The sequence below is a fragment of the Nonomuraea sp. NPDC026600 genome (assembly GCF_040638335.1).
Classification (GTDB): domain Bacteria; phylum Actinomycetota; class Actinomycetes; order Streptosporangiales; family Streptosporangiaceae; genus Nonomuraea.
In genome coordinates, this window is record NZ_JBEZYD010000029.1 from 115,344 (window position 1) to 158,916 (window position 43,573).

Annotated in this window: 41 protein-coding genes and 1 pseudogene; 18 read left to right on the forward strand and 24 right to left on the reverse strand. The window is 68.9% G+C overall.

Annotated features, from left to right (window positions below):
* Nucleotides 1–84: 84 nt before the first annotated feature.
* Nucleotides 85–1,002, reverse strand: coding sequence for an RNA polymerase sigma-70 factor (locus AB0F17_RS45765; protein WP_358036648.1), 918 nt, complete (start codon nt 1,000–1,002; stop codon nt 85–87).
* Nucleotides 1,003–1,176: 174 nt separating this feature from the next.
* On the opposite strand from AB0F17_RS45765, the gene AB0F17_RS45770 reads away from it, so the two are divergent.
* The 3 genes from AB0F17_RS45770 to pafA all read left to right on the forward strand — a co-directional run bounded on the left by AB0F17_RS45770 (nt 1,177) and on the right by pafA (nt 4,726).
* A complete protein-coding gene (locus AB0F17_RS45770) occupies nt 1,177–1,653 on the forward strand; it encodes a carboxymuconolactone decarboxylase family protein (RefSeq protein ID WP_358036650.1) in 477 nt (158 codons plus the stop codon).
* A 14-nt stretch (nt 1,654–1,667) separates the two neighbouring features.
* A complete protein-coding gene (locus AB0F17_RS45775) occupies nt 1,668–3,011 on the forward strand; it encodes an FAD-binding oxidoreductase (RefSeq protein ID WP_358036651.1) in 1,344 nt (447 codons plus the stop codon).
* A 356-nt stretch (nt 3,012–3,367) separates the two neighbouring features.
* Nucleotides 3,368–4,726, forward strand: a complete 1,359-nt coding sequence (gene pafA / locus AB0F17_RS45780; RefSeq protein WP_358036653.1) for a Pup--protein ligase — start codon at nt 3,368–3,370, stop codon at nt 4,724–4,726.
* A gap of 116 nt (nt 4,727–4,842) precedes the next feature.
* Here the strand turns inward: pafA and AB0F17_RS45785 are convergent, their stop codons facing one another.
* From AB0F17_RS45785 to AB0F17_RS45815, 7 genes are all read right to left on the reverse strand, one after another.
* A complete protein-coding gene (locus AB0F17_RS45785; protein ID WP_358036655.1) occupies nt 4,843–5,328 on the reverse strand; it encodes an Ohr family peroxiredoxin in 486 nt (161 codons plus the stop codon).
* A gap of 38 nt (nt 5,329–5,366) precedes the next feature.
* Nucleotides 5,367–6,119: a nuclear transport factor 2 family protein gene (locus AB0F17_RS45790; RefSeq protein WP_358036657.1), complete on the reverse strand. Its 753-nt coding sequence runs from the start codon at nt 6,117–6,119 to the stop codon at nt 5,367–5,369.
* 277 nt (nt 6,120–6,396) lie between these two features.
* On the reverse strand, nt 6,397–7,311 hold the full coding sequence (locus AB0F17_RS45795; protein WP_358036659.1) for an RNA polymerase sigma-70 factor: 915 nt from the start codon (nt 7,309–7,311) through the stop codon (nt 6,397–6,399).
* A 141-nt stretch (nt 7,312–7,452) separates the two neighbouring features.
* Nucleotides 7,453–7,686, reverse strand: coding sequence for a hypothetical protein (locus AB0F17_RS45800; protein WP_358036661.1), 234 nt, complete (start codon nt 7,684–7,686; stop codon nt 7,453–7,455).
* A gap of 159 nt (nt 7,687–7,845) precedes the next feature.
* Nucleotides 7,846–8,037, reverse strand: a complete 192-nt coding sequence (locus tag AB0F17_RS45805) for a hypothetical protein (protein WP_358036663.1) — start codon at nt 8,035–8,037, stop codon at nt 7,846–7,848.
* Between the two features lie 24 nt (nt 8,038–8,061).
* Complete coding sequence (locus AB0F17_RS45810) at nt 8,062–8,817, reverse strand: SDR family oxidoreductase (RefSeq protein ID WP_358036665.1); 756 nt, start codon at nt 8,815–8,817, stop codon at nt 8,062–8,064.
* Nucleotides 8,818–8,943: 126 nt separating this feature from the next.
* Nucleotides 8,944–10,185: a low temperature requirement protein A gene (locus AB0F17_RS45815; RefSeq protein ID WP_358036667.1), complete on the reverse strand. Its 1,242-nt coding sequence runs from the start codon at nt 10,183–10,185 to the stop codon at nt 8,944–8,946.
* A gap of 154 nt (nt 10,186–10,339) precedes the next feature.
* Between AB0F17_RS45815 and AB0F17_RS45820 the strand changes: the two genes are divergently transcribed.
* Nucleotides 10,340–11,005, forward strand: a complete 666-nt coding sequence (locus tag AB0F17_RS45820) for a nitroreductase (protein ID WP_358036669.1) — start codon at nt 10,340–10,342, stop codon at nt 11,003–11,005.
* Between the two features lie 70 nt (nt 11,006–11,075).
* Here AB0F17_RS45820 and AB0F17_RS45825 read toward each other — a convergent pair whose 3' ends face one another.
* Nucleotides 11,076–11,690 (reverse strand): CatB-related O-acetyltransferase, encoded by a 615-nt coding sequence (locus AB0F17_RS45825; RefSeq protein WP_358036671.1) that lies wholly within the window; start codon nt 11,688–11,690, stop codon nt 11,076–11,078.
* 86 nt (nt 11,691–11,776) lie between these two features.
* Here AB0F17_RS45825 and AB0F17_RS45830 point away from each other — a divergent pair, with 86 nt between their 5' ends.
* The gene (locus AB0F17_RS45830) at nt 11,777–12,433 is read left to right on the forward strand and encodes a TetR/AcrR family transcriptional regulator (protein WP_358036673.1); all 657 of its coding nucleotides are present in this window, start codon (nt 11,777–11,779) and stop codon (nt 12,431–12,433) included.
* A 48-nt stretch (nt 12,434–12,481) separates the two neighbouring features.
* On the opposite strand, the gene rpoB is transcribed toward AB0F17_RS45830, so the two are convergent.
* Entirely contained in the window at nt 12,482–15,952 is a 3,471-nt protein-coding gene (gene rpoB, locus AB0F17_RS45835) for a DNA-directed RNA polymerase subunit beta (RefSeq protein WP_358036726.1), read from the reverse strand.
* A 271-nt stretch (nt 15,953–16,223) separates the two neighbouring features.
* Between rpoB and AB0F17_RS45840 the strand changes: the two genes are divergently transcribed.
* A complete protein-coding gene (locus tag AB0F17_RS45840) occupies nt 16,224–17,090 on the forward strand; it encodes a universal stress protein (RefSeq protein ID WP_358036675.1) in 867 nt (288 codons plus the stop codon).
* 40 nt (nt 17,091–17,130) lie between these two features.
* On the opposite strand, the gene AB0F17_RS45845 is transcribed toward AB0F17_RS45840, so the two are convergent.
* Nucleotides 17,131–17,280 carry a hypothetical protein gene (locus tag AB0F17_RS45845; protein ID WP_358036732.1) on the reverse strand — a complete coding sequence of 50 codons (150 nt, stop codon included), beginning with the start codon at nt 17,278–17,280 and terminating at the stop codon, nt 17,131–17,133.
* On the opposite strand from AB0F17_RS45845, the gene AB0F17_RS45850 reads away from it, so the two are divergent.
* Nucleotides 17,225–17,860: a DUF6544 family protein gene (locus AB0F17_RS45850; RefSeq protein ID WP_358036728.1), complete on the forward strand. Its 636-nt coding sequence runs from the start codon at nt 17,225–17,227 to the stop codon at nt 17,858–17,860. The two genes, AB0F17_RS45845 and AB0F17_RS45850, sit on opposite strands and share 56 nt — an antisense overlap.
* Before the next feature lie 124 nt (nt 17,861–17,984).
* On the opposite strand, the gene AB0F17_RS45855 is transcribed toward AB0F17_RS45850, so the two are convergent.
* The 7 genes and pseudogenes from AB0F17_RS45855 to AB0F17_RS45885 all read right to left on the reverse strand — a co-directional run bounded on the left by AB0F17_RS45855 (nt 17,985) and on the right by AB0F17_RS45885 (nt 25,741).
* Nucleotides 17,985–18,110 carry a hypothetical protein gene (locus AB0F17_RS45855; RefSeq protein WP_358036730.1) on the reverse strand — a complete coding sequence of 42 codons (126 nt, stop codon included), beginning with the start codon at nt 18,108–18,110 and terminating at the stop codon, nt 17,985–17,987.
* A 152-nt stretch (nt 18,111–18,262) separates the two neighbouring features.
* Nucleotides 18,263–20,257, reverse strand: a pseudogene (locus AB0F17_RS45860) (glycoside hydrolase family 65 protein); the annotation flags it as partial.
* A gap of 28 nt (nt 20,258–20,285) precedes the next feature.
* On the reverse strand, nt 20,286–20,882 hold the full coding sequence (locus AB0F17_RS45865) for a CBS domain-containing protein (RefSeq protein ID WP_358036677.1): 597 nt from the start codon (nt 20,880–20,882) through the stop codon (nt 20,286–20,288).
* Between the two features lie 2 nt (nt 20,883–20,884).
* The gene (locus tag AB0F17_RS45870; RefSeq protein WP_358036679.1) at nt 20,885–21,568 is read right to left on the reverse strand and encodes a CBS domain-containing protein; all 684 of its coding nucleotides are present in this window, start codon (nt 21,566–21,568) and stop codon (nt 20,885–20,887) included.
* Nucleotides 21,569–21,714: 146 nt separating this feature from the next.
* Nucleotides 21,715–22,356: a response regulator transcription factor gene (locus AB0F17_RS45875; protein WP_358036681.1), complete on the reverse strand. Its 642-nt coding sequence runs from the start codon at nt 22,354–22,356 to the stop codon at nt 21,715–21,717.
* A gap of 210 nt (nt 22,357–22,566) precedes the next feature.
* The gene (locus tag AB0F17_RS45880; protein WP_358036683.1) at nt 22,567–25,104 is read right to left on the reverse strand and encodes a cation-transporting P-type ATPase; all 2,538 of its coding nucleotides are present in this window, start codon (nt 25,102–25,104) and stop codon (nt 22,567–22,569) included.
* 181 nt (nt 25,105–25,285) lie between these two features.
* Nucleotides 25,286–25,741, reverse strand: coding sequence for a MarR family winged helix-turn-helix transcriptional regulator (locus AB0F17_RS45885; RefSeq protein ID WP_358036685.1), 456 nt, complete (start codon nt 25,739–25,741; stop codon nt 25,286–25,288).
* 97 nt (nt 25,742–25,838) lie between these two features.
* Between AB0F17_RS45885 and AB0F17_RS45890 the strand changes: the two genes are divergently transcribed.
* Complete coding sequence (locus tag AB0F17_RS45890) at nt 25,839–26,693, forward strand: NAD(P)H-binding protein (RefSeq protein WP_358036687.1); 855 nt, start codon at nt 25,839–25,841, stop codon at nt 26,691–26,693.
* 84 nt (nt 26,694–26,777) lie between these two features.
* On the opposite strand, the gene AB0F17_RS45895 is transcribed toward AB0F17_RS45890, so the two are convergent.
* On the reverse strand, nt 26,778–27,527 hold the full coding sequence (locus AB0F17_RS45895) for an HAD-IA family hydrolase (RefSeq protein WP_358036689.1): 750 nt from the start codon (nt 27,525–27,527) through the stop codon (nt 26,778–26,780).
* A 284-nt stretch (nt 27,528–27,811) separates the two neighbouring features.
* Here AB0F17_RS45895 and AB0F17_RS45900 point away from each other — a divergent pair, with 284 nt between their 5' ends.
* Nucleotides 27,812–28,339, forward strand: coding sequence for a DoxX family protein (locus AB0F17_RS45900; protein ID WP_358036691.1), 528 nt, complete (start codon nt 27,812–27,814; stop codon nt 28,337–28,339).
* 83 nt (nt 28,340–28,422) lie between these two features.
* A complete protein-coding gene (locus AB0F17_RS45905; protein ID WP_358036693.1) occupies nt 28,423–29,124 on the forward strand; it encodes a universal stress protein in 702 nt (233 codons plus the stop codon).
* A gap of 212 nt (nt 29,125–29,336) precedes the next feature.
* Here AB0F17_RS45905 and AB0F17_RS45910 read toward each other — a convergent pair whose 3' ends face one another.
* The 4 genes from AB0F17_RS45910 to AB0F17_RS45925 all read right to left on the reverse strand — a co-directional run bounded on the left by AB0F17_RS45910 (nt 29,337) and on the right by AB0F17_RS45925 (nt 32,835).
* Complete coding sequence (locus tag AB0F17_RS45910; protein WP_358036695.1) at nt 29,337–29,681, reverse strand: VOC family protein; 345 nt, start codon at nt 29,679–29,681, stop codon at nt 29,337–29,339.
* A 109-nt stretch (nt 29,682–29,790) separates the two neighbouring features.
* Entirely contained in the window at nt 29,791–30,777 is a 987-nt protein-coding gene (locus AB0F17_RS45915) for a BtrH N-terminal domain-containing protein (RefSeq protein ID WP_358036697.1), read from the reverse strand.
* Between the two features lie 199 nt (nt 30,778–30,976).
* Nucleotides 30,977–31,522 (reverse strand): hypothetical protein, encoded by a 546-nt coding sequence (locus AB0F17_RS45920; protein WP_358036699.1) that lies wholly within the window; start codon nt 31,520–31,522, stop codon nt 30,977–30,979.
* 8 nt (nt 31,523–31,530) lie between these two features.
* Nucleotides 31,531–32,835: a molybdopterin-dependent oxidoreductase gene (locus AB0F17_RS45925; RefSeq protein WP_358036701.1), complete on the reverse strand. Its 1,305-nt coding sequence runs from the start codon at nt 32,833–32,835 to the stop codon at nt 31,531–31,533.
* Nucleotides 32,836–33,029: 194 nt separating this feature from the next.
* On the opposite strand from AB0F17_RS45925, the gene AB0F17_RS45930 reads away from it, so the two are divergent.
* From AB0F17_RS45930 to AB0F17_RS45945, 4 genes are all read left to right on the forward strand, one after another.
* Nucleotides 33,030–34,058, forward strand: coding sequence for an NAD-dependent epimerase/dehydratase family protein (locus AB0F17_RS45930; protein ID WP_358036703.1), 1,029 nt, complete (start codon nt 33,030–33,032; stop codon nt 34,056–34,058).
* A 46-nt stretch (nt 34,059–34,104) separates the two neighbouring features.
* Entirely contained in the window at nt 34,105–34,770 is a 666-nt protein-coding gene (locus tag AB0F17_RS45935) for a glycosyltransferase family 2 protein (RefSeq protein ID WP_358036705.1), read from the forward strand.
* A gap of 71 nt (nt 34,771–34,841) precedes the next feature.
* A complete protein-coding gene (locus tag AB0F17_RS45940; protein WP_358036707.1) occupies nt 34,842–36,152 on the forward strand; it encodes a glycosyltransferase 87 family protein in 1,311 nt (436 codons plus the stop codon).
* Nucleotides 36,153–36,225: 73 nt separating this feature from the next.
* A complete protein-coding gene (locus AB0F17_RS45945; RefSeq protein WP_358036709.1) occupies nt 36,226–36,864 on the forward strand; it encodes a TIGR04282 family arsenosugar biosynthesis glycosyltransferase in 639 nt (212 codons plus the stop codon).
* Nucleotides 36,865–37,209: 345 nt separating this feature from the next.
* Here AB0F17_RS45945 and AB0F17_RS45950 read toward each other — a convergent pair whose 3' ends face one another.
* Entirely contained in the window at nt 37,210–37,485 is a 276-nt protein-coding gene (locus AB0F17_RS45950) for a hypothetical protein (RefSeq protein ID WP_358036711.1), read from the reverse strand.
* A gap of 142 nt (nt 37,486–37,627) precedes the next feature.
* On the opposite strand from AB0F17_RS45950, the gene AB0F17_RS45955 reads away from it, so the two are divergent.
* The 4 genes from AB0F17_RS45955 (at nt 37,628) to AB0F17_RS45970 (ending at nt 43,407) form a co-directional block, all read left to right on the forward strand.
* Entirely contained in the window at nt 37,628–38,212 is a 585-nt protein-coding gene (locus AB0F17_RS45955) for a sigma-70 family RNA polymerase sigma factor (RefSeq protein WP_358036713.1), read from the forward strand.
* A 134-nt stretch (nt 38,213–38,346) separates the two neighbouring features.
* Nucleotides 38,347–39,015 carry a hypothetical protein gene (locus AB0F17_RS45960; protein ID WP_358036715.1) on the forward strand — a complete coding sequence of 223 codons (669 nt, stop codon included), beginning with the start codon at nt 38,347–38,349 and terminating at the stop codon, nt 39,013–39,015.
* A 159-nt stretch (nt 39,016–39,174) separates the two neighbouring features.
* Complete coding sequence (locus AB0F17_RS45965) at nt 39,175–42,429, forward strand: S8 family serine peptidase (protein WP_358036717.1); 3,255 nt, start codon at nt 39,175–39,177, stop codon at nt 42,427–42,429.
* Nucleotides 42,430–42,951: 522 nt separating this feature from the next.
* Complete coding sequence (locus AB0F17_RS45970) at nt 42,952–43,407, forward strand: hypothetical protein (RefSeq protein ID WP_358036720.1); 456 nt, start codon at nt 42,952–42,954, stop codon at nt 43,405–43,407.
* The last annotated feature ends 166 nt before the right edge of the window (nt 43,408–43,573 follow it).

The following is a 43,573-nucleotide window of genomic DNA, read 5'->3' on the forward strand; positions in this document are numbered from 1 at the left end:
CCTGCGGGGGCATCGTCGCACCACCGCTCGTCGTCACTGACGGCTCGCAGGTGGTGCGACGTATGGTCGGGTACGTCTCCGGGCTCAGCGGCGCAGGGCGGTCTCCCTTTCGACCCGTGACAGCTTCTCGGGATTGCGCACGGCGTAGAGCCCGGTGATGAGGCCGTCGTCGATGCGCACCGCCATGACGCCCTCGACGGCGCCGTTGGCCCGGAAGACCAGCGCCGGGTGGCCGTTGACCTGCGCCGGGTGCAGCGACATCGCGGCCGAGATCCTGCCCAGCACGTCAGCCACCTGCTCGGCCCCCACGATGGGCTCCAGCGCGGCCCGCACGACGCCGCCACCGTCACCCAGCAGGACGACATCCGGCGCGAGCAGGTCGAACAGGCGTTGCAGATCGCCCGTTTCGACCGCCCGCTGGAACGCCTCCAGCGCGCCCCGGGTCTCGGCCGGGGACACGACCCCACGCGGACGGCGCGCCGCCACATGCGCCCGCGCCCGATGCGCGATCTGGCGGACCGCGGCCGGACTCTTGCCGACCGCCTCGGCGATCTCGTCGTAGGCCAGATCGAACACCTCACGCAGCACGAACACCGCCCGCTCCGTCGGCTGAAGCGTCTCCAGCACCAGCAGCATCGCCATCGAGACACTGTCGGCCAGCTCGACGTCCTCGGCCACATCAGGCGCCGTCAGCAGCGGCTCAGGCAACCACGGACCGACGTAGGACTCCTTCCGCCGGCCGAGCGTACGCAGCCGGCCGAGCGCCTGCCGCGTGGTGATCCGCACCAGATAGGCCCGCTGATCCCGCACCTCGCCAAGATCGACCCCCGCCCACCGCAACCAGGTCTCCTGCAGAACGTCCTCGGCGTCGGCAGCCGAGCCCAGCATCTCGTAGGCGACGGTGAACAACAGGTTGCGATGAGCGACGAACGCCTCCGTGGCGAGATCCGGGACATCGTCCCCACCGCGATCTTCGGGCGCGGTCTGCGACGTGCCGGCCATGGATGACTCCTTTTCCCTCTCGACTGTGTCACCACCAGACACCGGCCCCCGCCATTTTGTGACACCGATTTCCTGTTGTCCGCTGTGGCACACGTCACATGGTCGCGCTGTCACAAGGATCGGGTCGTCGGCATCTTGTGTTCGTTCAGCGCGACAACACGAGGGAGACGCGTCTTGGAACCCCGCTTGGACCTGTCCGGCAATCCGCTCGCCGCCAAGGTCATGAAGCACATCGCCTCGGCCGGCAGGGTGATCATCAAAGACTCGACGGTGCCGACCGTCACCCAGGACCTGGTGCTGCTCCGCGCGAGTCAGATCAACGGCTGCGGCTTCTGCACCGACGCCCACAGCAAAGACCTCGCGCACGCCGGGGAGACCTCGGTGCGCATCAACCTGGTCGCGGCCTGGCGGGAGTCCACGGTGTTCACCGACGCCGAGCGCGCCGCCCTGGAACTGACGGAGCAGGGCACCCGCATCGCTGATGCGGCCGGTGGCGTCACGGACGAGGCATGGGCGAACGCCGCCCAGCACTACGACGAGGAGCAACTGGCAGCCCTGGTGTTGCTCATCGCCCTGATCAACGCCAACAACCGCCTGGGCGTCATCACCCGGCTGCCGGGCGGCGACTACCAGCCCGGCCAGTTCGCATAACAGAAGGAAACATCTTGAGTTCAGCGCTTGACACCCTTCGCCGTGATTTCGGCGGCGACATCATCGAACCGGGCGGAGCGGAGTACGAATCGGCCAGCCGCTCGCTGTTGGCCGTGGGCAGTCCGGCCTGTGTTCTGCGGCCCAAGAGCGCCGGAGACGTGCGAGCAGGTGTCAGATTCGCGGTCGGCACCGGGCTTTCGCTGTCCGTGCGAGGCGGCGGGCACAGCTTTCCGGGCTTCGGCACCAACGACGGCGGCGTCGTGATCGACCTCGTCAAGCTCGCGAACGTGGAGATCATCGACAAGGAACGTCACCTCGTGCGGATCGGCGGCGGCGCCACCTGGGGCCAGGTCGCGGCCGTCCTGGCCCCGCATGGCCTGGCGATCTCCTCGGGTGACACCAAGAGCGTCGGTGTCGGTGGGCTGACGTTGACCGGTGGCATCGGCTGGAAGGTCAGGAAGTACGGCCTGGCCCTGGACAGCGTGGTCGCCGTGGAGGTGGTCACGGCCGACGGAGAGGTCGTGCGGGCGAGCGCGGAGGTGAACCCGGAGCTGTTCTGGGCGATTCGCGGTGGCGGCGGCAATTTCGGGATCGTGACCGCCTTCGAGTTCGCGGCACACCCGACGACGGACGTCTTCTACGGCAAGATCGTTTTTCCGGCAGCGGAGGCGGCCACCGTGCTCCAGGGGTGGGCGGACCACCTCCGTACCGCCCCCGAGGAGCTCACCTCCATCGCGAGCTTCGCCAATCCCTTCGCCGGCGGACCCGAGGCGCCGGTCGAGATCCAGGTCGCCTTCGACGGCGATGATCCGGAGCTCGCGGCCGAGGCGATCGACCCGATCCGCCGGCTCGGCACGGCGATCGACGACGATGTCGCGCTGAAGCCCTACGCGGACACGCTCGTGGATGGCGCGACCCCGCCGCCGGGCATTCAGCTTGTCACCCGAAGCGCATTCGCCGACAAGGAATCGGTGTCCGAGGTCCTTCAGATCCTTGTTGAGGTGGGGGCATCGGCGGGGTCGCCGTTCATCGCCGTCCGCAGTGTCGGCGGTGCGGTGTCCCGAGTCCCCGACGACGCCACCGCCTACGCGCATCGCCGTGCGGAGTTGATGTTCGTGACCACCGTCGCGGGTCCGAAGCCGGTCGTCGATGCCGCTCGCCCTGCTCTGGAAGCGATCTGGGGGAGACTCGCACCGCACGTCAACGGCGCTTACGCGAACTTCCTGGCTTCCGCCGCCGAGGAGGATGTCGCCGCGATCTATCCGGCGGAGACCTATGAGCGGCTCGCGGCGGTCAAGCGTCAGTACGACCCCGGCAACCTGTTCGCCGGCAACCACAACGTCCGCCCCAGTAGGTGATCTACGATGTAAAGGCGGTCGGCCAACGTCGCAGCGTCCACTACGGCCCAGATGTAGGTTCCTGGCTGCAGTGACATATTCCTGAGGACCTCGACGTCGCCCTGTCATCTGTGCCCGCGGAGACGGCATTTCGCTTCTGTGGATTCCGAGGATTTCCCGACGGCAACCCTGAGGGTCTGGCAGTGCGCGGTGGGACGGTGTGACGTTTCGCCAGGCGCGAGAGGTGGCAGGTCGGCCGGTGTATTTGGTCCGGTCGGCCGTGCTTCGCCTGATCTGGACGCGTAGCTCGACCGTTCATGCCAGTCCCGTAGGCAAGATCTTCCCCACTGTGAGCGTGGGGAGAATAGTCTGAGGCAATGGATCGTCGCATCCTCGGCCTGGAGAACGAGTACGGCACCACCTTCACGTTCCGGGGGCAGCGTCGGCTATCCCCCGACGAGGTGGCCAGATACCTGTTCCGGCAGGTCGTGTCCTGGGGCCGGTCAAGCAACGTCTTCCTCCGCAACGGCGCGCGTCTGTACCTGGACGTGGGCAGCCATCCTGAGTACGCCACGCCCGAGTGTGACAACGCGGTCGAGCTGGTCACCCACGACAAGGCGGGGGAACGCATCCTGGAAGGCCTGCTCGTGGACGCTGAGAAGCGGCTGCGCGAAGAGGGCATCGCCGGGGACATCTACCTGTTCAAGAACAACACCGACTCGGCCGGCAACTCCTATGGCTGCCATGAGAACTATTCGGTGGAACGGCACGGCGAGTTCGGGCGGCTGACCGACGTGCTGATCCCGTTCCTGGTCACCCGGCAGATCATCTGTGGCGCGGGCAAGGTGCTGCAGACGCCGCGCGGGGCGGTCTACTGCGTGTCGCAGCGGGCCGAGCACATCTGGGAGGGCGTCTCCTCGGCGACGACCCGGTCCAGGCCGATCATCAACACGCGCGACGAACCGCTCGCCGACGCCGAGCGGTTCCGCCGCCTGCACATCATCGTCGGCGACTCCAACATGAGCGAGACCACGATGCTGCTCAAGGTCGGCGCGACCGACCTGGTGCTGCGCATGGTCGAGGCCGGGATCGTGATGCGCGACCTTTCGCTGGAGAACCCGATCAGGGCCATCCGCGAAATCTCCCACGACATGACCGGGCGGCGCCGGGTGCGGCTGGCCAACGGCCGCGAGGCGTCCAGCCTGGAGATCCAGCAGGAATACCTGTCCAAGTCCAAGGACTTCGTCGACCGGCGCGGCGGCGACCCGATCGCCCGCCGGGTGCTGGACCTGTGGGAGCGGACGCTGCACGCGGTCGAGACCGGCAACCTCGACCTGGTGGCGCGCGAGATCGACTGGGTCACGAAATACCAGCTCATCGAGCGGTATCGCAAGAAGTACGACCTGCCGCTGTCCTCGCCGCGGGTGGCCCAGCTCGACCTGGCCTACCATGACGTGCACCGCAAACGCGGGCTGTTCTACCTGCTGCAGCGGCGCGGGGCGGTGGAGCGGGTGGCCTCCGAAATCAAGATCTTCGAGGCGAAGACGGTGCCGCCGCAGACGACCAGGGCGCGACTGCGGGGCGAGTTCATCCGGAAGGCGCAGGAGAAGCGGCGCGACTACACCGTCGACTGGATGCATCTCAAGCTGAACGACCAGGCGCAGCGCACGGTGCTGTGCAAGGACCCGTTCCGCAGCGTCGACGAGCGGGTGGACAAGCTCATCGCCGACATGTGACCGCCCGGACGGGGACGGCTGCTCGCTCGCCTGGACGGGGCTCGGGCCGGGTCAACGTGGCCGGTGTCGTGGCCTACCGTGACGGCGAGCGGCAGACCGGTGCGGAGGGTGCGAGCTCAGGGGGCGAGGCTGATGGTGGCGGGGATACCTTGGCGGGTCATCTTGGCGTAGGGGCACAGCGTGGTCGCCTGGGCGAGCAGCGAGGCGGCCGTGTCACGTTCGACTCCGGGCCAGGTCACGACGAGGTCGGCGCGTAGCTGGTAGCCGCCGTCGGCGGGGTCACGGCCGAAGGCGACGGTCGCCTCCACGGTGATCGGTTCGGGGTCGAGGAGGTGCCGGCGGGCCAGCAGGCTGAGGGCGCCGTGATAGCAGGCGGCGTATCCGGCGGCGAAGAGCTGTTCGGGGTTCGGGCCGGTGGTGTCGCCGCCCAGTTCCTCGGGCATCCGCAGCTCCAGGTCGAGGGCCCCGTCGGTGGAGCGGGCCCGGCCGGTGGCCCGGCCGTGGGCGGAGCTGCCGCCGGTCACGGCGACCCGCGTGATGTAGAGCGGCTTGAACGCGGAGCCGCTGTAGTCGTGCTCCGTGGACAATCTCGGATCGTTCACCGGTACGCCTTTCAGCGGCACGTCGGGGGGGACGCTGGTCATGAGCGGTGCCAGCGCCGCAACTTGTCGGGGTTCAGCACGATCCACACCGCGGTGACCTCCGCCCCGGCGACGCTCACGCCGACCACCGCCACGGCCTGGCCCGCCCGGCGCAGCACCAGACCCGTCCGGCCGTTCACGGACGCTACGGCGACATCGGTGCCGGGCTGGCCGGTCAGCAGGGCCGTGACGAACCGGGCGACCGCGTCCGCGCCGTGGGTCGGGTGGATGGCGGCGCGCAGTTTGCCGCCACCATCGCTCACGACCACCGCATCCGTGGCCAGGACCGCCCGCAGCGCCGCCGTGTCCCCCGTGTCGCAGGCCGCGGCGAACCGCCGCGCGACCCGATCGTGTCTGGACAGCATCGCTTGGTGCGACCCGGCCTGGTGATGGGGCCCGAGCCCGTTACCGGCCCGGCACATCGCCGGGCCGGTGACGGGCCCGGGCCGGCGTGCGGGCGTGCCGGTGACGGGCGCCGCAGCCGTGGGCGGCAGCGGTACGCCGACAGGTGCGTGAGCCGGGGTGGCGGCGAGCAACTCCAGGCAGATGCCTCCGGCGACCCGCGTCAGCCAGGCGCGCGGGACCGCGATCCCGGCGCGCTCCTCATCGCCGAGGGCGTACCAGCGGCGGTAGGTCTCTTGCACGATCTGGTCAGCCGTGATTTCCGAGCCGAACATCCACAACGCGATCTCGAGCAGGTGCTGCCGTTCATCGAGCATCTCCGCCAGCGTTCCGGCGCCCACCTCGGTCATGTTCTGCCGCCCTCGTAGCTGGGGGAGTACGCCGGTGAGCGACGTGGCTGCTCCAGCCGCCAAGCCGCGAGATCGGCCTGGCCGCCGGTCAACGGGGTCATCCACACGATGTCCTCTGTTCTGTCGGGTGTCAGCAGCTAAGACCAGATAGCCGGTCCTGTTGTGACGCCCCTCACGGAGATGCCTGGCCACGAAACGCGGGCAACGTCCGGAGCCAGGCGCGTCGGTCATCGCCTGGCTTGATGCGGTGGATTCCTTCCAGCCCAGCTGGACCCTGTCAGGTGTGGTGTCCCCGTGAGCGTGATCGTGCGAACGCGTCGAGTTTGGCCGGATTGACGATCCACATGAGGTGATGGATGCCCTGCGGCGAAGCCTCGATCGCGAGAAGCGCGACACCGGTGTGGCCGCGGGGGACGAGCACGCCGACCTGCCCGTTCGCTTCGACCCAGGTGAAGTCGGCGCCCGGCCAGAACCGCGGCGCGAACGCGGCGATGAACTTCCCTACGCGGGCGCTGCCCACCAGGGGAAACCGCGCTGCCCCTCTGATGCCGCCGCCGTCGGAGGAGCTGACGACGTCCGCGGCGAACAGGTTTTCGAGGGCGGCGACGTTTCCTGTCTGGGCGGCGGCGAGGAAGGCCGTCAGGAGACGTCGGTGTTCCATCCTGTCGATGGGCTCGCGTCGTGCGGCGGACACGTGTTTGCGGGCGCGGCTGACGAGCTGGCGGACGTTGACCGGGCTGAGCTGGAGGATGTCCGCGATCTGCTCGTACGGGTAGACGAAGGCCTCGCGCAGGACATACGCGGCCCGTTCGGTGGGGGTGAGTCTTTCCAGCAGCAGCAGGAAGGCGAGTTCGAGTGCTTCGCCGCGTTCGGCGCCGACTGTGGGGTCGGAGCTGGTGTCGACGGGTTCGGGGAGCCAGGGCCCGATGTAGGCTTCGCGGCGCACTCGGGCGGACTGCGCGACGTTGATGGCCAGGCGGGTGGTGATCTGCGCCAGGAAGGCCGAGGGGTTTTCGATGGCCGAGCGGTCGGTGTTCTGCCAGCGCAACCAGGCTTCTTGCACGATGTCCTCGGCTTCCGCCGCGCTGCCGAGCATCCGATAGGCGATGCCGAACAGGCGCGGGCGCAGCGCGACGAAGGCGGAGGCGGCCTCCTCAAGGGTGCCGGCCTGTTCCAGGGATTCTGAACTCATGTTTACCCCCGCCTCCGCTGTGTCGTTGTCAACCTTTCCACATCGCTTCAGCCGGGCGACGCGGGGGCCTGCCGGTCCGTACCCGCAGCACCGGTACCGCTACGGTGGGGGATCTCTGCTGTTCCAGGTGCTGCATTCGTGTCACGCCTCGGCTCTCGGTCCGGGCGGGGGGCCGTCCTCCAGTACCTCGACCGCGTCGAGCAGGCCCCGCTCGCCGATCTCCTCACGCTCGACGTCCGTCGGGTCGAACAGCCATTCGGTGATCGGCAGTGCCATCTCCTCCTCCGGATGGCTCGCCACGGCCTGGGTCAGTTCGATCTCGACCTCGACCTTGAGCTCGTACAGGACGTTGTTCTCGGGGTCCGGGGTGCTCATCTTTCCTCCATAGGGGGGCAGGCGGGCCGACCGCACGGTGCGGCCGGGTCGGTCTGGTGGCGGGTCGCGACGACGCCCGCCTCGGGCGGACTCGCGCTGCCGAGGCGGTGGCTGGTTCGGCTGCCTGGCGTCGTCAGGTGGTGAGAGATCCATCCGCGCTCAGGCCGGGCACGGGGCGCGGCGGTCCTGCCGCTGGGGGAGCTCATCCTCGTCGACCAGGGTGAGCATCGGCTTGCCGGGTTCGCACAGCGGGATGAACGGCGGTTCGACCTCCTGCAGCGTGGTCAGCGCGCTCTGCCACGCGGTCGATCTCGGCTGGGGTTCCGTGGCTGTCGGGTGGCTGCCGGGCATGGGGATCACCTCCGTGCGGACGGGCTACTTGCCGGTGGCGTTCCGGCCGGGCCAGTCGCGATAGTGGATCTGGCCGAGGGCCCCGCCGTCCTCCGGCACCAGCGACCGCTCGAGCAGCTCGGCTCCGAAGTACTGCGCGTGCGGGTCGGTGACCACCTCGCGCGGATCGCCCCAGGAGGCCAGCTCCTCACGGAAGAACTCGTCCATCCGGAACTGATCGGGCCCGCCGACCTCGACCCTGCCGTTCAGCGGCGTCCCCACCGCGACCCTGCCGACCGTCCGCGCGACATCGTCGCCCGCGATGGGCTGGAAGAGGACGGGCGGCATCCGTACCTTGTCGCCAACCGTGGCGTCGTCGGCGATGCGCCGGACGAACTCGAAGAACTGGGTGGCGTGTACGAGCGAGAACGGGATCGACGATTTCTCGATCAGCTGCTCCTGGGCGATCTTCGCCCGGAAGTAGGCGTTCCCTGGCGGACGCTCCGTTCCCACCACCGACAGGGCGACGTGGTGTCCGACGCCGGCCTTGGCCTCCGCGTCGAGCAGGTTGCGGGTGGAGGTCTCGAAGAACTCCAGTACGGCGGCCTCCTCGAACGACGGGGAGTTCGACACGTCGATCACCACTTGCGCGCCCGCCAGCACCTCGGCCAGACCTTCGCCGGTGAGCGTGTTGACGCCGGTGTTCGGCGACGCCGCCACCGCCTCGTGACCGTGCTCACCCAGCTTCTTCACGAGCTTCGACCCGATCAGGCCGGTTCCGCCGATTACCACGATCTTCATGGCAGATCCTTTCTGTCCGCCGGGGCAGTTGCTGCCAACCGGTCGCCAGCTAAGACCGGGCAGCCTCCAAGCTTGTGACAGCTGGCGCTAAATTCTTTTTCGGTCCATGGATGGATGTGCTCTGCTTCACGACTCGCCAGGGCTGAGGGGCCGCGGGCCATGACGCCGCGCTCCGGCGGCTGCGCTCGTGATCGTGACGGCGACCAGCAGCACGCAGCCGGCCGTGATGGCCGCGACCACGGCGGCCAAGCCGATCCGGGGCGTCGCGAGTGGCAGCAGCAAGATGACGCTGACGCAGCCCAGGACCGCGGCGGGATGGATGACGGGCTCTGTGGTGACAAGCGCGTGTATCGCCCACAGCAGGGCGAGATACACACCGACCGGAATGGCGACGGCGTAGCCGAGTGCCAGCGGTGATGCCGCGACGTCGTGCCCGCTCTGCTCCACCGCCACTTCGAGCGCGGCGCCGAGTGCCGCCAGCGCCGCGAAGACGCCGTAGTGGCCGTATCCCCACAGGTACGACCGATCACGGCGGTCGCTGAGACCTTCCCCCGCCTCTACGAGGAAGTACAACCACCAAAGAGCGCACAGCAGGACCAGACCGGAGCCGGCGATGACGACGAGGGGAGCGCTGATCCGGTCCGCTTCGAGCGCTCCTTCGACTCCCCTGCTCGCGGCCAGGACACTCTCACCGAGCAGAATGATGGTGAACAGGCCGTAGCGCTCGGCGATGTGGTGCGGGTGCCAGTTGGTGGCCCTGGCCCGTTCCGCCCACCGTGGCACCGCGAGTTCCAGGACGACCAGGCAGACGAAGGTCAGCAGCACGGAGGATGAGGGCAGGGCGCCCGCCTCGGCGAAGAGGAAGCGAACCAGCCACCCCATCGTGACGACGGTGATGCCGACGGCGTAGCGCAGCGCGGTGCGGCGCCTGGCCGGGTCTTCGAGACCGGCCCGCAGCCATTGGGCGACGAGCCCGATCCTCATGATGAGATAACCCAGCGTGACGATTCCATAATCGGAGTGACCGGCCGCGGCCGGTACACCGGCGGCGAGCACCAGCACACCGGCCATCTGCACCATGGTCAGCAGCCGGTAGGCGACATCATCGGTGTCGTAGGACGAGGCGAACCACGTGAAGTTCATCCACGCCCACCAGATCGAGAAGAACACCTGCAGGAACGGGACCACCCCGGCCGGCCCATGACCATCGGCGATGTCGTGCGCGAACTGGGCGGTGACGGCCGCGACCGCGACCACGAAGGTGAGATCGAACAGCAGCTCGAGCTGACTCGAAGCGCGGTGCGGCTCATCGATGGCACGACCGCTCATCCGGACCCGGATCCGGATGGTGGTGCTGGCTGGTGGCACGGTCTCGCTCCTGTCGCTGCGCAACGTCCGGTTCGTCAGCAAGACAGGACAGCGTTCCGATCTGTGACAACGCGGCACCGAGAGCGCTGTCACATTTTCCGGTCCTCGACTGTCCATTGCTGAGACACCTCGAGCAGGGGGGAAGGTGGCGATCTTGGACGTCTACGAGGCGGTAACGAGCCGACGGGCGGTGCGCGGATTCACCGACAGACATGTCCCGAAGGAGCTGCTGGAGCGCGTGCTGTCCGCCGCGGCCTGGTCGCCGTCCGGATCGAACCTCCAGTCATGGCGTGCCTATGTGGTGACCGGCAGGCCGCTGGCCGAGCTCAAGAAGCGCGCCGGCGAGCGCGTGGTCGCGGGCGACCCCTGGGACGAGCGGGAGTACGAGATGTACCCGTCCGCACTGAACTCCCCGTACCGCGAGCGCCGATCCGCCTTCGGCGAGGAGCGCTACGGCGCACTCGGCATTTCGCGCGAGGACTGGGAGGCGCGCCAGCGGGCCGCTTCGGCGAACTGGAACTGTTTCGGCGCGCCCGCCGCCCTGTTCTGCTACATCGACCGCGGCCTGGGACGGCCCCAATGGTCCGACCTCGGCATGTACCTGCAGACCGTCATGCTGCTGCTCCGCGCCGAAGGGCTGCACAGTTGCCCGCAGATGGCCTGGTCGGTGTATCGCAAAACCGTCGCGGAGGTCCTGTCACCCCCGGACGGGCTCATCCTCTTCTGCGGCATGTCGATCGGGTTCGAGGACGTCACGGTGGATTACATCCGTACGGGCCGGGCGCCCCTCGACGAGACGGTCACGTTCGTCGAGGGTTAGCCGGTGGCGGTCCGGGCCAGGAGTGCCGACCATGGCGATGTGGGCACGGCGACGGGACATGGAAGATCACTCATTTCGGGTCGGTGCCCGGGGCGGCGGCTTCCAGGTCGGTGATGCTGCCCGACATGATCGCCCGTACGTGGCCGGTGATGTGCTCCGTCGGCCAGTCCCACCAGGCCACCGCCAGCAGCCGGGCGACGTCCGCGGCGCTGTAGCGGCTGCGGATGAGACGGGCCGGGTTGCCGCCGACGATCCCGTAGTCGGGCACGTCCGAGGTGACCACGGCGCCGGCGCCGATGATCGCGCCGTGTCCGATCCGTACGCCCGGCATCACCGTGACGCCGTAGCCGAACCAGACGTCGTTGCCGACGACGGTGTCCCCACGGTTCGGCAGGCCGGTGAGCAGGTCGAAATGTTCGGACCACGAGCCGCCCATGGTGGGGAAGGGGAAGGTCGAGGGGCCGTCCATGCGGTGGTTGGCGCCGTTCATGATGAACCGCACCCCTGTGCCCAGCGCGCAGAACCTGCCGATGACCAGTTTCTCCGGCCCGTAGTGGTAGAGCACGTTGCGCGTCTCGAACGCGGTCGGATCGTCCGGGTCGTCGTAGTAGGAATACTCCCCGACCTCGATCAACGGAGACTTGACCAGCGGCTGGAGCAGTACCACCCGTGGCTGTCCGGGCATGGGGTGTACCACGGTCGGGTCGGGAGAACTTCGGAAGAGCATCGATGACCCCACTAATGCGACAATTGCTACATTAAGATGCTGTCATGACGCCGTCCGCTGAGCAACCGGATTCGGCTCCACGGCCAGAGGGCCCGCAGACCCGCCGCCGCCCAGGTGGCCGTACCAGCCGCATCCGTACGCAGGTTCTCGACGCCGTCCGCGCCGAGCTCGGGGAACGCGGCTACGACGAGCTCACCATGGACGCTGTCGCGGCCCGGGCGGGCGTGCATCGTGCGACGGTGTATCGGCGCTGGCAGGATGTCGGTGGCCTGCTCGCCGACGTCTTCGAAGCGGCGAGCGGCGACGACTGGCAGCCCCCGGACACCGGCTCCCTGCAGGGCGACCTGGCGGCACTGAACCACGAGAGCCAGGAGTCCCTGACCGCGCAGCCGCCCATCGTCGCGGCCCTGATCGCCGCCTCGTTCCGCTCCGAAGAAGCCGCCCGTGGCGTGCGGCGGCTCTGGGAGGACCGCTACGCCCGCTGCGAGGTCATCGTCAGCCGAGCCGTCCGGCGCGGCGAACTCCCGCCGCACACCGACGCGCGGCAACTGCTCATCGCCGCCACCGCGCCGGTGTACCACCGGCTGGTGCTTCTCCGCACGCCACCCGACCCGGACCTACCCGAGCATGCGGCGAGGACGGCCGTCCTCGCCGCATCCGCCGGCGCCTTCGTCAAGTCCCCGCCGGTCGGCGACACCTGAGCAGCCGACCCGGCGCGGGCCGACACCCGCGGCCCGCGCAGGGGAGCGTCAGATCTCTTCCACGCTGCTCGGCTCACGCCGGGACAGATCGATACCGAGCTCCTCCGCCGCGCGGAAGACGTCCTCGTCGGTGTCACGCATCTCGATGGACATGCCGTCGCTGGAGAGAACCTCGACGTTGAGGCACAGCGACTGCATTTCCTTGATGAGGACCTTGAAGGACTCCGGGATGCCCGGCTCGGGGATGTTCTCGCCCTTGACGATCGCCTCGTAGACCTTCACGCGGCCCAGGACGTCGTCGGACTTGATCGTCAGCAGCTCCTGGAGGGCGTAGGCGGCGCCGTACGCCTCCAGAGCCCACACCTCCATCTCACCGAAGCGCTGGCCACCGAACTGGGCCTTACCGCCGAGCGGCTGCTGGGTGATCATGGAGTACGGGCCGGTCGACCGGGCGTGGATCTTGTCATCGACCAGGTGGAGCAGCTTCAGGATGTACATGTAGCCGACCGCGATGGGATAGGGGAAGGGCTCTCCCGAGCGGCCGTCGAACAACCGGGCCTTGCCGCTGCGCTGCACCAGCCGATCCCCGTCGCGGTTGGGGATGGTGCTGTCGAGGAGACCGACGATCTCCTCCTCGTGGGCGCCGTCGAAGACCGGCGTGGCCATGTTGGTGCGCGGGGCGACCTTCTCGAAGCCCTTGTCACGCAGCCGCTCGGCCCAGGCCTCCTGGACGCCGGAGATGTCCCAGCCTCGGGCGGCGATCCACCCCAGGTGGTTCTCGAGTACCTGGCCGACGTTCATTCGGCCGGGCACGCCCAGGGGGTTGAGGATGATGTCGACCGGGGTGCCGTCCTCCAGGAACGGCATGTCCTCGACCGGCAGGATCTTGGAGATGACGCCCTTGTTGCCGTGCCGGCCGGCCAGCTTGTCGCCGTCGGTGATCTTACGCTTCTGGGCCACGTAGACGCGGACCAGCTCGTTGACACCCGGCGGCAGCTCGTCGCCCTCATCACGGGAGAACACGCGCACCCCGATGACCTTGCCCCGCTCGCCGTGCGGCACCTTCAGCGAGGTGTCACGCACCTCACGGGCCTTCTCCCCGAAGATCGCGCGCAGCAGCCGCTCCTCCGGGGTCAGCTCGGTCTCGCCCTTCGGGGTGACCTTGCCGACCAGGATGTCGCCGGGTACGACCTCGGCGCCGATGCGGATGATGCCGCGCTCGTCGAGGTCGGCCAGGACCTCCTCGGAGACGTTGGGGATGTCCCGGGTGATCTCCTCGGGGCCCAGCTTGGTGTCACGGGCGTCGACCTCGTGCTCCTCGATGTGAATCGAGGACAGGACGTCGTCCTGGACCAGCCGCTGGGACAGGATGATCGCGTCTTCGTAGTTGTGGCCCTCCCATGGCATGAACGCCACGAGCAGGTTCTTGCCCAGCGCCATCTCGCCACGGTCGGTGCACGGACCGTCCGCGATCACCTCCCCGGCCGCCACCCGGTCGCCCTCGGCGACGATGGGCTTCTGGTTGAAGGAGGTGCCCTGGTTGGCCCGCTTGAACTTCGCCACCCGGTACGTCGTCCGCGTGCCGTCGTCGTTCATGACCGTGACGTAGTCGGCGGAGACCTCCTCGACCACACCGGCCTTCTCGGCGCTGATCATGTCGCCCGTGTCGGTGGCGGCACGGTATTCCATGCCGGTGCCGACCAGCGGCGCCTCGCTCTTGAGCAGCGGCACCGACTGGCGCATCATGTTGGAGCCCATGAGCGCGCGGTTGGCGTCGTCGTGCTCGAGGAAGGGGATCATCGCGGTGGCGACCGACACCATCTGACGCGGCGACACGTCGATGTAGTCGACCTCGTCGGCGCGGGCCAACTCGGTCTCGCCGCCCTTGGTGCGGACCAGGACGCGAGCCTCGGCGAACGAGCCGTCGGGGTTGACCGCCGAGTTGGCCTGCGCCTTGACGAAGCGGTCTTCCTCGTCGGCAGTGAGGTAGTCGATCTGTTCGGTCACCTTGCCGTCGACGACCTTGCGGTAAGGCGTCTCGATGAAACCGAAGGCGTTGAGCCGGCCGTAGGAGGCCAGCGAACCGATCAGGCCGATGTTCGGGCCTTCCGGGGTCTCGATCGGGCACATCCGGCCGTAGTGGGACGGGTGCACGTCACGAACCTCGAAGCCGGCCCGCTCACGGGACAGACCACCGGGCCCCAGCGCGGACAGACGCCTCTTGTGCGTCAGGCCGTCCAGCGGGTTGGTCTGGTTCATGAACTGCGACAGCTGCGAGGTGCCGAAGAACTCCTTCATGGACGCCACGACCGGGCGGATGTTGATCAGGGTCTGCGGCGTGATCGCCTCGACGTCCTGAGTGGTCATCCGCTCGCGCACGACGCGCTCCATACGGGCCAGACCCAGGCGGACCTGGTTCTGGATGAGCTCGCCGACGCTGCGCAGGCGGCGGTTGCCGAAGTGGTCGATGTCGTCGACCTCGACGATGACCTCACGGTCGGTGGAGCCCGGCATCGAGTCCTCGCCCGCGTGGAGGCGGACGATGTACTCGATCGCGGCGACGACGTCTTCTTCGGTCAGCGTGCCCTGAGTGATCTCGCTGTCGACCCCGAGCTTCTTGTTGATCTTGTAACGACCCACCTTGGCGAGGTCGTAACGCTTGGGGTTGAAGTACAGGTTCTCCAGCAGGGTCTGCGCCGACTCCTTGGTCGGCGGCTCGCCCGGACGCAGCTTGCGGTAGATGTCGAGCAGCGCGTCGTTCTGGCCGGCCGTGTGGTCCTTCTCCAGGGTGGCGCGCATCGACTCGTACTGGCCGAAACGCTCGAGGATCGCCTCGTTGGTCCATCCCAGTGCCTTGAGAAGCACGGTGACGGCCTGCTTGCGCTTGCGGTCGATGCGGACACCGACGCTGTCACGCTTGTCGATCTCGAACTCGAGCCAGGCACCCCGAGACGGGATGACTCTGCAGCCGTAGAGGTCCTTGTCCGACGTCTTGTCGATATTGCGTTCGAAGTAGACGCCCGGCGACCGGACGAGCTGCGAGACCACGACACGTTCGGTGCCGTTGATGATGAAGGTGCCCTTCGGCGTCATGAGCGGGAAATCACCCATGAACACCGTCTGGCTCTTGATCTCGCCGGTGGTGTTATTGATGAACTCCGCCGTGACGAACATCGGGGCGGAGAAGGTCATGTCCTTGTCTTTGCACTCGTCCACTGAGTACTTGGGCGGCTCGAACCGGTGGTCGCGGAACGACAAGGACATGGTCCCCGAGAAGTCCTCGATGGGACTGATCTCTTCGAAGATCTCTTCGAGGCCCGACTGGGTCGGGACGTCCTTGCGCCCGGCCTGACGAGCCGCCTCTACCCGGGCCTTCCATTTCTCGTTCCCGAGCAGCCAGTCGAACGACTCGGTCTGCAGGGCGAGAAGGTCAGGAACTTCAAGGGTCTCCTCAATGCGCGAAAAAGAGACGCGACGGGGACCAGCGGGTATGGCGGAGGTGTTAGATGCTGCCAACAGATGTCCTTCCGGAGGGCACGGATGGAATCGAACTGCGCGCACGCCAAACGCCCCGGCAGAACCCGGGGCGTTGCAATGCGGCGCGAGGGGCAGCATAACGCAAATGAGAAACGTATGTCTACACTTAATATACGTGTCAACCTCGTTGCCGCCTTCAGCATCCCATAGCCGGGCGGACTCGTCAACTCGTCGTCGATCCTCGCCCGGCGAAGTTACCGCGGACGAGGGGCATGTGCCACATCCGGGCGGAGAGACCCGAAGGAGGATGACGATGAGCAGAGCGATCGTGGTCGGCGTGGACGGATCGCCATCGGCCGGATCGGCGCTCGGCTGGGCCGCCGACGACGCCTCATGGAGAGGGCTTCCCCTGCGGATCGTGCTCGTACGCGAGCCCTGGGCCGCGGAGCATCCGCCCACCGCGGCCAGTGACCGGCGGACTCTGACCGAGCGGTGCACGTACGTGCTCGACACGGCCGCCGACCAGGTACGGAGACTCACTCCCAAGCTCGAGGTCTCAACGGCCGTGGTCACGGGCGCGGTGATCGAGCGGCTGAAGAGCGAGTCGGAGACGGCCGACAGCGTGGTCGTGGGCAGCAGAGGGCTCGGCGGGTTCGCCGGACTGGTCTTGGGCTCGGTCGGGCTCGGCCTGGCCGGGCACGCGCACAGCCCGGTGGTCGTCGTCCGGATGCCCGTCCCCGGCAGCCACCCTGAGATCGTGGTCGGCTTCGACGGTTCCCCGTTCGCGGAGTCGGCACTGGAATACGCCCTGGAACAAGCCAAGGCCCGGCGGACGCCGGTTCGTGTCGTGTACGCCCAGAGGACACCGACGCTCACCCCCCATCCCGCGGGGTACGGCCCGCTCCTGACCGGGGCGCTGGGCGACGAGGCGGCGGAGATCCGGCTGCGCCTGGCGCTGTGGCATGAGAAGTACCCGGACGTCGAGGTGATCGAGTCGACCGTCCCGGGGCATCCGGTCCCGGTCCTGGTCAGGGCGTCCGAGACGGCGGCGCTCGTGGTGGTCGGATCGCGCGGCCTGGGCGGCTTCGCCTCGGCGGCACTCGGGTCCGTCAGCCACGGCGTCCTGCACCGGGCTCGTTGTCCGGTGGCCGTGGTACAGACTCCTTGGCGGCGGTCGTGAGCGTCATCGTCGCCCCGCCGTACATGACCGAGACGGCTCGTCACGACTGGGACTTCTTGCAGGCGCAGACCAAGGACGCCCAGGAGTTCGACCCCGCGCAGGCCGGCCACCTGCCGGAACCGGCGCGCCGCTGGGTGCTGCACGCCATCGCCCCGGGCACACCCCTGCTGCGTGCGGTGGTGCTGGCCATGCACGGCTCCATCCGGCTCGGCACCTGGCGCGACTTCCGCGCCCAGCAGGTACTCCTGCCGATGGAGGGCTTCGTGTGGTCGGCCACCGCCTGTCTGGGACCGCTACCCGTGCACGGGTTCGACCGGTATCGCGCTGGTCAGGGGGAGATGCGCTGGCGGCTGCTGGACGTCATCCCCGTGATGTCGGGTGCCGGTCCGGACGTCACCAGAAGTGCCGCCGGACGGCTGGCCGGTGAGTTCGTCATGGCGCCCGCCGCCGCGCTCGACCCGAGAGTACGGTGGAAGTCGATCGACGACCGCCAGGCGGTCGCCGGCCTTTCCGTGGGGGCCGAGGATCACGACGTGACCCTGACCGTCGCGCCCAGTGGCGCGCTGGAGCGCGTCACGATGTCCCGCTGGGGTGATCCCGGGGAGGGCCGCTACCGCGACCACGTGTTCGGGGTGGAGTGCGGGCGCGAGATCGAATTCGACGGCTTCACCATTCCGGCCTATCTGGCGGGCGGCTGGTGGCCCGGCGGTGATCGGTGGGCCGAGGGGGAGTTCATCCGCTTCACCATCGACGACGCCCTGTTCCGATAGCCACGCTGTCAGAGGTTGTGGATGCGGCGGCCGGTGACCTGCTGCGGGCTGACGCGGACATACAGGTGCCTTCGCCGGGCCGTGGGAGCCGTTGAAGGCCACCCGGCCGATGCCGCCGGGCTCATCAGCTCGAGGCATTCCTCGCGTCCAGGCTCTCCATCGTCGGAGCCGTCCAGACCACGCCGTTGACGCGTGCCTGCCGGTGGTCGGCGTCGATGAAGAGCTGGGAGCCGCGGAAGCGGATCGGCATCGACAGCACGCCGAGCCGGTCGGGAAGCAGCGGGTCGAGGCGCAGCCGTCGGGGCGGATCTCCAGGCCCAGGTAGCAGCGCTCCAGCAGATCGAGGGTGCCGGCCATGGCGCCGAGGTGGATGCCCTCGGCCGTCGTACCGTGCTGGACGTCCTTGAGGTCGCTGAACAGCGCCTCGGCGAAGAAGTGCCAGGACCGGGCCCGGTCGGAGCGGGAGAGCACCCAGGCGTGTACGACGGCGCTCAGCGTGGAGCCGTGGCTGGTGCGGTCGAGGTAGTAGCCGACCATGCGGGGGATCAGGCTGGGTTCGACCGGATAGCCCAGCCGGTTCAGGATCCCCACCAGCTCGTCGGAGGTGAGCAGGTAGCAGAGCATCAGGGTGTCGGCCTGTTTGGCCGCCTTGTAGCGGTTGACGTCGTCGCCGTCGGCCTCGAGCGCCCGGTCGAGCCGGCGCACGCCTCGGTAGCGTGCCCAGTCCAGCTCCAGCAGGTCGGCGTAGCCGGTGAACTGGCTGATCACGCCGTCGTGGAAGTCGACCCGCATGCGGCGGGTGATGTCGTCCCAGCGGGCCCGCTCCCGCGCGGAGACCACGAGTTCGGGCAGCAGGTCCAGGGTGTCTCGGGCGCGCAGCAGCAGCCACACGGTCATGACGTTGGTGTAGGCGTTGTTGGCCAGGCCGGGCGAGGAGGCGCCCGGGTAGCGCTCGTGGTACTCGTCGGGTCCCATGACGCCGCGTATCTCGTACCGTCCAGAAGCGGGGTCGAGCACGGCCAGCGAGGCGAAGAACCTGGCGATGCCGATGAGCAGCTCCGCGCACCACGGCGGCATCGAGCCGGTGGCCAGGTGGTGCTGCCACACGTTGTAGGCGATGGCCAGGCCGATGTGCCGCTGCAGGTGGGAGGCGTCGGGCAGCCAGCGGCCCGAGGCGGGGTTGAGGTGCAGCGTCTGGGTCTCCTCGCGCCCGTCGCCGGCGCTCTGCCAGGGGAACATCGCCCCGTCATACCCGGCGTCCCGGGCCGCCGCCCTGGCTTCGGGCAGCCGCCGCCACCGGTAGCGGAGCAGGCCGAGCGAGGTCTCGGGGAAGCGCAGGTTCAGCCAGGGCAGGACGAACAGCTCGTCCCAGAACACGTGCCCGCGGTAGGCCTCGCCGTGCAGGCCGCGGGCGGGCACACCGACGTCGAGGTCCGCGGTGTACGGGGAGAGCGTCTGCAGCAGGTGGAAGACATGCAGGTGAACGATCTGCGAGAGCTCCGGTCCGTCCACATCGACCTGGGCGCGATGCCACAGCCGCTCCCAGGCCGCCGCGTGCCGCGTCACCAGCGTGTCGAAGCACGGCGCCGGTCGTACGGCGCGGATCGCCGCGGAGCGGGCGTCGTGGACGGCGGCGTCGCGCGAGGTCGCCAAGGCCACGATCTTGGTCAGCGTGGCGGGTTCGCCCCGCGTGAGGTCGAGCACGTGTTCCGTGCCGATCCGGTCCCCTTCGCGGATCACCTCGCGGGCGGGGGTGGCGGTGTCGGTACGGGAGGCGAGCGCCACGGTGATCCGGGAGGAGCGGGTGGTGGCGGTCAGCCAGGTGAGGCCGTCCTGGTCGCCGGTGTCATGGCAGGTGAGGTGGTCGCCGCGCAGGTCGCGGTAGCGGGCCACGCCGCTGTTGGTCACCCTGCCGTCCAGGGTGGCGCGGACGCGGAGCGGGCCCGACCAGTTCTCGGCGGTGAAGGTGGTTTCCAGGGCGGCCAGGCGCGGGTCGGCCATGGAGACCAGGCGGCGTTGCCGTACCGCGGTGATGCGGCCCGCCTCGTCGCGCCGGCGCAGCGCCCGGTGCAGGATCCCGTGGCGCATGTCGAGCTCCTGACGGTACTCCAGCAGGTCGGCCCGCTCCGGCCGGAACCAGTCCGAGCCGGGGGCGGCGAAGGTGAGAGGCAGCCAGTCAGGCAGGTTGACCAGGTCCTCGTTGGTCACCGTCCGCCCCGCGACGGTGGAGTCCAGGCGGTCATAGCACCCCGCGGCGTAGGTGCCCGCGGTACGCAGCTCGCCGTCAGGGGTCGCGCCGCGCGTGGCGAACCGGCCGTTGCCCAGCGTGCACAGCGCTTCGCGCAACCCCTCGGAGGCCGGATCGTAACCCTCGTAGGACAGGACCCATGGGTTCATGAGCGGCTCGCGAGGACGCGGTTGGCGATCACCTCAGGTGTCTGACCCGGACGATGCCGGGCACCGTGCGGGCGAGCACGTCGGCGATGTGGTCGGCGTGTTCGTGGGGCGAGCCGCTCAGCTGGGCCACGCCGTCGCGGACGGTGACGTCCCAGCTGGGCCCGAAGGGGTAGTGCTCGCGCAGCGCGGCGATCACGTCCTGGCGCAGTTGCTCGTCCGGCCGGGCGAGCATGGCCAGCAGGTCGCGGCGGCTGACCATGCCCACGATCCGGTCCCCCTGTACGACGGGCAGGCTCTTGATCCGCTTGCCGACCATGAGGTCGATCGCCTTGGTGACGTCCGTCGTCTCGGTCACCGTGACGGCCTCGCGGGTCATGACCTCCATGACCCGGCGGGGCGGCGGTTCGGTAGCCGGACCGACGGGCCGTACCGAGGCACGGGGGTCGGGTTCGAACTCGCCCCGCAGCAGGTCGAGCTCGCTGACCACACCGACGAGCCGATCGGTGTCGTCCACGACCGGGGCCGCGGTGATGTCATGGCCGTGCAGCGTCCGGATGGCCTGCCGCACCGGGTCGGTGCGGCGTACGGTGACGGGCGGGCTGCTCATGACCTCACGCACGAGCATGACTATCGGGCCTCCCACTTGGAGTCGTCGTGCTTCCAGGTGAGCTCGTCGATGACGTCGACCACGCCGTCGATCCGGCCGGTCATGCGGACGGCGATCGAGGTCTCGGTCCTGCGGTCCATCTGGCCGCTCAGCGTCACGACGCCGTGGCGTACGTTGACGGTGACGCCGGAGGTGTCCACCCACAGCCCCCGGTCGAGGACGTCCTCGCGCACCTCGGCGGCGATGTCGTCGTCGCCGCGCAGGAACACCTTGATCAGGTCGCGGCGGCTCACGATGCCGGCCAGCCGGCCGGCCGCGTCGACGACGGCGAGCCGTTTGACGTCGTGGGCGTCCATCAGCCGGGCGGCCGAGACGGCCGAGGCCTGGGGCGAGACGGTGATCGGCGGGCTGGTCATCAGCTCGCCCGCGGTGTCACCGGTGGCCTTCTCCTTGCCCTTGGGATGGCGCAGCCGGGCGCGCAGCGGTGGCCGGTAGCCCTCCCGGTAGAACTGCTCGCGGAACTCCTCCTTACGGAGCAGGTCGGCCTCCGACACCATGCCGACGACGTGGCCGTCGTCGTCGACCACCGGGACGGCGCTGATGCCGCCGGCGATCAAGGTCTCGGCGATGTCCTTGAACGGGGTCTTCGCGGTAACCGTGACGACCTTGGCGGTCATCACGTCGGCGACGGTCCTGAGCTTCACGGGTCAGCCCTTCTCGTCTGCTGTTGTTGTACCTTCATCACAGCCCCGGGGGAGTGCACCTGGTAGGGCCGGAAGTCCCGAACGGGATGGTCGTTGGTCAGCGCGGGCGGCGCAGCAGCGGAGACTGTGGCGGACGCGCAGCCTGCTTACTCCCGGCGATCTGCCCGCAATCGTGCCGAGAGCGCCGCAGCCTGGGTACGGCGCTGCATGTCGAGCTTGGACAGCAGGTTGGACACGTAGTTCTTGACCGTCTTCTCGGCCAGGAACATCCGCTCGCCGATCTGCCGGTTGGTCAGCCCTTCACCGATCAGGTCCAGGATGTGCCGCTCCTGCTCCGACAGCGCCGCCAGCGGGTCCTTCCTGGCGGCGTGCTCCCGTAGCCGCTGCAGCATCGCCGCGGTGGTCTGCGGATCGAGCAGCGACTGCCCCGAGGCGACCGTGCGCACGGCGCCCACCAGGTCGGAGCCGTGGATCTGCTTGAGCACGTACCCGGACGCGCCCGCCATCACCGCGTCGAACAACGCGTCGTCGTCGGCGAAGGACGTCAGCATCAGGCATGCCAGCTCCGGCAGCCTCGAACGGGCCTCGCGGCACACGTCCACGCCATTGCCGTCGGGCAGCCGCACGTCCAGCACCGCCACGTCCGGCTTGAGCGCCGGAATGCGGGCGATCGCCGACTCCGCCGTCCCGGCCTCGCCGATCACCTCGATGTCCTCTTCGGAGTCCAGCAGGGCGGCCACGCCCCGCCGTACCACCTCATGGTCATCGACGAGAAACACACGAATCATATTCCGACGCTAACCGGCCGGGACCAGGGTAGAAAAGGGGCGAAAGTCCCTAAGGGGCATCGCCGGCCCACGTGGAGTCGTCGCGCTTCCAGCGGATCCGCCTCGGACACCACGCCGAGGACATGGTTGCGCTCGTGGACCACCGGCACGGCGCTGACGCCGTGCGCCAGGAGCGTCCGGTCCTTGGTCCGTACGGGACGGTGAAGGGACTTATACGCCCGGGGATGGCATGGGTCGTGGCGGGCGGGAGGGGTGCACGATTCGGTCGAGGCGGACGGCGGCGTAGCCGAGGGTGGACAGCGCGGTGACGATCAACAGGTCGCTCAAGGGCAGCGGTTCGGTGCCGAGCAACTCGCGCAGCGGTGGAAAGTACAAGCCGGCGAGCTGCAGGACGAACGCGCCGGCGACGGCGAGCAGCAGCATCGGGTTGGCCAGCGAGCCCGGCCTGGTGCGGGAGCCGAGCGCGACGCCGAGCTGGGTGGCGCCAAGGGCGAAGAAGGCCATGCTCTGCCAGGGACGTCCTGTTTGGCCGGCCCAGACGGCGACGCCGAGGGTGACGGCGGTCAGGACGACGGCGATCCGGATCAGGCGCTGCCACAGCCCCGCGCCCAGGATGCTCTGGGTGGGAGGCCGGGGTGGGGAAGCCATCGCTCCGGGGATGGCCGGCTCGCCACCGAGAGCCACACCCGGCAGTCCATGGGTGAGCAGGTTGATCCACAGGATCTGGGCGGGAAGCAGGGGGAGCGCGAGGCCGGCGAACGGCCCCAGCAGCATCACCGCGATCTCGGCGGCTCCGCCCGAGAGGCCGTAGACCAGGAACCGGCGGATGTTGGCGTAGACCCGGCGGCCCTCCTCGACGGCCGCGACGACGGTGTCCAGGTTGTCGTCGGCGAGTACGAGGTCGGCCGCCTGACGGGCGACTTCGGTGCCGCGTTTGCCCATGGCCACACCGATGTCGGCGCGTCGTAGCGCCGGTCCGTCGTTGACGCCGTCACCGGTCATGGCGAGGGTGTCGCCGCGATCCCGCAGGCCCTGAATGATCTCGAGCTTCTGCCCGGGGGTGGCGCGGGCGTACACTCCGGCCCCGGCCTGATCGGAGGATCCGAGATCCCGGCAGTCCACGACCGGGTCGCCGGCGGCGATGATGCCCAGCTCGGTGGCGACGGCGCGAGCGGTCCCAGGGTGATCGCCGGTGATGAGCAGCGGTCTGATTCCGGCCTGCTTGCAGGCGGCGATCGCGGCGGCCGCCGCGGGACGCGGCGGATCCAGGATGCCGACCAGCCCGAGCAGCGACAATCCGCTCTCCCGCGCTGTGTCCGGAACAGCGTTCAGATCGGTGCTCGCCACCGCCAAGACCCGGTATCCGGCCTGGGCGAGCCGCTCGGCGCGCTCGGCCGCGCGGGCCAGCAGCGCGGGACCGTCGACCAGGACAGGCGGGTGGAGCAGCGCTTCGGGTGCTCCCTTGCAGATCACCCGGCCACGCCCGTCGGGCAGACGGTGCACGGTGCTCATCCGCTTGCGTTCACTGTCGAAGGGACGCTCGGCGACGCGCGGGAAGCGCCCCTGCAGTTCCCCGCGGTCCAGGCCGAGCTTGGCGGCTGCGGCGAGCAAGGCCGCCTCGGTCGGGTCGCCCAGCGCCGTCCACTCCTCGCCGGGGTCCCGCGGCGGTGACAGTCTCGCGTCGTTGCACAGTACGGTCGCCGTCAGCAGGTCGGTGAGGCTCGCTCCGTCGAGGGAGTCGTCGCGTTCGACCTCGCCGTCGGGCGCGTATCCGGAGCCGGTAATCGTGGCCTCTCCCGTAGGAGTCCACACCTGCCGGGTGACCATCCGGCCCTCGGTGAGGGTCCCGGTCTTGTCGGTGGCGAGCACGGTCACGGAGCCCAGCGTTTCCACGGCGGGCAGCCTGCGTACGAGAGCATCGCGCGCGGCCATCCGGCGCGCTCCCAATGCCAGGCTCAAGGTCACGACGGCCGGCAGTGACTCGGGCACGGCCGCGACCACCAGGCTGATCGCGGTCACCACCATCAGCTCGACCGGTTGCCCGCGGACCAGTCCCAGGGCCAGCACCAGCGCGGACAGCAACACCGCGACGCCGGCCAGCAGCCGGCCCACCCCCATCAGGCGCTGTTGCAACGGCGTGAGACCGGCTCCCTTGACCATCATGGAGGCGATGCGGCCACTGGCGCTCGCCGCCCCGACGGCGGTGACCGCGGCCCGGCCACGCCCTCTGACCACGACGGTGCCCGAGGAGACCGGATCGTCGCCGGCCTTGTCCACCGGCACCGACTCGCCGGTCAAGGACGACTCGTCGACGAGCAAGGCCGCCGACTCCACCACCGTGGCGTCGGCCACGATGATGTCGCCTTCGGCCAGCACCAGCAGGTCTCCCACGACGATGTCGGCTGCCGGAACCCGCGTCTGGGAACCGTCGCGGATCACGCGGGCCGCAGGGGCCGTGAGCTGTGACAATGCCGTGATGGCTCGGTCGGCGCGGATCTCCTGCGCCACGCCGACGGAGGTGTTGACCACGATCACGAGCATGATGACGGCCGTGTCGGTCCAGTCGCCTGTGAAGACGGTCAACGCCGCCGCCACGAGCAGAACGATGATCAGCGGATCGCGAAGCTGGGCCATCACCCGCCGCCACAACGGAACGGGCGGCTTGCGCGGGAGGAGGTTGGCTCCATCCCGCTCAAGACGTACGGCCGCCTCCGCGGACGACAACCCAGAGGGTGCGGGGATCACCATGTCTTCCTCTCCGACCTGCCGGCTTCCGGGCGACATCGGGGGACCGCGTCGTCTCCCCTGCCTGTTTTCGCAGGTGATGGAGTGTCGAACCAGAAGCGAAGGTCCCATCGGGACAGGGCCGAACGGCAGGCATCGTGCGCGCGGTGGCGGCTGGTGGCTTTCGCCGCACGGCCCGGCAGCGTCAGGTGGTGGCCGAGTCGCGCTGATCGCTGGGGGTGTCCAGCAGGGCGTTCGCCGAGTGGTGGATCTTCGTCAGCGCACTGAGGAGAAGTTCGCGCTCGGTCTCGGTGAGGTCGGCGGTGACCTTCTCTTCGAGGAGGCGCCGTTCCTTCTCGATGGGTGCTTGCAGGGCGCGCCCGGCGTCGGTGAGCCACAGCCGGACCAGACGGTTGTCCCGGTCGTCGCGGCGCCGGGTGAGCAGGCCGGCGGCGGTCATCCGGTTGGCCGCCTTGACCACGTTGGGGGTGGTGACGTTCAGTGCGGCGGCGACCTCGCCCGGGGTGCGGCCGTCCTGCCGCCACAGCACCGCGAGTAGGTGATCTTGTCCCAGGTGCAGCCCATGGCGCCGCACGGCCGCCTCGGCCGCCGCCCGCAGCACCTTCGACGTCTTGCTGTGCATGTCCAGGAACTCAGGCACGTCGAGGCCTCCGATGATGCATGGTGCGATTGACAGCAGATCATGTACCGGTTAGCGTTCTCTCAATCATTAACCGGTACACGATTTAGGGGTTCTCATGATACTGGTCACCGGTGCTACCGGGAACGTCGGCCGCGAGCTCGTCCGCGAGCTGGACGAGACCGGTGTGCCGTTCCGCGTCCTGACCCGCGACCCGGCCCGCGCCGCCGCATTGCCCGAGCGGACCGAACGGGTCGTGGCGGACCTGAACGACCCGGCGACGCTGCCGCCCGCCTTCGCGGGAGTCGACCGGTTGTTCCTGCTCACCCCCGGCATCGGCCTCGACCACACCCGGCACGCCGTCGCCGCCGCCCAGTCCGCGGGGGTGCGTCACATCGTGCACCTGTCCTCGTTCAACGTGCTCGGCGACCCCATGCCCGCCATGGGCCGCTGGCACCACGAACGCGAGCAGGCCATCCGAGCTTCCGGCATCCCGGCCACCTTCCTGCGACCCGGCGGCTTCATGACCAACGCCTTCGACTGGCTGCCCACCATCCGCGAGGCGGGCTATGTCCTCGATCCGGTCGGCCCCGGCCGGTACGCGCCGATCGACCCCGCCGACATCGCCGCCGTCGCCGCCCTGGCTCTGACCGATGACGGCCACCAAGGCCAGGAGTACGTCGTCACCGGCGAGGAGATGTTCACCATCACCGAACAGGTCGAGATCCTTGCTGCGGCGACCGGCCGGGATATCGCGATCCGGCCAGTGACCACCGCGGAGGAGGCCGTTGCCTCCCGATTCCCCAACGGGGCACCGCCGGCGCTGGCCGAGGCCATCATCGAGGGGTTCCACCTCATGCGCGGCGACACCGCCGGATTCCGTACCGACACCGTGGAGCGCCTGCTTCAGCGCAAGCCCCGCACCTTCGCCACCTGGTGCGCACGCAACGCCGACGCCTTCCGTGTCACCTGATCCGCGTCGATATCCAGGCCGCATCCGCGTGGCGGGATCTGTTGCGCGGCCGGGTCGAACCCCCGTGGGCGAACGTTCAGTGATTCATCGCCAGAACACAGGGACGCGGCCGCTGACGGCCAGCTCGGCCAGATCCGTCACCACGATGCCCGCTCCGGCGCGGCGCATCGCGGCCCCCTGGGAGCGCGACCGGTCCACCCCGACGACCAGGGCGAAGCCGCCTCTGCGCCCCGCCTCGACACCGGGCAGCGCGTCCTCCACGATCGCCACCTCGCCCGCCGGAAGCTCCAACCGCTGGGCGGCCTCCAGGAACAATGCCGGGTCAGGCTTGCCGGGCAGCCCCAGCCGGGCGACCTCGGTGCCGTCGACCAGCACGTCGAACAGGTGCATCAGCCCCGCCGACGAGATCACCGCGCGGCAGTTCCTGCTCGCCGACACCACGGCGGTACGGCAACCGCGCCGCCGCAACTCGTGCAGCAAGGCGACGGTCGAGGGGAAGGCCGCCACCCCATGCTCGGCGATCTCCTGGACGAACAGCGCGTCCTTGGCCAGTCCGAGCCCGTGCACGGTCAACGCGCCCGGCTCGTCCTGCGGCCCGCCTTCGGGCAGGCAGACGCTGCGGGAGGCCAGGAACGTACGGACCCCGTCCAGACGCGACCGCCCGTCGACGTAACGCAGGTAGTCGGCACGGACATCGAAAGGAGCGGAACGGCCGCGCAGGAAGCCGTCGAACACGTGCTTCCACGCGGCCGCGTGGACCCTGGCGGTGTCGGTGACCACACCGTCAGTGTCGAAGACGACGCCACGGAGCCTGTTCAGGTCGATGGCTGCCATGCCCATGACGCTACGCACAGGTCACCGGGGCAAACAGGGTCCTTCGGCTCTTACCTGACGGACTTCTGGCCCTGCACCGGCGGTGGGTGGGCGAGGCAGCCGGCCCGCGACATACCGCCTGACCTGGCCAGGGCAGACGGTGACATGTCACCTGCAGCGCTGACAGTCGCGAAAGGTCGAATGGCCCGATACGGCGGGCACAAGGGCTCTGTCGGCGGCTGGGCCGGCTGAGGTGTCCTGGAGGCAGGTGAGAGCAGTCGCACATCCTGTGAAGGGGGGGCATCATGGCTACTTCTCATGCCAGGCCCGTCATGGACGCTGATCCGAGCGAGCGTGAGACCCGGCCGGTCGATTATGTCTGGGCGGTCGCCCGGATCTCGATCGGCTGGATCTTCCTGTGGGCGTTCTTGGACAAGACCGTCGGCTGGGGTTTCGCCACTCCGGCCAACCGAGCCTGGATCTCGGGTGGCAGCCCGACGACCGGGTTCCTCAAGGGCGCCGGTGAGAACGCGCTCGGCGGCTTCTTCTCCGGCCTGGCCGGGCAGCCCTGGGTGGACTGGTTGTTCATGCTCGGCCTGCTGGGTATCGGCGCCGCGCTCATCCTGGGCGTCGGCCTCCGGATCGCCGCCGTCACCGGCACCCTCATGCTGGTCCTTATGTGGGCGGCCGAGCTGCCTCTGGCCAACAACCCGTTCATGGACGAGCACATCATCTACGCCATCGTCCTGGTCGGCCTCGCCCTGGCAGGCGCCGGAACCACCCTCGGCCTCGGCAACCTCCCCAGCATCCAGCGCAACCCGTACCTGAAGTAGTGCGCTCCGCGCTTGCGGGTCACCGTGCGCGACGGGACCACCATCCGTGTGGCGGCAGCGCCGCCTGGAAGGAGGCAACTGCGATGAACCACATCGTGCTCGGCTACGACGGCTCGGACTTCTCCGTACAGGCCCTGGACTGGGCGCTTGACGAGGCCGAGCTCAGAAAGCTCCCGCTGACCGTCGCCCACGCCTGGCAGTGGCCCTACGGCGAAGCCGACGAGGAGGCCAAGAACCACCTGCGCAAGGCAGCCGACCACGTGCTGTGGCACGGCGCCGACTGCGCCCGCTCGACCAGCTCGGTCGTCGGGATCGAGACCGACCTGTACGAGGGCCCGGCGGCACCGCGGCTCGTCGAACTGTCCAGCGACGCCGCCCTCGTCGTGGTCGGCTCGCGAGGGCTGCACGGGTTGCCCGGGGCCCTTGTGGGGTCGGTGGCCCGATATGTCGCCGCGCGTGCCGAGTGCCCAGTGATCGTGGTACGCGGACCAGGGCCGCTGCCCGCCCCCGCGCATCCAGGGCCGATCGTGGTCGCCGACAAGGAACCGACCGCCTCGGTCCTGGAGTTCGCCGCCGGTGAGGCGGACCTGCGCCGGCTCGCGCTGGTCACCACCGCCGAGCCCAAGGCCTGGCAGGAGAGCCATCCGAACGTCGTCTCCATGGTTCAGGAGACGCACAAGACGCCGACGCTCGTCGTGGCGGGTCGCAAGCGGGCCGACCACCTCGGAACGATCACCTCGCTCCTCCAGCACGCCCCGTGCCCAGTCGCCGTAGTGCGAACCTAGTTCTTCCGCCTCTTTCGGGGTTGCTTGGCGTCGACTTCGCCGCCTCTGCCGTGCGCCGCCCAGAAGCCGACGGCGTTAATTCTTGATCTACAATGTAAAGGCGGTCCAGCTTCATCGCGTATGTCGCAGACGGCGGCGAGGTCGGCGTTTCATCCTGTAGCGGGCTGGGGCGGTGAGGTTGTCTGCTTTTCGGGTGCTTGTCGAGCTCGGTATCACTGGGCGGGCGCCTCCGCGAGAGACAGGCTGTTGCCGTCCGGGTCGAGGACTTCCACGTGGCGCACGCCGTTGCCGTAGGTTTCCACGGGCTCGTGCTGGATGCCGTGCGCGGCCAGCCGGGCCACGATGTCGTCGAGGTCGGTCACGCCGAGCGTGATCATGGTGCCGCCCACCCGTGCGGCCCGCACGCGCCGGTCGTCGATGACGACCCACGCGTTCTCACCGACCTGCCACAGGTACTCCGCGCCGATGATCTCGTCCGCCGGCCGCCCGAAGAACACCTCGAACCACTTCTGCGATGCCGCCCGGTCACGCACGCACACGACGCTGTACAGGTCCACCGGAACCGCTCCTTTCCAGCCGTTTCGAGAGCGAGACCACTGCCGCGACCGAAACTCATCGGCGCCCGGGATCGCCACCTGCTGCCCAGGAGATCCGCTTGGGGTCTCGTTACTCCAGGCGGTTCAGTGCCTGCATGGCCTCGTGCTCTATGCGTGAAAGGTCGCTGAGGATGGTGCCTGCCTGCACGAGGCACTGCGCATCGTCTGATTCACCGGCTTTTGCGATCAGTGCCGCGGTTGCCGTCCACAGGGTGGCTGCCTCGGAGTACAACCCGAGGCCGGTGCGTAGGTGGCCGCTGTCGAGCAGTTCGGTGCATTCGGCGAGGAAGTCGCGGTAGAGGTTGCGGAACAGGGCGCCGCCGGTGCCGGCCTTCTCCATCAAGAGGGCGGCCTGCGGTAGGTCCCGCTGCGGGTCGTCAGTGCGCTGGAGCCATGTGCGTACCAGCTTGCCGGCCTTCTCAATGCCTCGGTGGCCGAGGTTGGCGATGGGCGGGTTGAGGAAGGCGTCGGCGCAGGCGGTGATGGCGGGAATGATCTGGCTCTGTGGGTGGGGCAGGTTCCTTGGAGCGGTGAGGGTGAAGGAGCGGTGCTTGGCGGTCATCGGACCGCGCGCGGCCCTGGCCTCGGCGAGGCCGGTCAGGCTGGTGGATACTGCTCCGCCTTGCTGGCCGGTGTCCACCAGGTAGGCGTCGTGGTCGTCATAGCCGTACATGGCGACGAAATGACCGCCGAAGTGCACCTTCGACCCGAAGTAGTCCAGGTAGTAGCTGTCGAGCTGCAGGCCGACGGGGTGGCCGGCGTCGATGGGGGTTACAACGTTCTCCCATGCCCTGCGGGGCGAGGCGGTTTCCTGGGACAGAAGCTCCAGCTTGAGTCTGGTGGCCAGGTTTCTGGTGAGGTCGAAAGGCTTGATCCGTCCCCCAAGGAAGGGGAAGCCCATGTTCTTGCTGTCCCAGTAGATGAAGGACAGGCCGGAGCCGAGGCCGAAGAGCATGGGCTCGGACAGATCGAGTCCTTGGTGTCGCAGCAGCACCCCCAGAGCTGTCGTCTCGCAGTGCTGCGTACCGCGGGCATCGATGTCTATTACCGTGGTCATGCCGTGCTCTCCTGAACGAGGGTGATCAGTTCTTCTTGCGGGGCCTCTGCGGGTCGCCGTTCGTCGTGCACGCCATCATGGTGGACTCTCCCACGGTGGGAGAGTCCAACGCTGTGCCTGTTCGGGTCCGGCCGAGATGTACGCGCAGTCCCCTAGCAGGGCGTGGTCGCTGATCGGCCTGGTGCTCAAGGGAGCCTCATCATCCACCCGGCGAGGATCGCGGGGCTTGCGGCGTTCGGAGGGGAGGTGGCGGCTCGGCCGAGGTCTTGTGGCGGCGCAGCCGGATGGCGTACGCGATCGCTGATCCGGCGAAGAGCACGCCGGTGACCAGCAGCCAGCGGCCGAGGTACGGGCTCGTGTCCAGCGCCGTTGACCGGTGGTAGTCGCCCTCGGCCAGCCGGAGGATGAGGGGGAACCAGATGAGGAGCAGCAGCCCGGACAGCGCGACCGGCACGCGCAGGTAATTGATCGATGACGGCCAGGTGGGGGTGCCGGACGGTCGCCGGCGGCGACGCCACGGCCGCCGTTGCGCGGCGACGTCGGCGAGGGCGTACAGCGGGTACAGCAGAAGGTCGTGGAGGACCGCGGCGCCGACGAACCACACCAGGAAGCCGACCCAGATGCCCGCGGCGACGACGCGGCCGGCGGCGTATCCGGCCAGGGCGAAGCAGGCGAGCAGCGCCAGCAGGTGCAACGGGTCGGCCCCGTAGCGGCGGGCCATCCTCCTGCGGATCCGGGAAGGCATGTCGTCCCTCATTCCGCCGTGGGATGGAAGCTGAGTTCGCGGACCCATTTCGTGTTGTGCACGCCGGGGGCGTTCGGGACGATGATCCTGGCGGGATAGCCGTGATCGAGGGACAGATCGGCGCCGTTGACCCGCAAGGCGAGCAGGGAGCGGGGGTCGGCCACCTGACCCGCGCTCAGCGATGCCCGGCTGAAGGAGCCGCCGCGTTGCAGGGATTCGACGAGCACCTCCGCAGTGCCGGGCGCCATCCCTGCCAGCCGGGCCAGATCGGCCAGCCGTACACCCGTCCACGACTGTTGCGTGGACCATCCCTCCACGCACGCGATCGGCAGCGCGTAGGTGTGCAGCGGCATCGCCAGCAGATCTGCGCGGCTCGGGCTGGCCGGATGCGGTCCGGTCAGCTCCAGCCTCCAGGCCGGGCCGGTGTCCGCCAGATGGACGCCCATGGCGGTGGCGGACTTGTTCACCTGGAAGTCGTTGGGGCCGGGGCCGTAGACCCGTCCGTGCGGGGCCAGTAGCGCGGTACGGCGCAGCGGTCCGTCCAGGGTCTGGCCGGCGGACAGGCCGAGCGTGATCAGCGAGGCGCCGCCCACGAAGGCGAGCAGGCCCCGCCGGGACATGGTGGGCTCCGCCGGAGACGGGGGAACCAGGCCATCGGGATCGGGTGGCTCCGGCCGGGTGGCGTCCAGCCCGGTCCGCAGCTCACGAAGGAAGCTCCGCGATCGCAGCGATCGGACCATCTTCGGCAGCTTGAAGGCGACGTGGACGACGAAGGCCGCGAGGAAGATCCACGCCCCGTACAGGTGGGCCGGGTAGAAGGAGAACGGGAAGACGTAGAAGAGCTGGATGTTCAGGATGCCGGTGACGAACTCGAACACCGCGCCGCCGACCAGGAGCAGCAGGCTGGCGCGCTCCACGGCTTCGGCGGGGGAGCGGGCCGGTGGCCAGGTGAACAGCTTGGGGATCACCGACCACAGCTTGGCCAGCAGCACTGAGGTCAACGTCAGCCCGAGGACGACGTGCACTCCCTGCGTGACCCGGTACAGCCAGGCCGGGTGCGTCGGCCAGTCGAACAGGTAGAAGCCCAGCCATCCCTTTTCAGGGGTCGCGTCGTTGATGGGCAGCTGCGGATCGTAGGCGGCGTAGGACACCAGTCCTGTGATCGCGATGATCGGGATCCCGAACAGCAGGACGAGGCCGAAGACCGAGGTCAGCCATGGGCCGCGCAGCGGACTGCGCCAGAACCCCGGCCGGAAGGGGCCCGGTGGGGGATGGGCTCGCAGCCAAGCGCTGGCGTTTTGCCGATCTGACACCGAATCACCCCGAAACAAGCGCTCTGCCGAAAGCAGCTGGGCGCCCAGGCCGGTGGCCGTGAATAGGGCTGTTTATTCCGTTTGCCGGAAATACCCCTATTTGGAGTGGCGTAACGTACCGTTGCCGATTCTGGTGAGGACAAGGGCGTGTGACGTTCAGTGCTCGCCGGAGGTTCGGCCCTAGCGTTGGAGCGGTGAAAGTACTGGTCACCGGCGCGGCCGGGTTCATCGGAAGTCATGTGGTCGAGGCGCTGCGGGCGGCCGGCCACGAGGTCACCGGCCTCGACCGCCGGCCAGGGGCCGGTCACGTGGTCGGTGACGTGCGCGACGCGGACGTGCTCGCGGGGTTGCTGCGCCGCGTCGACGCGGTGTCCCATCAGGCGGCGAAGGTAGGGCTCGGGTCCAGCGTCGCCGACCTGCCCGACTACACCTCGGTCAACGTTCACGGCACCGCCGTGCTGCTCGCCGCCATGGCCGAACACGGTGTGGGCCGCCTGGTCCTGGCCTCGTCGATGGTCGTGTACGGGGAGGGCGCCTACGACTGCCCGCGACACGGCCGGACCCGCCCGGGCCCGCGTGCTCGGGAGGATCTCGCCCGCGGCGCGTTCGAACCCCGCTGCCCGAGTTGCGGGGCGGAGCTGGCACCCGCCGCGATCGAGGAGGACGCGCCCCCGGATCCCCGTAACGTCTACGCGACCACCAAGCTCGCTCAGGAGCACCTGGCCGCCAACTGGGCGCGGGAGACCGGCGGTACGCCGATCGCGCTGCGCTACCACAACGTCTACGGCCCGAGGATGCCCAGGGACACGCCCTATTCGGGGGTCGCGGCGATCTTCCGGTCGGCTCTGGAGGCAGGCAGGGCACCTCGAGTGTTCGAGGACGGGCGCCAGCGGCGGGACTTCGTGCACGTGCGGGACGTCGCCCGCGCCAACCTCGCGGCCCTCGGCTCCCACACTCCTCCCGGAGCGCTGACCGCCTGCAACGTAGCCAGCGGCGAACCGCACACGATCGGGGAGATGGCCACCGCGCTCGCGGCCGCACACGGTGGTCCCGATCCGGTCACGACCGGCGAGTATCGCCTGGGCGACGTGCGGCACATCGTCGCCGCCGCCGACCGCGCCACGCACGAACTCGGCTTCCGCGCGCGGATCGGCTTCGCCGAAGGAATGCGGGAGTTCGCCGTGGCGCCCCTGGGAACTGGCGATTTCTCTGAAGGCACGTGACCCTCCCATGGGGATCGAGCGCGTCCTGTGGCTCTAGCGTCGATCCATGAAGGTGGATGTGGTGCTGCCCTGTCTGAATGAGGAGGCGGCCCTGCCGTGGGTGCTCGGGCGGATGCCGGACGGCTTCCATCCGATCGTGGTCGACAACGGCTCGACCGATGGATCCGCACGGGTCGCCGCCAAGCTCGGTGCCACGGTGGTGACCGAGCCCCGGCGCGGGTTCGGTGCCGCCTGCCATGCCGGGCTGGTGGCCGCGACCACGGACGTGGTCTGCTTCATGGACGCCGACGCGTCCCTGGACCCCGAACAGTTGCCGCTGGTGGCGGGGCCCGTCCTGGCCGGCGCGGCGGAGTTGGTCCTCGGCCGTCGCATGCTCGGCCCCGGTGTGTCGTGGCCGATGCATGCCCGGATCGGCAACGCCCTGCTGGCCAGGAGGCTGCGCCGCCGGACCGGCGCCCTCCTGCACGATCTCGGGCCGATGCGGGCGGGCCGGCGCGCCGACCTGCTGGCGCTGAGACTGGCCGACCGGCGCTGCGGCTATCCCCTGGAGATGGTCCTGCGCGCGGCGTCCGAAGGCTGGCGGATCGGCGAGGTCGAGGTGAACTACCTGGCCCGGGCAGGCCGGTCGAAGGTGACCGGCACCGTACGCGGCACGCTGCGGGCCATCGGCGACATGCGCCGAGTCCTGGCCGGCCGAGAAGGGCGGGCATGAGCGGGAGCGGCGACTCCTTACGGAGTGCGGATGAACCGGGCCGCCGCGGCCTCATGGAGTGTGGCCGGAGCGTGAGCAGGTACACGGTGTACGTCGGCGCGACACTCCTGGCGCTCGTCGCCGTCCTGGTCAGGATGGCGTTCGGGCGCCCTGGCCTGCTGCCGTGGTATCTGGTCGCGTGGGGGCTGTTCGCCGTGGCGCTGTGGCTGGCCAGGTCGGTGCCGGCGCGGCAGCGCGCGGTGCTGGTCGTCGTGGGCGGCGTCATCATGACCGCCACCGGTTTGGTCGCACCACCGAGCACCAGCACCGATTCCTACCGGTACGCGTGGGACGGCCGGGTGCAGGCGGCGGGCATCTCGCCCTATGACCATCCCCCCGCCGATCCGGCGCTGAGCCCGTTGCGTGACGGGTGGTTGTTCCCGGCCGACTGTGACGCGCCCGATCGGGCCCGGGTCTCGCAAGGGGTGTGCACTCGGATCAACCGGCCCGCCGTGCACACGATCTACCCGCCGCTGGCGGAGGGGTACTTCCTGCTGGTGCACCGGCTGACGCCGGAGGGTTCGCGGCACAAGGGGTTGCAGGTCGGCGGCGCGCTGATGGCGATCGCGGTGCTGCTGGCGTTGTGGCGACGGGCGGGCGCGGGCCGGGCCGCCTTGTGGGCATGGTGCCCGGCCGTGCCCGCCGAGGCGGTGAACAACGCGCACATCGACATGCTGGGCGTACTGCTCGTGGTGCTCGCCTTGTGCGTGGTCCGCGGCCGCGGGGCGCTGCTCGGCGCGGCCATCGCGGCCAAGCTGACCCCCGCGACCGCGTTGCCCGGCGCGCTGTCGGGGGTGCTCAAGGGCGGGGTGGCCTGGCGGCGCATCGCCGCCGTCATCGTGCCCGCCGCCCTGGTGGTCGTGCTGACCTATCTGCCCTATGTGCTCGTTTCGCGGGGCTCCGTGGTGGGCTACCTGTTGGGATATGTCCAGGAGGAAGGGTACGAGGCGCCCTCGGCGAGGGGGCGGTACGCGGTGTTGCGGCTGGTGATGCCGGACGCGTGGGCGCCGTTCGCCGCGATGCTGCTGCTGGCGCTGGTGGTGCTGTACGTCCTGCGCTACGGAGATCCCGAGCGGGCCTGGGGCGGTGCGTTGCTGGTCAGCGGGTCCGTCCTGCTGCTGTTCACGCCCGAGTACTCCTGGTACGCCCTGCTGGTGGTCGCGCTGGTCGCCATGGATGGCCGGTGGGAATGGCTGGGCGTGGCCTTGGCGGGAGCGGTCGGCTACCTGTCCGGCCCCGCGACGCTCGCCTACACGCTGGCGGCGCTGGCCGTGCTCGCGGGCTGGGCCGTACGCCGGGCCCGCCACTCCCGCAAGGCCGTCGAGGCCGGAGCGGCGCGATGATTCTCCTAAGAAATTGGTGCCGTGACGACCTTGTACGAGTTGACGCAGGTCACAGCCCTTATCGTCAGAAGGCATGACACAGATCGTGATCATTGCCAAGGAGCCGGTAGCGGGCCGGGTGAAGACCCGCCTGACGCCGCCGTACAGCCCGGCTCAGGCGGCTCGGCTGGCCGAGGCCGCGCTCGAGGACACCCTGCGCACCGTCGCGGCGACACCCGTCACCCAGCGGGTGCTGGCCCTGGACGGCCTGCCCGGCGGCTGGCTGCCCGCGGGCTTCGAGGTGATCCCCCAGCGCGGGTCCGGTCTGGACGAGCGCCTCACCGCGGCGTTCGCCGACGCCTATCGGCTCCGGCCGGAGCCGATGGTGCTGATCGGCATGGACACCCCCCAAGTGACCCCCGAACTGCTGCACACGGCCATACACGGACTGAGTGAAGACGATGCCGTCTTCGGACCCGCCGCCGACGGCGGCTTCTGGCTGCTGGGGCTGCGCCGCCCCGATCCCGATCTGCTGCTCGGCGTGCCCATGTCGCAGCCCCACACCGGGCGGGCGCAACTCCACCGCCTCAGCGCGGCGGGGCTGAGTGTGCGGCACCTGCCCGAACTGACCGACGTGGACACCGCGGCCGACGCCGCCCGGGTCGCCGCCGACGCGCCGGCCTCACGCTTCGCCCAGGCGTTCCACGAACTGGCAGCGGTCGCACCGCGATGATGGGCGAGATCCACGCCGACGCGCCGTGGCGTCCCGGCCCTCTGCATCGACATCACTCCGCACGCCGTACACCTGACCCGCCGAGCGGGCGGCTTCGCGCTGCGCCGCAGCGTCTTCGACGAACTGCCCGCAAGCGGCCGCTGGGAGACGGCGCCGACCGTGTGCGGATCGGTCATCCGGCGGGCCACGAAGCGGCTCACTCGTTCGGTGTGTCTTTGACAGAAGACTTCGAACGCCGTGGGATCTCGCATCGTCTGGCGAAGATCCTGCGATGGAATGTCGGCCATCTGTGTGCCTTCCTGTAGCTCCAAATTTTCCCTTCTTGGTCAGAAAGGCGGCGAACTATTACATCCGAGTGCTGAAGTTGCCCATGTGCCGGAACCCTGCCGTTGGGTCGGCGGCGGTGCGGTGGGTGACCAGGTCGCGGTGGGCTCGGACGGTGGCCTGCAACGTCGCCGTGGCGAGCCTGCCGCAGCCGGGCCCGGCGGTGCGCAGGATGTCGGTCAGAACGAACGCGTCGACCCGGTCGTCGTTGTTGCCGACCGAGCTGTAGCCGCGAACGCAGGTCCTTGACGTGGGTTCGGGCTGATCCTCGGCTCGATCAGCCAGGCAATGCTCCATCAGGCGCCGCGCCCTCTGGCCATCGTCCGCACCGGCCCGCACTGCTCTTCAGGTCCGCCGCAGGTCTTGCCGACGATGTAACGCGCTTTCCGATGTGCGGCAAGGAGTTGTTGTAAGGCGAACGACGAAGGGAGCGAGGCCAGTGCGCCTCAATCAAGATCAATTAGGTTCGGAGGGTGAGTCTCCTCCTGGCCCTGCGGCTTTCGGAGCTTTCTATCGCCGCCATATCCAGACAGTCATGCGGTTGGTCGTGCGCAGAGTGACTGATCCCCACCTGGCGGCTGACCTGACCGCTGACATCTTCGTGGCGGCGCTGGACTCGGCGCACACCTACGACCCGAGCCGGGGGAGTGAGATCGCGTGGCTGCATGGAATCGCGCGTCATGTCCTGTTGGCTGAGCGTCGGCGTGCGGCACGAGACACGCAGACGCTGGGTGAGATAGCGGGACGACGCCTGCTCGACTCGGACGACCTGGCTCGGATGGAAGAGCGGATCGATGCCGAGCGTCAGACCCGCGAGGCGTTGGCGGCCATGCGTAGCCTCCCGGAGAGCGAACGCGCAGTGCTCGAACTGGTGGTCATCGATCAGCTGACCGTCACCGAAGCGGCGGCGGCGCTGGGCCTTCGGTCGGTGGCGGCCCGTGTGCGGCTGCATCGAGCGCGGCGCAAGCTCCAACACGTCGTATCGCTGGATTCCCCCCTACATCCCGTGGAAGGGCAGGCATGAATTCCTTCGAAGACAAGTTGGCGAGCGCGCTGGAGCAGAGGGCTCGCGCGCATCAGGCTGAAGGGCGTCCGGCATTCGGAACCGCCCGGCTTCCTCGGCGCGACCGGGCACAGCTGAAGAGGTGGAGCGCCGCCGTGGCCGGGGTGGTGACGGCAGGGGCGGTCGCCACGTTGACGGTGGCGGGAGCCGGTGCCGCCTACGCCGTGGAGACCGACTCTGACGGGTCGGTGACGGTCCGCATCGAGGAGTTCGCGCAACCGGAACTCCTCCAGGCAGAGCTGAAGGAGGCAGGCATCCGGGCGTCGGTCACCTACGTGCCGGACGGCCAGACGTGTGCGCCAGCCGCGGCGGGGACACAGAACAAGGTGATCTCCGGTCAGGAACCGCGGCTCGAGCCCGGCCAGGATGGCGACGGAGCCAGTTTCCGGATACGCAAGGACCAGATCAAGCCGGACCAGACGTTGGTCCTCATGGCAACGCTCAAGGTCGATGACCCAGCCCAGGCGAGTTCCATGAGTCTGCAGGTCGTTGAAGGACAGGTCACCCCCTGCAAGCTGGAGAAGTCGACGGCAGGCGTCAAGGGGGTCCCCATTCCGGCGGCCTCCTCCGCAGGCGATGGGAGCGGGCCGCCGGTGCCCGCAGTCTCGGGAACTCCGGAAGCCGGACCTGCCGAGCCCGAGCCCTCGAGGCAGGCGGCCAACGACGCCACCGAATCGGGCGTCAAGCAGGTCCCCATTCCCGACTCCCAGGGGCAGTCGGACTCTCCGGGGCAGGCAGCCGTGAGCGCGTCCCCTCGCTCGTAAAGAGCACAAACCTTCGGCATTCATAGACGTGCGGCGTCGCATACCCCAGCACATATGTGACGCCGCCGTTCCAGCATGCCCTCAAACCGTGCTTCCCTATGGAGGTTCTCCTTGCCGCGACCCGGACGGAGGGTTGGTGTTCTGGCGATCAGTCTCGCCATGATGATGCCGACCGGCCACTCCGCGAGTCCTTCACCGTCACGCAGCGACACCGACGCGCAGGCCGTCCAGCTACGATCCGTCACGCTGCTCACCGGCGACAAGGTGCTGTTCAGCCCCGACGGATCGGGGATCAGGACACTGCCCGCGCAGGGCCGCACCAACGTGCGGTTCACCATCAGGCGCGACAGCGACAGGCTGTACGTCATCCCCGACGACGCCGCACCTCTGCTCAACGGCGGCCTGCTCGATGAGCGTCTGTTCGATGTCAAGGGCCTGCACACGCTCGGCTACGGCGACGATCGGCGCCAGAGCCTCCCTCTGATCATCCAGTACGGCGAAAAGAACGCCGGCCAGGCGAACAGCCTGGAGGGAGCGACCGTCACGCGACCCCTGCCCAGCGTCAACGCGGTCGCGGTCGAGGCAGGCAAAAGCGGTCCCCAGTTGTGGCGACAAGTTGCCTCCCAGTGGGGGTCCCGCTCCAGAACCCTCGGACAGGGGGTGGCCAAGATCTGGCTCGACGGCGTCAGGCATCTCGTGCTCGACCGCAGCGTCGGGCAGATCGGGGCTCCCGAGGTCTGGAAGGCCGGATACACCGGTGCCGGCGTCACCGTGGCGGTCCTGGACACCGGCATCGACGCCGAACACCCTGACCTGAAGGGCAAGGTGTCCGAAGCGCGCGACTTCACCGGATCCGACACCAATGACACTGTCGGGCACGGCACTCACGTGGCGTCGACGATCGCCTCGCCCAACGCTCCCTACAAGGGGGTCGCCCCGGACGCCCACCTGCTCATCGGCAAGGTATGCGGTAATCGGGGCTGTACGGAGTCGGACGTTCTCGCCGGCATGGAGTGGGCCGCCGCGAGCAAGGCCAAGATCGTCAATATGAGCCTGGGCGGCGATGACACTCCGGGGATCGATCCGCTGGAGCAGGCCGTGGACCGGCTCACCGAGCAGCATGGCACGCTGTTCGTGATCGCGGCGGGCAACGAAGAACAGGCGGGCGTGGGCAGCGTCAGTTCCCCCAGCACGGCGAATGCGGCACTGTCGGTCGGCGCGGTGGACGACGACGATCGCCTGGCGAGCTTTTCGCGTCAAGGACCCCGTATAGATGACGCCGCCATCAAACCGGACGTGACAGCTCCCGGAGTGGACATCATTGCGGCACGGGCGCGCGACGGTCAGATCGGCACACCGGTGGACGACACCCACACGTCGATGTCGGGGACGTCGATGGCCACTCCGCACGTCGCCGGCGCCGCGGCGCTGCTGCTCCAGAAGTACCCGAAGCGGACGGGACAGCAGATCAAAGCGGCCCTGATGACCTCCGCCAGGTCCACCCCCGGGCTGACCCCCTACCAGCAGGGGGCCGGCAGGATCGATGTCGCCGCCGCGCTCCGGCAGGATCTCACCTCCTCCCCGCCGAGTTTGAGTTTCGGCAACGTCGAATGGCCGCACACAGACGATGACGCCGTGGTGCGGACCCTGACCTATGCCAACGGCGGCGACCATGCCGTCACTCTCAAGCTCAGCGTCGACGACACGGGACCCGACGGAAAGCCGGCACCAGACGGGATGTTCGCCCTTTCGACCACCACACTCGCCATCGGCCCCAGACAGAGCGCGGAAGTCACCTTCACCGCAAGCACCCGCGGTGACATGAAGGACGGCGCCTATGGAGGCCGAGTCCTCGCCTTGGTCGATGGAGAAAGCACGACCGTGGCCACCCCCTTTGCCGTGGTCAAGGAGGTCGAAAGCAACGACCTGAAGATCTCCGTCATCGGTCGTAATGGGCAGCCGGCGGCCGACTACTACGTCGCCATCAGTGCCTACGACCGCCGCTGGATCAAAGGGCTCCACCACCCTGACGGCGTGCTGCGGCGGCGGCTGCCTCGAGGGCTCTACAGTGTCGCAGCGGTCATCTTCTCCGATGACGGCACCGATCAGATCGTCATGCCATGGCTCGACCTTTCGTCCGCACAGTCCCTGACCTTCGACGCCCGTACCACCAGTCCATTGCGCGTCTCTCTCGATGACAAGGCGGCCGTCCCTGTCACCGGCGTGGTGGGCTTCAGCGCGGTCACCAACCCGAAGCAGCCCTTCGACAACTTCTCCTTCGCCAACGCCTGGGATATGACCAGCAGATTCGGTACGGCCCAGCTCGGTCCCGACGCACCACCCGGCAGGGCCGTCGGCGGCTTCAACGGCGTCCTGGCCGTTCCGGGACCGTCCGGCACTCTCGCGGACGCCGGCCGGACCTACAGCATCGGACGCTTCTCTCCCGGCGGGGCGCTTCCACAGATTCCCGCGATCCGTACCGCGACACTGGCCCATGTCAAGACCACCTACCTGAGGCAGGGCGACACCGGTGCCGGACTGGTCGCCTCCATTCCCCTCTCCACGGTGGTGCGGGGGGCCGGCATGGTCGCCCCACTGATGCCGGTCGACCTGCCGCGCACGCGCAGCGAGCTGTACACCACCGACCAGGTGTCCTGGGACAGCGTGATGTACCAGACCGTGGGTGACCTCCTGCAGGCCGACCAGCTGACCCTCGAGCGTACCTACCGGCCGGGTGGACGCTATGAGGAGCGCCACAACGGCGGCGGCGTGTTCGGGCCGTCCCTTCCCGGCCGAGCTGACCGATCCCTGTGGGCCCGCCAAACCCCGGACAGGCTCCAGTTCAGTGTGCCGATGGTGGCGAGCCGCGCGGATGCGGCGGGGAACTCGGCCACTGCCACGGCGTCCACGACAGTTTTCCGCGACGGACTCCGGGTGTGCACCTCGAGCCGGGCCGGGTTCTGCGTCGCAGAGATGCCACCCACGGCCGGTCGGTATCGGGTGGAAGCACACGCGGCTCGGGACATCAGCGACCTGTCGACGAAGGTGAGCGTCGAGTGGAGTTTTCCGTACAAGGGCGCGCGAGACCCTTCCGCCTTTCCGATCCGGGTCGTCCGCTTCACCCCTGAGCTGGATGCCGGCAATGCCGCGTCGGCCGGGCGTCTCTTCCGCCTGCCGCTCGAGATTCAGAGCAACCCGGGCTCCAGGCCGAGCGCCGTGACCTCCGTGTCCGTGGAGGTGTCATTTGACGACGGCAGAACCTGGCGGCGGGCCCCCTACGTAGGCACCCACCAGCGTGGGTTGGTCGCACTCCGGCACCCGGCCCGCGGCTACGTGTCGCTGCGTGCCACTGTTCGGGGTGCTTCCGATCAGCTGGTCACTCAAACGATCATCAGGGCCTACCGCCTGAGGTGACAGGTCGAGTGACAGTGCTCTCCGTCATCGGCGGAGAGCACTGTGCGTCAATCTCCTGAAACAGAGCTTGGTCATGGTCCTCGACCAAGGTCGACGAGGACATGTGGGTCATGGCGGCAGGCGGAGCATCGCCAGAGCATGGCGATCAGTGTGGTCTGGAGGCGGGACACGACCTGGTACAGGTTCAGGCCGTGTCCGTTTCTTTTGGGTTGAGGCGCTGTTCGAGGCAGAACAGGTGGGCTGCGGAGACGAGGGTGACATGGTTCCTTGCGGTCAAGGACACGATCAAGTAGAGCGACTGCACTACCGCCCGGTACGACCGACCCGTGACGATCACGAACCGCAACCGTGATCTCCCACGCAGTTACTTTGCGGCTGAGGTCACGCTCGGGAGGAGGACGCCAAGACCGACGCCAGCAACCGGCGCCTGGGCGAGACTGAGGGGCCACCGACTCCACGAGCACCATCCTGATCACTGGCGGGCCGCCGACCCATATGCGCGGCCACGGTCTCCTCCAGGAGTTGGAGCGCTTCACGGCGAACGACTTCCCGAAGGTCGCCGAGGCCGTGTCCAAGCGGCACTGGGTGGCCCAGCGCGTGGACGAATTGCCGTTCATCATGCAGCGGCTCTTCAGCGCGATGAAGACGGGACGGCCGGGCCCAGTCCATCTGGAGATTCCCATGGACGTCCAGGCCGAGAGCGTGGACGTGGAGATCCACGCGCTGGCGGAGCGGCTTCCGGTCGGGGTCGCCTACCCGGACCCGGCTGCGATCGCCGCCGCGGTGGAGGTGCTGTCCGCGTCGGAGCGGCCGGTCATAGTGGTCGGTGGCGGCGCCATCACCGGGGAAGCGTCCGGGGAGAGCCTGCGGCTCGCCGAGAAGTACCGCATTCCGATCGTCACGACATGGAACGGCAAGAGTGCCTTCCCCGAGGACCACGATCTGCCACATTTGCTGGAAAAGATCATCTCGCCCTGACCTGCAAGAAGGGGTCAAGAACCCAAGATAGCGATCCCCCTTTGGGTACTGGGGGATCGGACCGAGAGCCGTGTAGGATCCGCGTTTCGCTGTCGAAATCCGCGTCTCCGTGTCAGTTAAATGTCGGATTCGACATGCCGACGCGGACCGGCAGGTCAGAGGTATC

What these genes read in the sequence shown, in the direction of transcription:
- AB0F17_RS45920 (WP_358036699.1), bottom strand. Translation starts at nt 31,522, where the DNA reads ATGCCTTCCCGGATCCGCAGGAGGATGGCCCGCCGCTACGGGGCCGAC.
- AB0F17_RS45795 (WP_358036659.1), bottom strand. Translation starts at nt 7,311, where the DNA reads ATGAGTTCAGAATCCCTGGAACAGGCCGGCACCCTTGAGGAGGCCGCC.
- AB0F17_RS45945 (WP_358036709.1), top strand. Translation starts at nt 36,226, where the DNA reads ATGACACAGATCGTGATCATTGCCAAGGAGCCGGTAGCGGGCCGGGTG.
- AB0F17_RS45965 (WP_358036717.1), top strand. Translation starts at nt 39,175, where the DNA reads ATGATGATGCCGACCGGCCACTCCGCGAGTCCTTCACCGTCACGCAGC.
- AB0F17_RS45895 (WP_358036689.1), bottom strand. Translation starts at nt 27,527, where the DNA reads ATGGCAGCCATCGACCTGAACAGGCTCCGTGGCGTCGTCTTCGACACT.
- AB0F17_RS45900 (WP_358036691.1), top strand. Translation starts at nt 27,812, where the DNA reads ATGGCTACTTCTCATGCCAGGCCCGTCATGGACGCTGATCCGAGCGAG.
- AB0F17_RS45825 (WP_358036671.1), bottom strand. Translation starts at nt 11,690, where the DNA reads ATGCCCGGACAGCCACGGGTGGTACTGCTCCAGCCGCTGGTCAAGTCT.
- AB0F17_RS45950 (WP_358036711.1), bottom strand. Translation starts at nt 37,485, where the DNA reads ATGGAGCATTGCCTGGCTGATCGAGCCGAGGATCAGCCCGAACCCACG.
- AB0F17_RS45800 (WP_358036661.1), bottom strand. Translation starts at nt 7,686, where the DNA reads ATGAGCACCCCGGACCCCGAGAACAACGTCCTGTACGAGCTCAAGGTC.
- AB0F17_RS45790 (WP_358036657.1), bottom strand. Translation starts at nt 6,119, where the DNA reads ATGACCGAGGTGGGCGCCGGAACGCTGGCGGAGATGCTCGATGAACGG.
- AB0F17_RS45765 (WP_358036648.1), bottom strand. Translation starts at nt 1,002, where the DNA reads ATGGCCGGCACGTCGCAGACCGCGCCCGAAGATCGCGGTGGGGACGAT.
- AB0F17_RS45875 (WP_358036681.1), bottom strand. Translation starts at nt 22,356, where the DNA reads ATGATTCGTGTGTTTCTCGTCGATGACCATGAGGTGGTACGGCGGGGC.
- AB0F17_RS45830 (WP_358036673.1), top strand. Translation starts at nt 11,777, where the DNA reads ATGACGCCGTCCGCTGAGCAACCGGATTCGGCTCCACGGCCAGAGGGC.
- AB0F17_RS45855 (WP_358036730.1), bottom strand. Translation starts at nt 18,110, where the DNA reads ATGCCGATCCGCTTCCGCGGCTCCCAGCTCTTCATCGACGCCGACCAC.
- AB0F17_RS45845 (WP_358036732.1), bottom strand. Translation starts at nt 17,280, where the DNA reads ATGGCCAGCACCACCGCACGCAGCAGGGGTGTGCCCGGGGCGATGGCG.
- AB0F17_RS45890 (WP_358036687.1), top strand. Translation starts at nt 25,839, where the DNA reads ATGATACTGGTCACCGGTGCTACCGGGAACGTCGGCCGCGAGCTCGTC.
- pafA (WP_358036653.1), top strand. Translation starts at nt 3,368, where the DNA reads ATGGATCGTCGCATCCTCGGCCTGGAGAACGAGTACGGCACCACCTTC.
- AB0F17_RS45880 (WP_358036683.1), bottom strand. Translation starts at nt 25,104, where the DNA reads ATGGTGATCCCCGCACCCTCTGGGTTGTCGTCCGCGGAGGCGGCCGTA.
- AB0F17_RS45905 (WP_358036693.1), top strand. Translation starts at nt 28,423, where the DNA reads ATGAACCACATCGTGCTCGGCTACGACGGCTCGGACTTCTCCGTACAG.
- AB0F17_RS45915 (WP_358036697.1), bottom strand. Translation starts at nt 30,777, where the DNA reads ATGACCACGGTAATAGACATCGATGCCCGCGGTACGCAGCACTGCGAG.
- AB0F17_RS45805 (WP_358036663.1), bottom strand. Translation starts at nt 8,037, where the DNA reads ATGCCCGGCAGCCACCCGACAGCCACGGAACCCCAGCCGAGATCGACC.
- AB0F17_RS45810 (WP_358036665.1), bottom strand. Translation starts at nt 8,817, where the DNA reads ATGAAGATCGTGGTAATCGGCGGAACCGGCCTGATCGGGTCGAAGCTC.
- AB0F17_RS45840 (WP_358036675.1), top strand. Translation starts at nt 16,224, where the DNA reads ATGAGCAGAGCGATCGTGGTCGGCGTGGACGGATCGCCATCGGCCGGA.
- AB0F17_RS45935 (WP_358036705.1), top strand. Translation starts at nt 34,105, where the DNA reads ATGAAGGTGGATGTGGTGCTGCCCTGTCTGAATGAGGAGGCGGCCCTG.
- AB0F17_RS45865 (WP_358036677.1), bottom strand. Translation starts at nt 20,882, where the DNA reads ATGCTCGTGCGTGAGGTCATGAGCAGCCCGCCCGTCACCGTACGCCGC.